We start from the raw sequence: 47,295 nt of genomic DNA, 5'->3' as shown, positions 1-47,295 counted from the left end.
CCGGGCGCGCCCCCGGCCGCCGCGCCCGGCCCGGCACCCGGCGCCCCGCCCGGTGGGGCTCCGCCCGCCGCGCCGCCCCCCGCCACGCCGCCGCAGCGCTGAGGGGGGCGGAGGCCCATGCCCACCCGTCGCATCGCCGTCACCGGAAGCGCGGAATACCAGGCCCTCGGCACCGGCGGCACGCTGGCCGTGGACCAGTGGGATGCGCTGACGGCGCAGATCGCCGATGCGCTCGGCCCGGACCACGCCGCCCTCTTCGCCGAGCCGCAGCGCAACCCCGGCCGCGGCGAGATCGACTGGTATGCCGAGGGCCAGGGCGCCGCGCTGCGCGCCGACAGCCTGCCGGAGGCGGAGCGCGAGGCGCTGCTCGCCAGCTGGCATGGGATGCGGGCGGAGATCGCGGCGCTGGCCACGCGGCTCGGCGCCAGGCCGGAAACCCGCTTCATGGCCGGCCTGATCCAGGCCGCCATCACCCTGCCGCAGCCCGAGGCGCGGACCATCTACCGCATCGACGGCAAGCCGGTGCTGGTCGCCTGGGGGCATGAGCGGGCCGGGGCCGCCGCCGGGGCCGAGACCCTGACCGGGCGGATGGCGGCGGCAGAGCTGCCCATGGCCATCCTGCCGCCGCCCCCCGGGCCGGTGCCGCCGGGGCCGCGCCTCTGGCCGGTGCTGGCGGCGCTGCTCGGCGCGCTGCTGCTGCTGGCGCTCGCCCTGCTCTTCGCCTGGCGCGACCCCTTCGGCTGGCTGGCGCCGCAGGAGGTGGCCTGCACCGTCAGCCCGGAGGACCTCGCCGCCCTCGGCGCGCTGCGCGAGGCCTCCGAGCGGGAGAGCGCGCTGCGCCGCGAGCTGGCCCGGCTGGTGACCGAGGCGGCCGATCGCCGCGCCGCCTGCCCGCCCCTGCCCGCCCCCCGGCCGGAGCCGCAACCCCAGCCCCAACCCCAGCAGCCGGTGCAGGAACAGCCGCGCAACCCGGACCTGGAGCGGGCGCAGCGGGAGGGCGGGCAGACCGGAAGGCTGCAGATCGTGCTGGCCTGGGAGGGGCGGGCGGATGTGGACCTCCACGTCACCTGCCCGAACGGCCAGCGGCTGTTCTGGGGCGCCCGGGCCGTCTGCGGCGGGCAGCTCGACGTGGATGCGAATGCCGAGCGGCAGATGGCCCAGCCGGTGGAGAATGCCGTCTGGGCCAATCCGGGCAGCGGCACCTACCGGGTGGAGGTGGAGAATTACGCCCCCAACGGCAGCAACAACGTGCCCTTCCGCATCACCATCCGGCAGGAGGGCCGGCCTGACCGGGTCGTCACCGGGGTGGCGCGGGCCGGGGCCGGGCGGCAGCCGGTGACCACCGTCGATGTGCCCTGATGAGCACCAACCCATCCCTGGTGCTCGACCGGCGGCGGGCGGACTCCCTGCGCCCGCTGCTGCCCGCGCGCCCGGCGGCCGCCTGGCATGCGGCGCTGGTGGCGGAGATCGCGGCCGGGCTGGGCCCGGCCCATGCCGCGCTGCTGGCGGCGCCGGCGGAGGAGGCGGGGGAGCTGCTCTGGTCCGCGCCGGGGGTGCGGAGCAAGAGCTTTGCCGAGCTGCCCCTGACCGACCGGCGGGCGCTGACCGAGGCGCTGGGGGCCATCCTTTCCGACATCCGCCGGCTGGGGGAGAGCGGCGCGGCGCCCACCGTCGCCGAGGCCTGGCCGGCGCTGCGGGAAGTGCCGGATCTGGACGCGCTGTTTGCCGTGGATGGCAGGCCGGTGCTGACCGCCTGGGCGCATATCCCCGCCCGGGCGGAGCGGCCGCCCGGGCTGCTGGCGCGCTTCGACGATGGCCGCGCCTGGGCCGCCCCGCCCGGCTTTCCCTGGCGCCCCTGGGCCCTGGCCGGCGGCGCGCTGGCGGCGCTGGGTCTGGCGGCGGGCATAATGCTGCCGCTCTTCGGCGCGGCGCTGCTGCCGGTGGAGATCCCCGCCTGCCGCATCGAGCCGGACAGCCTTGCCTTGTACCAGGAGGCGCAGCGGGAGGCCGAGCGGCAGGATGCGCTGGAGGCCGAGCTGGCCCGGCTGGAGGAGGAGATGGGCCGTCGCCGCCTGGCCTGCCCCCTGCCGGTGGAGGAACCGCCGCCGCCCGCGCCACCCCCGCCGGAGCCGCCCCCGCCCGAACCGCCGCCGCCGCCCCCGCCGCCGCAGCGCCGGGCCGAGGCGCCGCCGCCCCCGCCACCGCGGCGGGAGGAGCCGCCGCGCCCACCCCCCGGCCCGCCCCCTGGCACCCAGCCCTGCGATGTGGAGACGCAATCCGGCGGCTATGGCGTGACCCGCACCCGGCATTTCCTCGGGCCCACGCCCGGGCTGGCGGTGCTGGATTACGACATGCGGCTGGAGCCGGACCGGCTGGAGGTGTTCTATCGCGGCCAGCCCATCACCGGCACGCGCGGCTTCGTCAGCTTCCGCGGCCGGCTGCAATTCCCCTGGCGGCCGCAGGGCAACGACTATGTGGTGGAGGTGGTGGTCACCGGCCCCTCCGCCAGCACCCAGTGGCGCTACCGGCTGAACTGCCCCATCCGCTAATTCCCCGCGACCTCGCTGCGCGCCGCCGTCATTCCCCAGGAAGCCGCTGCGGGGCTCCCCGGGCGCCCCAGGGAGTCGCAAAGCGGCTGGCGCCTCGCGCAGCCTGCCGCGGCAAAGCCGCGTCACGACACCGGGCGGCGCGGGTGGCGGCGGGGTGCTTGGCGCCCTGCCGGCGGGATGCGGCGCTGGCTGCGCCGGGGTGCCTGGCGCCTTGCCTGCGGAGCGGGGCGCGGTGAGCGGCGCGCCGCTCCTCCTCGACCGCCGCCGGGCGGCGGCGCTGCGGCCGCTGCTGCCGGGGCGGACACCGGCCGAATGGCATGCGGCGCTCGTGGCGGAGATCGCGACCGGGCTCGGCCCCGCCCATGCCGCGGTGCTGGCAGCGCCGGTGGCGGAGGGGGAGGATTTCGCCTGGACCGCCCCGGGCGCGCGCAGCCGGCCCTTCAGCGCCCTGCCCGCCACCGATCGCCGGGCGCTGACCGAGGCGCTGGGCGCCATCCTCTCCGATATTCGCCGCCTCGGCGAAAGCGGCGCCGCGCCCACCCTGGCCGAGGCCTGGCCGGCGCTGCGCGAGGTGCCGGACCTGGACGCCCTGCACGTCGTGGATGGCCGCCCCGTGCTGACCGCCTGGGCGCATATCCCCGCCCGGGCGGAGCGCCCGCCCGGCCTGCTCGCCCGCTTCGACGATGGCCGCGCCTGGCAGCCCCCGCCGCGTTTCCCCTGGCGGCGCTGGGGCCTGGGGGCGGCGGCGCTGGCGGCCTTCGCCCTGGCGGCCGGGCTGCTGCTGCCCCTGGTCGGCGCCGCGCTGGCCCCGGCGGAAATCCCGCCATGCCGGGTGGACCCCGCCGGCCTCGCCACGCTGCAGGAGGCGCAGCGCGAGGCGGCGCGGCAGGACTCCCTGGAAGCCGAATTGGCGCGGCTGGAGGAGGAGCGCGGCCGCCGCCGCCTCGCCTGCCCCCTGCCCACCGCCCCGCCCCCGCCCGAACCGCCGCCGCGCCGCGCCGAGGCCCCGCCGCCGCCACCGCCGCCGCGGCGGGAGGAACCGCCGCGTCCGCCCCCTGGTCCGCCCCAGCCCAGCCCGGATGCCGAGCGCGCCGCCCGCGCCGGCGGCCGCAGCGGCCGGCTGCAGATCATCCTCGCCTGGGAGGATACCAACGACCTCGACCTCTACGTGATCTGCCCGGACGGTCGGATGCTGGGGCCGGACAACAGCCGCGGCGCCTGCGGCGGGCGGATCGACGTGGATGCCAATCGCGGCGGCCCCAACCCGGCCCCGGGCCTGACCCGCACCCCGGTGGAGAACGCCGTCTGGGACCGGCCGCCGCCCGGCCGCTACCGGGTGCATGTGGATGCCTGCTGCGGCCGGGTGCGGCAGATGCCGGGCTCCGCCTTTCGCATCACCATAAGGCAGGAAGGGCAGCCGGACCGGGTGGTGCCGGGTTATGCCAGGGCCGGCAGCGTCCCGCCGGGGCCGATGATCGTCGAATTCTCGGTGCTGCCGCGATGAGGGCCTGCCCGAACTGGAGAGAGCGCCGATGAGCGGTGCCGCCCTGACCCTCGACCGCCGCCGGCGGGACGTCATCCGCCCGCTGCTGCCCTCCCGCAGCCCCGCCGCATGGCATGCGGCGCTGGTGGCGGAGATCGCGGCCGGGCTGGGCCCGGCCCATGCTGCGGTGCTGGCGGCGCCGGTGGAGGCGGCGGAGGAACTCGCCTGGACCGCCCCCGGCAGCCGCAGCAGGCCGTTCCCGGACCTGCCCCTGGCGGACCGCCGGGCGCTGACCGAGGCGCTGGGCGCCATCCTCTCCGATATCCGCCGCCTCGGCGAAAGCGGCGCCGCGCCGGCGGTGGCCGAGGCCTGGCCGGCGCTGCGCGAGGTGCCGGATTTCGACGCCCTGCACGCCGTGGACGGGCGCCCGGTGCTGACCGCCTGGGCGCATATGCCCGCCCGCGCCGAACGCCCGCCCGGCCTGCTCGCCCGCTTCGACGATGGCCGCGCCTGGCAGGCCCCGCCCGGCTTTCCCTGGCGCCCCTGGGCGCTGGCCGGCGGTGCCCTGGCCCTGCTGGCGCTGGCCGCCGGCGTCCTGCTGCCGCTGCTGGGCGCCGCCATGGTCCCGGCGCAGCTCCCGCAATGCGGGCTGGACCCCGCCAGCCTCGCCATCTTCCAGGAGGCGCAGCGGGAGGCCGGGCGACAGGATTCGCTGGAAGCCGAGCTGGCGCGGCTGGAGGAGGAGCGCGGCCGCCGCCGCATCGCCTGCCCGCTGCCGGTGCAGCCGCCGCCCCCGCCGGAACGCCGCGCGGAAGCCCCCACGCCGCCTCGGCCGTCCGAGCCCCCGCGCCGCCAGGAGCTGCCGCAGGAGCGCTGGGACCGCGGCGACCTCGCCATGCTGGAAGGCTGCTGGCGGAACAGCGCGGATATGACGACCATCGACCCCAGCACCGGCCAGCGCAACCCGCTCCGCGCCTGGCGCCTCTGCTTCGACCGCGACGGGAATGGCCGGCAAGAGCTGATCTGGGCCGATGGCCAGCGCTGCGAAGGGCCGCTCCGGGCCAGTTTCGAGGGCCGCCGCATGCACATCGCCGAGCCGCAGCGCTGCCAGGGCGGAAGGGGCCTCTACACCGGCCGGCAGGATTGCGTCAGGATCAACGACAACGAAGCGGAATGCACCCGGACCGAATTGGACGGTCCGCGGCCCGGCCCCAAGGCCCCGGGACGCTTCCGGCGATGAGGGGCGGCGGGGCCGGCAGGCCGCGACCGGGAATGGGCGCATGACGAAGCTGATTACGCTGATGCCGAACAGCGGCATCCATTTCTGGGATGTCGATTTCGACCTGGACGCCCTGCCGCGGCTCAGCCGGCGCTTCTGGGAGGAAAAGCTCTCCGAGGTGCCGGACGAGACCGGCGAGGTGCCGGTGGCGCTGCGCGAGCTGGTGGCGAATGAGGAGGGGGAGTTCGTCGACCCCGTCTCGCTGCACCAGCCGGTGGAGGAGGAGTGCTACGCCGTCAACGTCGCGCGGGCGCTGGAGCCATTCCTCGCCAAATGGGTGCCGCTGCCGGTCTTCGCCGTGCTGCAGCCGCGGGCGAACGCGCCCGATCTGATGGATCGCGGCCCGAGCAATTGGGTGCGCGCCCGCATCGCCGAGCTGCCGCCCGACCCGCGCCGCAGCGCCACCCGGCCCGCCCGCCTGACCCTGGCCTTCGACACCGGGCTGATGGAGCCGGACCCGGACCACCCGGACAGCATCGTGGCGCCCAATACCCGCACGGTGATGCGCGGGCAGGAGCTCGCTTTGGTCGCCGATAGCGGCCGCAATTCCTGGTTCATCAACGAGGAATGGGTGACCGCCTGGCTCGCCGAGATGTTCCGCGAGTTCAAGCAGGCCCAGACCCGCGGCCGGCCGCTGCGCAAGGAGGATTTCCCCTTCGCCTGCGAGCATCAGGCCCGCTACATCACCTTCCTCGCTCTGCTGGACGAGCTGCGCTGCATCCCGCGCATCCGCTTCGTGGACACCATCTCCCCGGGGCTGGAGATCAGCCCGGTGCAGGTCGATCTGGTGCTTGATGTCGGCAACAGCCGCACCTGCGGCATCCTGGTGGAGGAGCATCCCGGCCAGGGGATGAATCTCTCGGACAGCATGCCGCTGATCCTGCGCGACCTCTCCGAGCCGCACCGCACCTATGCGCTGCCCTTCGAGAGCCGGGTGGAATTCTGCCGCGCCAGCCTGGGGCGGGATGCGATCTCGCGGCGCTCCGGCCGGCCCGGGGCCTTCGCCTGGCCCTCGCCGGTGCGGGTGGGGCCGGAGGCGGTGCGGCTGGCGGGGGCACGGCTCGGGAATGAGGGGGCGACGGGGATTTCCTCGCCCAAGCGGTATCTCTGGGACAAGGCGAAGGTGGCGCAGCCCTGGCGCTACAACAGCCGCACGGCGGGGGAGGCGATCGACCCGCCGGTCTCCGGCATGTTCATGCGGCTGCTGACCGAGGAGGGGGAGGTGCGCGGCCTCGGCCGCGGCAAGCCGCCGCGCGGCACGCCGGCGATGCGGGCGCATTTCAGCCGCTCCTCGCTGTTCTCCCTGCTGATCGCCGAGATCGTGCTGCAGGCGCTGGCCCAGGCGAACTCGCCGGGCGGGCGGCAGGAAAGGCGGGACAGCGACGTGCCGCGGCGGCTGCGCCGCATCGTGCTGACCATGCCGCCGGGGATGCCGCTGGCCGAGCAGCGCATCCTGCGGGCCCGCGCCGAGGCGGGCGTGCGGCTGGCCTGGCAGATGCAGGGCTGGACCACGCCGGACGGCACCGCGGTGAACAAGCTGATGGAGGAGCCGAAGGTCCCGGACACCCTGGACGAGGCGACCGCCACCCAGATCGTCTGGCTGCACAACGAGGTGGCGGTGCGGATGGGCGGCGACGCCCAGGCGCTGTTCGAGGTGCTGGACATCCCGGCCGGCCAGCCGCTCCGTGTCGCCAGCATCGATATCGGCGGCGGCACCACCGACCTCATGGTCGCCTCCTACCGCCTCGGCGAGGGCGATGCGGTGCTGCCGGCGCAGGAATTCCGCGAAAGCTTCAAGACCGCGGGCGACGATCTGCTGCGCCAGGTGCTGGCGGAGATCGTGGTGCCCTGCCTTGCCGCCGCCTTGAAGAATGCGGGGGTGATGGATGCCGGCGCGCTGCTGCGCCGGACCCTGGGCGGCGACCAGGGCGGCCAGAGCGAGCAGGAGAGGCACCTGAAGCGCCAATTCGTCTCCCAGGTGCTGGAGCCGGTGGGCATCGAGATCCTGAAGGCGCGGGAGAAGGCGCAAGGGCGCAGCACCGGCGTGCTGCTGCAGGCGAAGCTCTCCGAGATCCTGCGGGAACGCAGCACGGGGGTGGAGCGCGCCATCGCCTATGTGGAGCGCCAGGCGCGCGAGGCGGGCGCGACGCAGGAGAGCGTGCTGGAGGCGGAGGTGGTCGCCACCGTGCCGATGGTCGATCGGCTGGTGCATGCCACCTTCGGCCCGATCCTCGCCAATCTCTGCGAGGCGGTCTGGCATCTCGGCTGCGACGTGCTGCTGCTCTCCGGCCGGCCCTCGCGGCTGACGGCGGTGGCCGATATCGTCACGGCGCGCATCCCGGTGCCGCCGCACCGCATCATCCGCATGCATCGCTACCAGGTGAGCGACGCCTACCCCTTCCGCGATGCTGCCAACCGCATCGAGGACCCGAAGACCACGGCCGCGGTCGGCGCCATGCTGGGTTTGCAGGCGGAGGCGCGGCTGCGGAATTTCCACCTCAGCAGCCGTGCCTTCCGGATGAAATCCACCGCGCGTTATATCGGCCGCCTCGACCAGTCCGGGCAGCTTCGCAACAACGCGGTGCTGCTGCAGGACGTGGATCTGGACCAGGCGAAGGGCGGCGGCGATGTCGCCTTCACCACCGCGCTGGCCGCGGCCAGCATGATCGGCTTCCGCCAGCTCCCGATCGAGCGCTGGACCGCCCAGCCGCTCTACGCCTTCGAGCTGCGCGAGCCGGAGAAGGCGGCGCGCCTCGCCTTGCCGCTGCGCGTCACCGTCCGCCGGCTGGACGAGCAATTCGGTGGCGAGGAGGGCGACCAGGAGGGGCTGGTGCGCGAGATGTTCAAGGTGGAGGAGGTCATCCAGGCGAATGGCGACCCCGCCAGCCCGAACGATGTCGATCTCCGCCTGCAGACCATGGAGCGCGGCGAGGGTTATTGGCGCGACACGGGCAATCTCGAACTCCGGAGCGTGCCATGAGCAACCCCCTGCTGGCGCGCGAGGCGGAGCGCGCGACCGAGATCGACCGGCTGGCGGTGGACAGCCTGGGCTGGGCGCAGACCGGCGCGCCGCAGGCGCATGAAAGCCTGCCGCGCGACCTGCGGCGCGATGCGCGCCGGGCCAAGGGGCTGCGCAACGCGGCGCAGCGGCCGGTGGCGGTCGCCGTCTTCGGCGCCTCCCAGGCCGGGAAATCCTATCTGGTCTCGCGGCTGGCGGCGCCGCTCGGCAAGCCGCTGACGGCGCTGATCGGCACGCAGCGGCTGGACTTCCTGAAGGACATCAACCCGCCGGGCGGCAATGAATCGACGGGCCTCGTCACCCGCTTCACCATCGCCCCGCCGCCGGCGCCGGCGGATGCGCCCATCGCGCTGCGGCTGCTGACCCAGACCGATGTGGTGAAGATCCTCGCCAACACCTATCTGGAAGACTTCGCGCTGGATGAGGGCGCGGTGCCGCAGCCGGAGGACCTCCAGAAGCACCTGGCGCAATTCGAGGGCGCGGCGGGGCCCGCGCCCTGCGACGGCCTCGATGTGGACGGCATCGAGGACCTCCAGGACTATCTGCGCAACCATTTCCGCGACCGCACCCTGATCGGCGCGCTTTCCAACAGCTTCTGGCAGCGCTTCGCGGACATCGTGCCGCGGCTGCCGGCGGAGCGGCGGGCGGAGGCCTTCTCGATCCTCTGGGGCCGCGACCAGACGCTGACCAAGGCCTGCACGGAGCTGCTCACCGTGCTGAAGCGCCTCGGCTTCCCGGAGGATGTGCGCGCCGGCATGGATGCGGTGCAGCCGCGCGAGACCAGCGTGGTGGATGTGCGCACCCTCTTCACCATGGGGCAGCCCTCGCCCGGCACGGTGGCGCTGCGCCCGGCCAGCGGCGGCGCCGGCGTGCCGGTGGACCGGGCGCTGGCCACCGCCCTCATCACCGAGATCGTCGTGCCGCTGGCCGAGAAGCCCTGGGCCTTCTTCGACCACACCGACCTGCTGGACTTCCCCGGCGCCCGGGTCCGCGAGGAAATCCCGAACGCCGAGAAATTCTTCGCCACGCCCGGCAATCTCGGCCGCGCCTTCCTGCGCGGCAAGGTCGCCTACCTGTTCCAGCGCTACAATGCGGAGCAGGAGATCAGCGCCATGCTGCTCTGCGTCGGGCCGCAGGTGCAGGAGGTGCAGACCCTGCCGAAAATGGTCGATGACTGGATCGGCCTGACCGCCGGCAAGACGCCCGCCGAGCGCGCCGGCAAGGCCAGCAATTTGTTCTTCGTGCTGACCAAATTCGACGCGGAATTCGAGGAGAAGGGCGGCGAGGACATCGCCTCCGGCCATCGCTGGACGGCGCGCATGCAGGCCAGCCTCGTCGATTTCTTCGGCAAGGCCTATGAATGGCCGGATGAATGGGTGCCGGGCCAGCCCTTCACCAACACCTTCTGGCTGCGCAACCCCTCGGTCGGCTTCGACGCGGTGTTCGACTATGAGCCGGATCCGGAGGGCGGGCGGCGGGAGGTCGGCGTCTCCCCGCGCGCCGCGCAGCGGGTGCAGGAACGGCGCGAGGCCTACCTCAACAACCCGCTGGTGAAGAAGCATTTCGCCAACCCGGCCAAGGCCTGGGATGAGGCGCTGCGGCCGAATGACGGCGGGATCGGGCATCTGGCGGCGGCGCTGGCGCCGGTCTGCGATCCGACGCTGAAGGCGCGCCAATTGAAGGCCCGGGCGGCGACGCTGGTCAGCAGCATGTCCGGCCGGCTGCGCCCCTTCTTCCGCGGCGGCGATGCGGAGCAGCGGGTGGAGGATGCCCGCCGCCGTGCCCGTGTCCTCGGCCGGGCGCTGGCGCAGACGGCGCAGGCCCAGCTCCTCGGCCCCTTTCTGCGCAGCCTGATGGTGGATGCGGACAGCATCGCCGCGGTCTATTGGCGGCTGCGCGCCGATGCCAGCCTCAGCCTGGCGCCGATCGGCGCCGTCGCCACCAAGGACGACTATGACGACTTGCTCGGCGACCTGCTGGGCGAGCCGGAAGCCACGGAGGACGCGCCCGCCACCGGCCCGCGCGACGTCTTCGAGCAATTCGCCAGCCTTGCCCTCGAGGATTGGGAGATGCGCATGCGGGCGCTGGCGGATGACGAGGCCGCGCTCGCCTATTTCCCCCTGCCGCGGGAAGTCATCGCCGAAATCGCCGGCGAGCTGGCCCAGGGCGCCCGCCGGCTGAAGCTGCGCGACGGCATCGCGGAGGTGCTGCGCAGCCGCGCCAATTTCCAGGCCCGCGCCGATGCGATGGAGCAAAAGCAGGTGGCGATCGTCGAGGAACGCATCAACGAGTACGTCCACCGGCTGAACTGGCCAGCGGTGGAACCGGCGAAGCGCCCGAAGCTCGGCCGCGACGAGCGGCCGATCTTCCTGGCCCGCGCGCCCGACCCGGCGCCGCCGCCCTTGCCGGAACAGCCCTCCGCCTATGACCGGCAATACAATGCCGATTGGATCGCGGGCCTGGCCGGGCTGATGGAGGGCAATGCCCGCTCCTCCGACGGCGTGGATTACGACATCGTCGCCAATGCCCGGCTCGGCCAGATCCTGCAGGGGCTGGCCGCCAGCCAGGACGCGGCGTGAGGCCCCAGGGGATGAGAATGGGGATGAGGATGAGCATGAGGGCCGGGCGTTGAGCGAAGGCAGCGTCCGCCGCCACCCGACGCGCGGCATCGGCTATGCCGAGCTGCGCCTGCCCGGCGCCGCCGCCGCGGTGGAGGATCCGCGCTTCCGCCTCTATTGGGAGCCGCATCACGACCCCTATCTCGGCCCGAATGGCTGGCAGGCGGCGGAAGCGGTGCTGCATCCGGAGGAAGCGGCGGCGGAGGGGCGCGACCTGCTCCTCACCCTCGGCCCCGAGATCTGCGAGCATCTCGAGACCGACACCTATGAGGTGATCCTCCTCGCCTTCCCCAACGGCCGCTTCGTGGTGCCCTGGGTGGAGATTCCGCGCCGGCCGCGGCAGGGGCGGGGGACGGTGGTGGGGCGGGGAACGCTGCAGCCGGCGACGCCGGCGGGAAGTGCCGGGACGCCGCGGCCGGAGCCGCCGCGGGAGGACCCGCCGGAGCCGGAGCCCCGGAAGTCCCCGCCGCCCGTCCCGGAAATGGTCGGCGAGGGGGAGGAGACCTCCACCGGCGGCAGCACCGGCACGGGCGGCGACGCCGTCACCGGAGACGGGACCACCGGCGGCGACACCGTCGAGGGCGGCGGCAAGGACGAGGAGATCCGCCGCAAGCCGCTCTGGCCCTGGCTGCTGCTGCTTCTGCTGCTGGCGGCCGCGGCGGGCGCCGCCTGGTGGTGGTTCCAGCCCCCGCCGCCCCCGGCCCCCGTGCCGGAGCCCGGCCCGCGGACCGAGACCGCGCCCCCGCCCGGCCCCACCCCGCAACCCGCCCAGGCCGATGCTTGCCTCGGCGAGGGCGGCGCGCCCGCCGGCCAGCAAAGCGCCCGCGACGTCGCCGGCCGCGCCGGCTGCCAGCCGGCGGATTACGTCCGCATTGCGGAGGCGATGCGCGAGGCTGGCCGCCATGACGATGCCTTGCTGCTGCTGGAAGCCGCGGCGGAGCGCGGCGTCGGCGCCGCCATGGCGGCGCTCGGCCGGATGTACGACCCGAACGGCTTCCGCCCCGGGCAGCCCTTCAACGAGCCCGATGCCCGCCAGGCGGCGCGCTGGTACCGCGATGCCGAGCGGGCCGGGGAGGCAGGGGTGGCGGCGCCTCGCGCCGCCTTGCGCAGCCTGTTGCAGCAGCAGGCGCAGCAGGGCGATAGCATGGCGCGGCTGACGCTGGAGGATTTCTGGCCATGATGCTGCGCCGCCTGCTGCTCCTCCCGCTGGCCCTCCCGCTGGCCGCGCGGCTGCTGCCGGTCCGGCTGCCCGGCGCCGCCCTGGCGCAGCCGGCTGATCCCTGGCGCCAGGGCGCCGGGCAGCCGGGCCGGCCGACGCCGATGCTGGTGCCAGGCAAGCGCAGCCTCTACCAGCGCGTGCTGCTGCGCCCGGGCGCCACCCTGCACGCCTCGCCGGGCGGGCCGGGCCGCCCCGCCCTCGGCTTCAGCGCCTTCTTTGTCTATGCGCGGCAGACCCAGGGCGCCGACGAATGGCTGCAGCTCGGCGCCGCGCCCGATGGCCGGACGGAGGGCTGGGTGCCGGCCGCCCGCACCGTGGAATGGAATCACGGCATGGTGGCGGCCTTCACCAACCCCGCCAATCGCGGCCGCGGGTTGTTCATGGAAACCGAGGCCGCCGCCCGCGCCCTGCTGAATGCCGGCGGCGCCGCGGAAGCCCAGCGCCTGCGCACCGAGGCCGCCGCCGGCCGCCCCGCCCCCGGCGTGCTGGCGCTGGAGCCGGCGAATTACGTGGACATCACCCGGCAATTCTACCTGCTGCCCATCCTCAACGCCGCCACGGTGGAGCGCGAGCTCGGCGGCCCGGTGCGCGTCCTGGAAGTCGCCTCGGCCCCTGAGGAACGCCCGCCCCAGCCGCAGCAGGCCCCCGCCGACCCGTTGGCCGATTTCCGCGCCGGGCTGGTCTTCGTGGTGGACACCACCATCTCGATGCAGCCCTATATCGACGCGACGCGGGAGGCGATGACGGGCATTGTCGGCCGGCTGCGGCAGACCGCGCTGCGCGACAAATTCCGCTTCGGCGTGGTCGGCTACCGCGACAGCAAGGAGGCGACGCCGCAGGGCTACGAATACACCGCCCGCACCTTCGCGAAGCCGGATTTCAGCCAGCCGCCGGAGGCGTCGCTTTCCGCCATGCAGGGGCTGGTGGCCAGCACCAGCGGCAACGAAGGCTTCGACGAGGACCCGGTCGCCGGCCTCGCCGCCGCGCTGGATGAGGTGGACTGGAATTCCCTCGGCGGCCGCTACCTCATGCTCATCGCCGATGCCGGCGGGCGGGATGCGGCGGACCCGCTTTCCGCCACCCGCCAGGGCTTCGAGGAGATCGCCCAGCGTGCCCGCGCCGCCGGGGTGGTGGTGATGGTGGTGCATCTGCTGACGCCGGAAGGCCGCGCCGCCGGCAACCATTCACGGGCGCGGCGGCAATACCTGACGCTCGCCGCCAATGGCAACACCGGGGACAGCCTGTATTTCGGCGTGGAGAATGGCGCGCCGGAGGCGTTCCGCGGCACCGTCTCCGCCCTGGTGGAAGGCATCCTGCGCCAGGTCTCCGCCACCACCGGCGTTTCGGTGGAAGCGCTGCGCGGCGCCGGCGGCGGCCAGGTGCCGCCGCGGGAGGCGCAGCGGATCGAGGCGCAGATGCGCATCGTCGGCGAGGCCATGCGCCTCGCCTATCTGGGGCGGGAGCAGCGGACGACGGCGCCCGATGTGGTGCGCTCCTTCGTGCTGGACCGCGACCCGGCGCCGCCCGGCATCGCCGCCATCGATGTCCGCGTGCTGCTGACGCGCAACCAGCTCGAGGATCTCAGCAAGACGCTGGAGGAGATATTGCGCGCCGGCCGCGCCACGCGGCTGCAGCCGCGGGAATTCTTCGGCCAGTTGCAGTCCGCCATGGCGGTGGCGGCGCGCGACCCCTCGCGCATCGCCATGTCCGGCGCGCTGGGCAGCCTGCTGGGCGAGTTCCTGGAGGGGCTGCCCTACAGCTCCGAGATCATGGCGATGACGGAGCGGGAGTGGAATGCGATGAGCGCCGGCTCCCAGGCCCGGCTGCTGAACCAGGTCGAGGCGAAGCTCCGCCTCTACCGCGATTTCGCCCGCTCCGAGCTGTGGACCACGCTCTCCGGCCGGCGGGAGGCAGGGGAGCAGGTCTTTCCGGTGCCGCTCGACGCGCTGCCGTGAGCGGGGCGGAGGGTTCGGGGGACGAGGGGGCAGGTCCCGCGGCTGCCGCCGGCGGGCCGGGTGCCGGCGAGGCGGCGGCGCCGCGCCCTGCCGGCGGCGCCTCCGATGCGCCGGGCATCGAAGGGGGCGCGAATTCGCCACGCCCTGCCACGCCTGCTGCGGAAAGGCCGGATGCAGAGGGGGGCCAGCCGCAGCGCCCGGCTGCGGGCGCGGCGGGCTGGCCCGACGCCGGCGGGGGCAGGAACCGGCCTCTCCCCGCCAGGGCCGCCCCCGATCGGCCCCGCCCATGGCTGCTGCAGGTCCATGGGCTGGAACGGCGGCTGGGGGACGGGTTCCGGCTGAGCGTCCCGGAATTCGCCCTGGCCGAGGGTGACCGGGTGGCGGTGGTGGGGCCCTCCGGCGCCGGGAAATCCACCTTCCTCGCCCTGCTGGCCCTGGCGCTGAAGCCCGGCCGCGCTGACGGCTTCACCCTGCGCCGCGGTCCGGGCGGGGCGGCCGTGGATGCGGCGCGGCTCTGGGCCAGGGGGGACGAGGCGGGGCTGGCGGCGCTGCGGGCGGCGGCCATCGGCTATGTGCCGCAGACGGCCGGGCTGCTGCCCTTTCTCACGCTCCGGCGGAACATCGCCCTGACGCAGGCGCTGGCCGGGCGGCGCGATGCCGCGCTGATCGGCAGCCTGGCGGAGCGGCTGGAGATCGCCGGCGTGCTGGAAAGGCTGCCGGCGCAGGTTTCGGTGGGGCAGCGGCAGCGCGCGGCGGTGGCGCGGGCGCTGGCGCACCGACCGGCCCTGGTGCTGGCGGATGAGCCGACCGCCTCCGTCCATCCCAGCCAGGCGGATGAGATCCTGCGGCTGCTGCGCGATACGGCGGAGGCGGGCGCCGCGGTGCTGCTCTCCACCCATGACGTTCCGCGGGCCAAGGCTGCGGGGTTGCGGCTGCTGGGCTGCGAGCCGGAGCCAGGGCCGATCCCGGCTTCCGTGCTGCGGCCGCTCGCGGCGTGAGGGTAGCAGGCGCCTCCCTCCCTCGCCAGGCGGGGGAGGACCGGGGTGGGGGTGGAACACCGCGCCAGGCATCCGCCACGCACCCCCGCCCGGTTGGACACACGGCGTCCAACCCTCCGCCAGCGGGGGCGGGAGTCGGTTAGATGCTCCCCCTTCGCCTCGCCCTCGCCGATCTTCGCGGCGAGCTGCGCATGACGCTCTGCCAGGTGCTCGCCATCGCCGCCATCCTGACGCCGCTGCTGGTGCTGGCCGGCCTCCGCGCCGGCGCCGTGGAGGGCATGCGCGCCGCCGTGCTGGAGGACCCCCTGGCGCGGGAGGTGATGTCCCTCGCCAGCCGGGAATTCACCCATGACTGGCTGGCCGCGCTGGCGGCCCGGCCGGAGGTGCTGCACCTCTCCCCCCGCACCCGCCAGCTTGCCGCCACCCTGCTGCTGGAAACGCCGGATGGCGCCCGCCAGGTCTGGGCGCCGGTGGTGCCCTCCGCCCCCGGCGATCCGCTGCTGCCGGAGGGCGCGCCGGCCACTGCCACCCGGGTGGTGCTCAGCACGCCGCTGGCGGCGCGGCTGGGGTTGAAGGCGGGGGATGCGCTGGTCGGCCGGCTCGGCCGTGGGGAGCGCGGCGCGGCACCGGAGCGGCTGCGCGTGGCGCTGACGGTGCAGGCCGTGGCGCCCATCGCCGCCTCGGACCGCGACGCCATCTTCGCCGCGCCGGCGCTGGCGGATGCGCTGGAGGATTGGTCGGAATTCCGCACCGCGGCGCCGGCGGAAGCGGGTGCGGCCCCCAGCCCCGCCCCACGCGAGGGCTATGCCGGCTTCCGCCTCTACACCAGAAGGCTGGAGGATGTGCCGCCCCTGGTCACCGCGCTGCGCGCCGCCGGCATCGAGACCCGGTCCCGCGCCCAGGACATCGCGCCCATGCTCGCCATCGACGCGGCGCTGGGGAAGCTGCTGCTGGCCATCGCGGCGGTGGCGGGGAGCGGCCTGGTGCTCTCCCTCGGCGCCGGGCTTTGGGCGAATGTGGAGCGGAAGCGCGGGCTGCTGGCGGGGCTGCGGCTGATGGGCCTCGGGCGGGGTGGGGTGGTGCTGGTGCCGGTGGCGCAGGCGGCGGCGCTGGCGCTGGGCGGCGCAGGGCTGGCGGCGGGCTTGGCGCTGGCGGTCCAGGCGGGCATCAATGCCGGGCTCGGGGGGGTCCTGCTGGACCGGCCGCTCTCGCTGCTCGATGCCCGGATGCTCGGCACCGGCATCGGCATCACGCTGCTGGCGGCCATCGGCGCCTCCGCGCTCGCCGCCTGGCAGGCGGCGCGGATCGAACCCTATGAGGCGGTGAGGGGCGGATGAAGCGTGCGATCCTCCTGGGGCTGCTGACCGCCGCACCAGCGTTGGCCCAGACGCCTGCGGCCTGGGAAACCCCACGCTGGAACCCCCAGCCGGCCGAGGGCGACCTCGTCCTCCCGCTCCCCTGCGGCGGCCGGATCGCCCTGCGGGAAGTGGCGGTACCCGCCGGCAGCGGCCCGCTGGACGACAAGCGGGTGACGCTCGGCTCCCCCGAGCTGGAGCAGGGGCCGGCGGAATTCCAGCATCCGGATTTCGTCGCCGGCGGCTTCCGCGGCAATGGCCCGGCGCGGCGCTTCTGGATGGGGAAATACGAGGTGACGCGCGACCAGTACGCCGCCGTCACCAGCGCGAATTGCCCCGCCGCCGGCCCGGAGGGGCGCCGGCCGGTGGCCGACCTTTCCTGGTTCGACGCCCAGGGCTTCATCGAGAAGCTGAACACCTTCCTGCTGGCCAATGCCCGCAACGCGCTGCCGAAGGAGGAGGGCGCCATCGGCTATCTCCGCCTGCCGACCGAGGCGGAATGGGAATATGCCGCGCGCGGCGGCGCGGCGGTGAGCGAGACGGAATTCCTCGAACCCCTGCCACCCATGCCGGATGGCGACCCGGAGGCCTACATCATGGCCGGCAGCCGCCGCACCGGCGGGCGGGCCCAGGCGGTGGGGCAGTTGAAGCCCAACCCGCTGGGCCTGCACGACATGCTGGGCAACGTGGCGGAGATGGTGCTGGAACCCTACCGGATGAGCCGGGTGGGACGGCCGCATGGCCATGCCGGCGGCTTCGTCCTGCGCGGCGGCTATTACGGCAGCTCGATGGACGAGATGCGCAGCAGCCTGCGCGAGGAGATGCCGCCCTTCGACGCGACGACGGGGCGGGCGACGCGCACGCCGCAGGTCGGGTTCCGCCTGGCGCTGTCCGTCACCGCCACCACCAGCCTGGCGCAGACCGAGGAGGTGAAGCGCGCCTTCCTGGCCGAGGCGAACAGCCGGCAGCAGGATGTGGCGCGCTCCGCCGACGACCCGCAGGCGGCGCTGGCCCTGCTGCGACGGGGCGTGCAGGACCCGGCGCAGCAGGCGGCGATCCGCAGGGTGGAGGCGCAACTCGCCAGCGATGCCCGCGCCCGCGGCGAGCAGCAGCGGGAGATCGTGCGGGCGCAGATCGAGACCCTGGCCTCGCTGGCCTTTTCCTCGCGGGAGGTGGAGTTCCGGGCGCGGCTGGCGGAGCAGCAACTGAACGAGCCCGGCCCCCGGCGCGCCATCGAGGCCCGCGGGCCGCAGGAGGTGGGGCGGGTGCAGGCCGGCATCGCCGATCTGCGCCGCAACGGCGCGGCGGTGATGGAAAGCTACGCCGCGACCTTGCGCCGCATCGCGGAGAACGCGCCGCGCGGCGTGGTGGTGGAACAGGTCGGGCTGGTGCGGCGGGATTTCCAGACGCGGGATTTGCCGCGGCTCGGCGCCTATCTGGACGTGATCGACCGGCATATCCGGGACAGCCAACTCGGCCGGGCACCGGCGCCGGCGGCGATGCGGCAGGATCTGGACCGGGCGGCGGAGGACGCGGCGCGGAACTTCCGGCCGAGGTAGTGGTATTACCAAGTATGATCAGGTATGCTCAGGGCTATGGCTGAGATCGAACGCCTGACCATCACCCTGCCCGGCGACATGGCGGCGACGCTGCGCGCGGCGGTCGCGGAGGGCGACTATGCCTCCACCAGCGAAGTGGTGCGGGAAGCGCTGCGGGACTGGAAGCACAAGCGCGCCCTGCAGCAGCAGGAGCTGGCGGCGCTGTGCCGCGACATCGCCCAGGGCTTGGCCGATGCGGCAGCCGGCCGCACCCGCGAATTCGACGCCGAGCGCGTGATTGCCCGCGGGAGGCAGGCATCGGCCAAGGGCTGAGCCTGCGCCTGACCGAGACGGCCGAGGCCGATCTCGCCGCGATCTGGGCCTGGCTGGCCGCCGAAGCGTCGGAAGCCGTGGCGACCCGCTTCGTCCGCGAATTGGAAGCCGCCGCGCAGCTCCTGCGGCATCAGCCCCTGGCCGGTCCGCCCCGGGAGCACCTGGCCCCCGGGCTGCGCGTGCTGTTCCACAAGCACTACGGCATCTACTACCTGCCGAGGGAGACGGAGATCCTCCTCATCCGCGTGCTGCACGGCGCGCGGGACATCCCGGCGCTGTTCCGCTGAACTACCGCAGCGCCGCGTTCAGCTTCTCCAGCGCCGCCTTCCCCGGCACCAGCGCCGCATCCTCCAGCCGGTTCAGCGGCGTTTCCACCGTGCCGAGATTGGCGTGCAGATCCTGCGGCTCCGGGTCGATGTAGAGCAGGCCGGTGACGATCTCCCCCGCCGCCTTGCGCTCATGCAGATGGTTCATGGCGCCGATGCGGTCGGTCGGGTCGTATTCCGCATGCAGCTTGCGCAGCCGCAGCACGGAGCCGTCATGCTGCTCCACCTCCCGTACCTCGCCCGGGGCGTACTCCGCCGTGATGGCGCTGCGGCCGGGGAAGACGTCCAGGAAATTCATCGCTTCGTTGTGCTCGCGCACGAAATCGTAGCTCTTGGTCGAGCCTTCATGGTTGTTGAAGGCGACGCAGGGGCTGATGCAGTCGATGAAGGCCGGGCCGGGATGCCGCAGCGCGCCCTTGATGAGCGGGACAAGCTGCGCCTTGTCCCCGGAGAAGCTCCGCGCCACATAGGTGGCGCCGAGCTGCAGCGCGATGCCGATGAGGTCGATCGCCTCATCGGTGTTCACCGTCCCCTTCTTGGCCTTGGAGCCCTTGTCCGAGGTGGCGGAGAACTGCCCCTTGGTCAGCCCGTACACGCCGTTGTTCTCGACGATGTAGGTCATGTTCACGCCGCGGCGGATGCTGTGCGCGAACTGCCCGAAGCCGATGGAGGCGCTGTCGCCATCGCCGGAGACGCCGAGATAGATCAGGTCCCGGTTCGCCAAATTGGCGCCGGTCAGCACCGAAGGCATGCGGCCATGCACGGAGTTGAAGCCGTGCGACGCGCCCAGGAAGTAGTCCGGCGTCTTCGAGGAACAGCCGATGCCGGAGAGCTTCGCCACGCAATGCGGCTCGATCTCCAGCTCGAAGACGGCCTGGATGATGGCGGCGCTGATCGAATCATGGCCGCAGCCGGCGCAGAGGGTGCTGATCGCCCCCTCATAATCGCGCCTTGTGAAGCCGAGCGCATTCACCGGCAGCTTCGGGTGATGCAGCTTGGGCTTGGGCAGGAAGCTCATTCGGCGGCTCCGGCGAAGGGCAGGATGTTGAGGCCCGGCAGCGCCTCGGCGATCGCCGCCTGGATGAAGCGGGCGGTGATCGGCGTGCCGTCATAGTGCAGGATGGGGACGAGGCGGGCGGGGGCGATGCTCAGCTCGTTCATCAGCAGGGTGCGGAGCTGGCCGTCGCGGTTCTGCTCCACCACGAAGACCTTGTCGTGCCGGGCGATGAAATCGGCGACGTCATCGTGGAAGGGGAAGGCGCGGATTCGCATGGCGTCCAGATGCACGCCCGCCGCCTCCAGCGCCGCCAGCGCTTCCTTCATCGCGGCGGCGGAGCTGCCGTAATACAGCACGCCGGTGCGCGTCGGCGCGGCCGCCTGGCGTTCCACCGGGCGCGGCACCAGCCCCTTCGCCGTCTCGAACTTCTTCAGCAGCCGCTGCATGTTGTCCACATAGGCGGCGCCGACTTCGGTGTATTTCGCGAAGCGGTCGCGGGAGGTGCCGCGGGTGAAGAAGGCGCCCTTGCTGGGATGCGTGCCCGGATAGGTGCGAAAGGGAATGCCGTCCCCATCCACATCCAGGTAGCGGCCGAATTGCGCGCCGGCTTCCAGCGCCTCGGCGGTCATCACCTTGCCGCGGTCCAGCTTGCGGCTGTCATCCCATTGGAAGGGCTCGCAGAGCCAGTCATTCATGCCGATGTCGAGGTCGAGCAGCACGAAGACCGGCTGCTGCAAGCGGTCCGCCAGGTCGAAGGCCTCGGCGGCGAAGGTGAAGCATTCATGCGGGTCCTCCGGGAACAGCACGAGATGCTTGGTGTCGCCATGGCTGGCATAGGCCGCCGCCAGCACGTCGGATTGCTGGGTGCGGGTCGGCATGCCGGTGCTCGGCCCCGCCCGCTGCACGTCGAAGATCACCGCCGGGATTTCGGCGAAATAGGCCAGGCCGACGAATTCCTGCATCAGCGAGATACCGGGGCCGGAGGTGGCGGTGAAGGCCCGCGCCCCGTTCCAGGCCGCGCCGATGACGATGCCGATGGAGGCCAGCTCATCCTCCGCCTGCACGATGGCGTAGCGCTTCTTCCCCGTCTCCGCATCGGTGCGGAAGCGCTTCGCATAGCGCTCATAGCCTTCGGCCAGGGAGGTGGAGGGCGTGATGGGATACCAGGCGCAGACCGTCGCCCCGCCATAGACGGCGCCGAGCCCCGCCGCGCTGTTGCCGTCCACATAGATGCGCTGGCCGACCATGTCGGTGCGCTGCAGCCTGAGGCCGATGGGGCAGGGGAGGTTTGCCAGCGCCCAGTCGCGGCCCATGTGGAAGGCTTCGCGGTTCGGCTTGGCCAGCCTTTCCTTGCCCTTGTATTGCTCCGCCAGGAGCTGCTCGATGACGTCCGGCTCGATCTCCAGCAGGGCGGAGAGCACGCCGACATACATGATGTTCTTCAGCAGCTGGCGCTGCCGCGCATCCGTGTAGGCGGCGTTGCACATCTCGGTCAGCGGCACGCCGATGACCTGAATGTCCTCCCGGAAGCGGGAGCGCGGCATGGGCCGCGTGCTGTCATAGAGCAGGTAGCCGCCCGGATCGATCTCGGCGACGTCGCGCTCCCAGGTCTGCGGATTCATCGCGACCATGAGGTCCACGCCGCCGCGCCGGCCGAGATGGCCTTCGCCGGAGACGCGCACCTCGAACCAGGTCGGCAGCCCCTGGATGTTGCTGGGGAAGATGTTGCGGGACGCGATGGGAATGCCCATGCGCAGGATCGACTTGGCGAAGAGCTGGTTGGCGCTGGCCGAACCCGAGCCGTTGACGTTGGCGAATTTGACGACGAAGTCGTTCACCATCATGGCGGCCGCCCCCTCAGCACTCCCCCCGTCAGTGCTCACTGCGCCTGGCATGCGGCCACCCTCCCGGCATAGGGCTTCGCGGTTTCGAGGAAGAATTTCTGCATGTCCCAGGCGCCCGTCGGGCAGCGCTCAGCGCACATGCCGCAATGCAGGCAGACATCCTCATCCTTCGCCATCACCCGGCCGGTCTTCAGCCCGTCCTGGACATACAGCCCCTGCTCCAGGTTCAGCGCCGGCACCCGCAGCCGCTCGCGCAGCTCCTGCTCCTCGCCATTCTCGGTGAAGGTGATGCAGTCCACCGGGCAGATATCCACGCAGGCATCGCATTCGATGCAGAGGCTGGTGGTGAACACCGTCTGCACGTCGCAATTCAGGCAGCGCTGGGCTTCCTTATAGGCCAGCTCCCGGTCGTAGCCGAGTTCGACCTCCGTGCGGATGTCGCGCAGCGCCACCTCGTGCTCGGCATGCGGCACCTTGAAGCGCAGGTCGAGCGAGACGCCGCTGTCATAGCTCCATTCATGGATGCCCATCTTCTGGCTGGACATCACCACATGCGGCGGCGGGCGTTCGCCCACATCCAGCCCGCGGCAGAAGCGGTCGATGGAGACCGCCGCCTCATGCCCATGCGCGACGGCCCAGATGATGTTCTTCGGCCCGAAGGCGGCATCGCCGCCGAAGAAGACGTTGGGCACCGTGCTCTGGAAGGTGGCCTCGTTCAGCACCGGCAGCCCCCAGCGGTCGAATTCCAGGCCGAGGTCGCGCTCGATCCAGGGGAAGGCATTCTCCTGGCCGATCGCCACCAGCACGTCATCGGCCTCGATCACCACATCCGGCTCGCCGGTCGGCACCAATTGGCGGCGGCCCTTGGCGTCGCGCTCCGCCTTCACCTTCTCGAACACCATGCCGGTGAGGCGGCCGCCTTCATGCAGCACCTGCTTCGGCACCAGGTAGTTGAGGATAGGGATGCCTTCATTCATGGCATCCTCCTTCTCCCAGGGGCTCGCCTTCATCTCCTCGAAGCCGGAGCGGACGACGACCGTCACCTGCTCCCCGCCGAGGCGGCGCGCCGAGCGGCAGCAATCCATGGCGGTGTTGCCGCCGCCGAGGACGATGACGCGCTTCCCGATGCTCTCGATATGGCCGAAGGAGACGGAGGAGAGCCAGTCGATGCCGATATGGATGTTCGCCGCCGCTTCCTTGCGGCCGGGCACGTCCAGCTCCCGCCCCCGCGGCGCGCCGGAGCCGACGAAGACCGCGTCATAGCCGGCATCCAGCAGGGCGCGCAGGCTCTCTACCCGCTGGCCGAAATGCGTCGTGACGCCGCCGCGCTCGGTGATGTAGCCCACCTCCTCGTCGATCACGCTCTCCGGCAGGCGGAAGCGGGGGATCTGGCTGCGGATGAAGCCGCCACCCTTCTTCTCCCCGTCGAAGACATGCACCTCATAGCCGAGCGGGGCGAGGTCGCGCGCCACCGTCAGGCTGGCCGGGCCGGCGCCGACGCAGGCGATGCGCTTGCCGTTCCGCACTGCCGGAATCGGCGGCAGCCGCGCCGCGATGTCTTCCTTGTTGTCGGCCGCCACGCGCTTCAGCCGGCAGATCGCCACCGGCTCCTCCTCCACCCGGCCGCGGCGGCAGGCCGGCTCGCAGGGGCGGTCGCAGGTGCGGCCCAGCACGCCGGGGAAGACGTTGGAGTGCCAATTGATCATGTAGGCGTCGCTGTACCGCCCCGCGGCGATCAGCCGGATATATTCGGGCACCGGCGTATGCGCCGGGCAGGCCCATTGGCAGTCGACCACCTTATGAAAGGTGTCGGGATTGCTGATGTCGGTCGGCGTCACGCAGCGGCCTTCCTCGGACGTTTGTTCTGGCCTTAGCCCTTCGCGGCGGGCAGGAACCCGGAGCTGCCCAGGCACCGGCGGGCCTTGCCGCCCCCCGGCCGCCGCGCGCCCCCAGGGCTGCCGCGGCACGCGCTCCGTTTTCCTCCCGCGCCACTTGGGCGCCCGGCAGCTTGCCCCAACCCGGGAGGCGCCGCAACGGAGCCCCTTACGGCATTGCCGGCATCCCTGCCGCACCCGGCAGTTGACGCCGCCCGCCCCCGCGTGCAGGCCATGGCGATGGCCGATGATGCGAAACCTGACCCGAAGGCGGCGCGAGAGGCCCGACTGGCTGCCGCGCTGCGGGCGAATCTCCGCCGCCGCAAGGCCCAGGCGCGCGGGCGGGAGGCGCCGCCGCCGCCCGCATCGGACCCGGGGGGTGCCGCCCCGCCCCCCGCCCCGGACGCGCCCGCCTTGGAGCCAAAGGATTGAATTGCCGGGAGATGACCCTGCCGGCCAGTGCGCCGTCGCGCTAGTATATCAGTCAAAAACTGATAATATATTGACCGGGGCAAGCGCCTGTGCTGCCCTCCCGTTCAGCCGCGTACCTTCCCGCAGGCGCAAAAAAAAGGCGGCACCGGGTGGTGCCGCCGAGTTTAGGGAGGAAACGTCCAAGAAAGGCGGGTGGTGCGGCTGTGCCGTACCGCCCGCCCAAGCCCCTTCTACGCGCTCTGCCCGGGGCGTGCAAGCGGAATTGTGCAACGCACCAACGCAAGCGGCGCATGGCTGGCCGCGACCCCCGTCCTCCAAGCAGGTCGCCCGCGCTTCCCCGGCCCGCCAGCCGCCGCAGTTGCCCGGCCCCGTCCCCTGCGGTAAGGGGTCCGGCCCCGCCAGCCGAAGGCCGCGCCGCCCATGTCCATCATGCCCGACCATTGGATCCGCCAGATGGCGGCCACGCACGGCATGATCGAACCCTTCGTCGAAAGCCAGCGGCGGGAGGGGACGATCAGCTTCGGCCTTTCCTCCTACGGCTACGACGCCCGCGTCGCCGACGAGTTCAAGATCTTCACCAATGTGGACAACGCCCTGGTGGACCCGAAGCGCTTCTCCGAGGAGAGCTTCGTCACCCGCCAGGGCGAGACCTGCATCATCCCCCCGAACAGCTTCGCCCTGGCCCATACCGTCGAGTATTTCCGCATCCCGCGCGACGTGCTGGTGATCTGCCTCGGCAAATCCACCTATGCGCGCTGCGGCCTCATCGTGAACGTCACCCCGCTGGAGCCGGAATGGGAAGGCCAGGTGACCATCGAGATCAGCAACACCACCCCGCTGCCCGCCCGCATCTACGCCAATGAGGGCATCTGCCAATTCCTCTTCCTGCAGGGGGCGTCGGCGCCCGAGATCAGCTATGCCGACCGGGCCGGGAAATACATGCACCAGCGCGGCGTTGCGCTGCCGAAGCTCTGAGGGGGAAGGGTCCGATGGACCGCATCCGCATCCGCGGCGGCCGCCAGCTCGCCGGCAGCGTGCCGATTTCCGGCGCCAAGAACGCGGTGCTGGCGCTGATGCCGGCCGCCCTGCTGGGCGGGCCGCTGACCCTGACCAACGTGCCCGACCTGGCGGATACCCGCACCATGGCCCTGCTGCTCGGCCAGCACGGGCTGAGCGTGGAGCATGACCGCGCCACGCGGCGCCTGCACCTGGCCGGCGCGGCGGACAACCTGGAAGCGCCCTACGACATCGTGCGGAAGATGCGCGCCTCCGTCCTGGTGCTCGGCCCGCTGGTGGCGCGCCATGGCCTGGCCCGCGTCTCCCTGCCCGGCGGCTGCGCCATCGGCACCCGCCCGGTCGATCTGCACCTGAAGGGGCTGGAGGCGATGGGCGCCACCATCGACCTCTCCGGCGGCTATATCGAGGCCCGCGCGCCCGAGGGCGGGTTGCGCGGCGCCCGCATCCTCTTCCCCTCGGTCAGCGTCGGCGCGACGGAGAACCTGCTGCTCGCCGCCGCGCTGGCCAAGGGCGAGACCGAGCTGGTGAATGCGGCGCGAGAGCCGGAGATCGAGGACCTCGCCCTTTGCCTGATGCGCATGGGGGCGCGGATCGAGGGCATCGGCACGGACAAATTGCGCATCCAGGGCGTGGACAGCCTCGGCGGCGCCACCCACCGGGTGCTGCCGGACCGGATCGAGACCGGCACCTATGCCTGCGCCGCCGCCATCACCGGCGGCGAGGTGCTGCTGGAAGGGGCGCGGCTGGAGCATCTCGGCGCCGTCGCCCGGGTGCTGCGGGAGGCCGGGGTGGGGCTGGCCGAGGAGAATCGCGGCCTGCGCGTCACCAGGCTGAACGGCCTGCACGGCGTCGATGTGCAGACCGACCCCTTCCCCGGTTTCGCCACCGACATGCAGGCCCAGTTCATGGCGCTGATGAGCATCGCCGAGGGCGCGAGCATGATCACCGAGACGATCTTCGAGAACCGCTTCATGCATGTGCCGGAGTTGATGCGCATGGGCGCCCGCATCAATTACCACGGCGCCTCCGCCATCGTGCGCGGCGTGCCGAAGCTGTCCGGCGCGCCGGTGATGGCCACCGATCTGCGCGCCTCCGTCTCCCTGGTGCTGGCCGGGCTGGCGGCGGAGGGGGAGACCATCGTGAACCGCGTCTATCACCTCGACCGCGGCTATGAGCGGGTGGAGGCGAAGCTCGCCGCCATCGGCGCCGATATCGAACGGATCCCGGGCTGACATGCAGATGTCTTCCACGCTTTGCCGCCTGGCCGGGTAAACACCGCCATGGATCTGCCGATTCCCGATTCCGCCGCCCTCGCCCCGGCGCCGACCGGCCCGCTGATCCTCGCCTTGCCCAAGGGGCGCATCCTGGCCGAGCTGGGGCCGGTGCTGGCGCGGGCCGGCATCGTGCCGGCGGCGGATTACGTGGATGAGGACAGCCGGCGGCTGCGCTTCGAGACCAACGACCCTGCCCTGGACGTGGTGCGCGTCAGGCCCTTCGACGTCGCCACCTTCGTCGCCCACGGCGCGGCGCAGATCGGCATCTGCGGCGCCGATGTGCTGATGGAATTCGACTATCCGGAGATCTATGCGCCGCTCGATCTCGGCATCGGAAGCTGCCGGATCAGCGTGGCGGAGCCGGCGGCGACGGCGGGGCAGGACGACCCCAGCCGCTGGTCGCGCATCGCGGTGGCCAGCAAATACCCCAACATCGCCCAGCGCCACTACGCTGCGCGCGGGGTGCAGGCGGAGGTGGTGCACCTGAACGGGGCGATGGAGCTGGCGCCCTCGCTCGGCCTGGCGCGGGTGATCGTCGATCTGGTGCAGACCGGCAGCACGCTGAAGGCGAACGGGCTGATCGAGACGGAGGTGATCGCGCACGTCACCTCCCGCCTCATCGTCAACCGCACGGCGCTGAAGACGCGGCCGGAGGTGATCTCCGCCTGGATCGCGCGGTTCCGGGCGGCCTTGGCCGAGGCATGAGAAGGCTCGATACCCGGGCGGCAGGGTTCGCCACGGAATTCGCCGCGCTGCTGGATACGGCGCGGGAGACCACGGCGCGCGTCGATGCCGCGGTGGCGGAGATCATCGCCACGGTGCGCGCGAAGGGCGATGCGGCGCTGCTGGGCTACACCGCCCGCTTCGATGGCTGGACCCCCGCCGATGCCGCCGCGCTGCAGGTGACGGCGGCGGAGATCGACGCCGCCACCGCCGGCATCGCGCCCGATCTGCTGGCCGCCCTCGACCTCGCCGCCGCGCGCATCGAGCGCTTCCACGCGGCGCAGAAGCCCGCCGACCTGGCGCTGCCCGATCCGGCCGGGCTGACGCTCGGGATGCGCTGGACGGCGCTGGACGCCGTCGGGCTCTACGTGCCGGGGGGGAAGGCCAGCTACCCCTCCTCCGTGCTGATGAACGCCATCCCGGCGCGGGTCGCCGGCGTCGCGCGCATCGCCATGGCGGTGCCCTGCCCGGGCGGGGCGCTGAACCCGCTGGTGCTGGCCGCGGCCCGGCGCGCGGGGGTGACGGAGGTGTACCGCATCGGCGGCGCTCAGGCGGTGGCGGCGCTGGCCTGGGGTACGGCGGGCATCGCGCCCGTCGATCGCATCGTCGGCCCCGGCAATGCCTATGTGGCTGAGGCGAAGCGGCAGGTCTTCGGCCGCGTCGGCATCGATTCCATCGCCGGCCCCTCCGAGGTGGTGGTGCTGGCGGATGCGGCCAACCACCCCCGCCATGTCGCCGTCGATCTGCTGGCCCAGGCCGAGCATGACGAAAGCGCCCAGGCCATCCTCATCACCGACGATGCGGCGTTTGCCGAGGCGGTGGCGGCGGCGGTGGCGGCGGAGCTGGAGGTGCTGCCGCGCGGCGCCATCGCCGGCGAGAGCTGGCGGCGGCATGGCGCGATCATCCTGGTGAGGGACTGGCCGGAGGGTTTCGCCCTGGTGAACCGCCTGGCGCCGGAGCATCTGCAGCTCATGCTGCCCGATCCGCGCGCGGCGCTGGCCCAGGTGCGGCATGCCGGCGCCGTCTTCCTCGGCCGCTACTGCCCGGAGGCGCTGGGCGATTACGTCGCCGGCCCCAACCATGTGCTGCCCACCGGCCGCACCGCCCGCTTCGCCTCCGGCCTCTCGGTCTTCGATTTCCTCAAGCGCACCACATGGGTGGAGGCGAGCGTTGCGGGCCTCGCCGCCATCGGCCCCGCCGCCGTGGCGCTGGCCGAGGCGGAGGGCCTCGGCGCCCATGCCCGCAGCGTGGCGCTGCGCCTGCCGGGTTAAGGCGTAACCGCCGGAGGGCGGAACGCCGGGAGGCGCGAATCGCGCGCTGAGCCGGAAGCCACCACCACGATCCACGCTTTCGTTCCCCCGGATCGAGGCCGAGGCCTTGGTTCCGCCCCGCCGCGCCCCTATCCTCTGGCCATGTCGGCGGCCACCGACCTCTATGAGTGCGATTTCTATGCCTGGACCCAGGACCAGGCCGCCCTGCTGCGCGCCTGGCCGGAGGCGCTGCGGCCCAACGCCCTCGACATCGCCCACCTGGCCGAGGAGATCGCGGATCTGGGCGGGTCCGAGCGACGGGCGGCGCAGAGCCTGTTCCGGCAGGTCATGGCGCATCTGCTGAAGCTGCAATTCCACCCCGAGGATACGGCCCGGCCGCATTGGCGCGGCGAGGTCGGCGAATTCCGCGCCCAGTTGGAGGATGTCTTCGCGGCCAGCCCCTCCCTCCGCGCCCGTCGCGCCGAGCTGGCGGAAAAGGAATGGGCTCGCGCCGCCCGCATCGCCTGCCGCCTGCTGGCCGATGAAGGCCATGCCATGGCAGCCGAAGCCGGCCGCGCCTTCACCGCCGCGCCCGGCTATTTCGAGCTCGACGCCGAACTGCTGGACCCCGACTGGTTTCCCGGCACCGCCCATCCTTGACCTTGGCCGCCCCCGCCGCCATCTTGCCGCCGGCCGGCCCCCGCCCTGGCATCCCCGCTTCGTGACCCCCACGCGCCGCTGGCGCCGCTGAGGCTCGCCCGGCGGGCGCCAGCCCCGGGCCGTTCACGGCATTCCGCGCCCCGCCGCAACCCCGCAGGGCGGCCCGACGCGGCGCGGCGCAGAAGGGTCTCTGATGTCCAAAGAGGATATGATCGAGTTCAGCGGTACCGTCGTCGAATTGCTGCCCAATGCCATGTTCCGGGTGAAGCTCGACAACGAACACATGGTCCTCGCCCATACCAGCGGGAAGATGCGCAAGAACCGCATCCGCGTGCTCGCCGGTGACCGGGTGAATGTGGAGATGACGCCCTACGACCTCACCAAGGGGCGCATCACCTTCCGGTTCAAGTAAGGCTTGAGCCCCATGCGGCCGCCCTTGGTGCTGGCCTCCGCCAGCCCGCGGCGGCTGGAGCTGCTGGCGCGGATCGGCGTGGCGCCGGACCGGGTGCTGCCGGCCGAAATCGACGAAACTCCCGGCAAGGCGGAGCTGCCGCGGCTGCTGGCCGCGCGGCTGGCGGCGGAGAAGGCGCGCGCCGTCGCCGCCCAGGCGCCGGGCGCGCTGGTGCTGGCGGCGGATACGGTGGTGGGCGTCGGGCGGCGCATCCTCGGCAAGCCGGCGGACGCGGCGGAGGCGCGGCGCTTCCTGGCATTGCTCTCCGGCCGCCGGCATCATGTCTATACCGGGGTGGCGCTGGTGACGCCGGACGGGACGCTGCGGCAAAGGCTGGGGGATACCATCCTGGCCTTCCAGCGGCTGACCGAGGCGCAGATCGCGGCGCATCTCGCCAGCGGGGAATGGCAGGGCGTGGCCGGGGGCTACCAGATCCAGAAATCGGCGGAAGCCTGGGTGCGGTACCTGGGGGGCTCGCATTCCAACGTGGTCGGGCTGCCGCTGTTCGAGACGGCGCAATTGCTGCGAGGGGTGGGGTGGCTGCGGCCGTGAGGCCAGGGCGGTTAGAGCGTGATCGGTTGAGGTCGAATCGACCGAAACCGTGAATCACGCGACCGAACAATGAGCTAGAGCGGGGCGGGTGAGCGCAGCTCAACCGATCCCGCTCTAGGGTCCCGGAGGCGGCAAGCATGGCCGGGACGGGAGAACGGTCCTGCAACCGAACCGGAGAACAGGGTTGAGCAGGGCATGGCTACGAGGGCTGCGGAGGGGAATACGACTTGAGCGGGACGGAGAGCGGCAAGGGGCTGCGCATCCTGGCGGGGGTCTCGCCAGGGGAGGTGCGCGTCGCGCTGCTGGCCGGGGACGAGCTGCGGGAAGCCTGGGTGGAACGGCCGGCGCGGCCGGACGGGGTGGGGGATCTGCACCGGGCGCGGGTCTCGGCGCTGGCGCCAGGGATGGCGGGGGCCTTCCTGGCCCTGGAAGGCAGCGAGACGGGCTTCCTGCCGGAGGGGGAGATGCCGGGGAAACGCGGCGGACTTTCCGAAGGGCAGGGGGTGCTGGTGCGGGTCAGCCGTGCCGCACAGGGCGGCAAGGGGCCAAGGCTGACGGGGCGGCTTGCCGCGGCGGAGCTGGCATTGGCGCCGGCCGAAGGGCCGCCGAAACTGCTCGCGCGCGGGCCGGACGCGGCGCTGCGCCTGGCCCGCGCGCTGCCGGCCGCGCCGGTGGTGACGGATGGGGCGGCGCTGGCAGCCCGGCTGCGCGCGGCGCTGGGCGAGGCGCGGGTGACGCTCAGCCCCCATCCGGTCTTCGACGCGGCGCTGGAGGCGGAATTGGCGGCGCTGGCGGAGCCGGAGGTGCCGTTGCCGGGCGGCGGCCGGCTGCTGATCCACCCGACGCCAGCCCTGACCGCCATCGATGTCGATGCCGGGCCGGTGGCGGGCCAGGACCGGGCGGCGCAGCTCCGCCTGAACCAGGCGGCGGTGGCGGAGGCGGCGCGGCAGATCCGGCTGCGAAGGCTGGCGGGCGGCATCCTGCTGGACCTCGCCGGGCTTTCGCTGAAGCAGCGCGCCGCCTTCGCCGAGCCCCTGGGCAAGGCCCTGGCGCCGGACGGCCTGGCCCAGCTCCTGGGCCTCGGCCCGCTCGGCCTGTTCGAAATCCGCCGCCAGCGGGTCCACCCGCCGCTGCATGAGGTGCTGGCAGGGCCCCTGACCCCCGGCCTGGCCGCCCTGCGGCAGGCGGTGCGGGAGGCGGCGGCGCAACCCGGACGCCGCCTGGCGCTGCGTGCCGGCCCCGCCCTGCTGGCGGCGCTGCAGGCGCTGCCCGGTGCCCTGGACGAGGCCGCCGCCGCCATGGCCTGGCCGCTGGCCCTGCGCCCCGACCCCACCCTGCCCCTTGCCGGCTGGGTCCTGGAGGAGATGCCCCATGGCGGATGACCCGCCGCCGCGCCCGCCGCGCCCACCACGTCCCTGCCCGGTCTGCGGTACCCCGACCACGGAACGCGATCCGGAAGGCCGTTTCCGCCCCTTCTGTTCCGCCCGCTGCCGGCAGGTGGATCTCGGCCGCTGGCTGGCCGGCGATTACGTCGTGCCTGGCACGGCCGCCCCCGGCGAGGAGGAAGGCTGACCGCCGGCCTGGCGGGTGCATGGCCCCGACCGCTTGGGGGGCGGCCCGGCCTGTTCCTGCAGCCGGACGAAAACCTGCCGCACCACCGGGTGGACAGCCGCCGCGCCTTCCGCTATCTCCCGCGGCCTCTGCCGCCGCCCCTCGGGGCGTTGCTTGGGCCCAGGTAGCTCAGTTGGTAGAGCATGCGACTGAAAATCGCAGTGTCGGTGGTTCGATTCCGCCCCTGGGCACCATCTTATTTTCCATCATCTGATTCTCCCCCATCAGCCTGAACGGCATGGAGATTTTGGCGGTTCGATAGCCCTCGCCGCGCACGTAGGGCAACCGGTCGGCGAAGACCAGTTTGAGCACCGCGCGGCGGTCCTCGATCCGGCCCGAATTCCAGAGCCTGCAAGGGTTTGCGAGGAAGGCGAAGGCGGTTCGATAAGCCTCGCCGAAACTCATCATCGGCTTCCCGCTGTTTTCCAGCCGCTCGCGCATCAGCGCCTTCTGCGTCTCCAGCTCCTCGATGCGCTTCTCGTAGGCCTTGACCACGGCGGCGCCGCTCGCATCGACAACGCGGTCCAGAAGCTGCGCGATCTTGCGCTCCACCGCCCGCATCTCCTCGCGCAGCGAGACGCCTTGCGTCCGCGCGCCGGCAAGCTTCGCCTCCCACAGATCGCGAAACATTTGGAAAGCAAGATTGAACAGGCCCTCGGACGGCTTCAGACCGCGCAGCAGGACCTCGAACTCGCCCTCGATAACCTCCTTGCGGATCGACTTGCGCTTGGCCACGCAGCCGCGCGTGTCACACAGATAATACGGATACCGCGCGCTCCGCCCCGTCGACCAGCAGCCCGTCATCGCCTGGCCGCAATGGCCGCAGGTGACGAACCCCCGCAGCGGAAAATCCTCGGACAGGTTCTTGCGCGCAGGCACCTTGGGCACGCCGAAGCGCCGATCCTGCACCGCCTGCCAAGTGGCGAGGCTCACCAGCGGCTCATGCTTGCCAGGCACCAGGTGCAGGCCCCAGCCCTCATAGGTGATGTGCCCGGCATAGGCGGGGCGCGAGATGATCTCGTTCACCCGCTCGATATGGACCTCGTCGTTGCTGTTGCGCGGAAAGGCGGGCTGCGCCTCCAGGAAGCGCTTGATTTCCGTCACCGTCTGGAACCGGCCCGAGGCGTAGCCTTCCAGGGCTTCGGCGACGATGGACGCCAGCGGCTCATGCCGGACCAGCAGCTTGCCGTGACCGGCGACGCGCTCGAAGCGGTAGCCGATGGGCGCGCGCGTCACCCAATAGCCGTTCATGGCCCGCGCCCGCATGCGGTTGGACGTCTGCTCCGCGTTCTTCTGGCGCTGGTACTGCGAGACCGAGGCGAGCAGGTTCTCGACCAGGATGGAGTCGGACCCCTCGCCGAACTCGATGGACGGGCTTTCCAGCTTCGCGCCCGCGTCGTGCAGCAGGTCGCGCAAATCCCAGTGGCCGCGAATGTCGCGGGCAAAGCGGCTGATATCATCGATGATGACGATACAGCCGCCGCGCTGCGCCTTGAGGAACTTGATCATCGCGGTCATCGCTGGGCGGTCGGCGCTGCCGCCGCTGGCATCGTCGCGGAACACGTCCACGACCTCATAGCCCTTGAACGCCGCGAACTCGCGGCACCTGGCTTCCTGGCTGCGCAAGCCATCGCCCTCGCGCACCTGCTTCGTGCTCGACACGCGGCAATAGATGACGGCTTTTGGCAACGCAGGCTTTTTCATGGGATCAGGCGCGCTCCTTTGAATCGCGTCCGCCGCGGTCGTTCAAGACGGGCGCGAGGTCGCCGCCGTCATCGCTCCGGGAGATCGGCTCCAACTCTATCACGTCCTCGTCCGTCCCCTCACGCGCGGCGCGCGCGCCATCCACAGGATTCCGGGCAAGCTGCACGGCATCCTCGCCGAAGGCGCGGTCCACGAAGCTGCGCATGATCTGCCAGACGGCAGATAGCAGCTCCGTCTTGCGCGCCTCGGAAAGGTCCAGATGATCCACATGCTGGCGATACCGCCGGAGGCCCGCTCCCCCGTCGCTCGCGGCGGGAGGAAGCTCGGTGTTCGATGTCATGCCCGCCTCCTTTCTTGCTGGTGTCAAAGGCCGTCGTTTACTGTATAGAACAAATAGCGAACACGCAACGAAATACGGAAAGAATTAATCGCCTTGGCAGCAAGGGATCTTCCAAAGCCAGTGCCCACACAGATCGCACTCCGGATCACGGCGTTGTTTATACTTGTTTTTTTTGCTACGGGAATACCCGATCTTCGAAGCAAAGGTCGAAGATTTGGCTGCCTTGCCATGTTTATGATTTATGTCAAGTCGACTAGGAAAGTCGACGTCCTTTTCATTCTTCATTTCTGTTCCTTTACTTAGGGTACCCAAATACCAATACATGGGTACCCGAATTAAAGCAACAAAAACAATCTACTTCACAACAGTATAAGTATTTATCGATGCGCTTGCGTTGAAAGGGGTTTCAGGCTTCTAATGAAGCTGCAAATTTAGGAAACGTCCGATTAGAAGATGCGTTTATCTACGGATTAAGAGCGCGCCTTAATGCACGATCTATCCATTCGGTACGATTGACGCCTTCTTCGAACGCTCTTTGTTCAATCTCAACAATTAGATCGGGGTCTAATCGGAGCTTGATTTGCTTATTGGGGCGATTTTTCTCGGCCCATTTATCAGAAAGCGTATTGACACCACTTAAGGCACTTACCAATTTACTAGACACGAACTGTTTCTAACCACCTAAAATCTTTATTATATGTTGTTTCTTGTTAGGCACAATACGCTTTTTTATGTAGGAAAGCTAGAATATTTTCGATATACGCGCGCGGAGTAATGTATTGCGGTTTGATATCAGCTTGCCCCAACGTTTACCGGACACCCCAAAGGTGCGCGCTAGGGCAACCGAGGCGGCTGCGATTGCTATACTCTCGGTCGGCTCTGGGCCAGTTTGAAACGCTGCCTGAGAATGCAAGATGTGCGCGGTAGTACCGCGCATCTTGCCAAGGGGGCGGTGCCCGCCCCCGTTGGATCCCCCCAGCCGTGGCGCTTCAGGGGCATTGAACCCCCTCAGCGCCATCGCAGCGTCTGGCCGCTGCACCACCAGTCAGGGAGCCTCCGCGCTCCCCGACACCCCATGGCCAAGGCGGCGTGCCTGCCCCTTGGAACCCTGCCTCTGCCCGAGGGGCCAACCCTGCGCGGATTGGATGCGCGCCAGCGCTTCGCCGCTGGACCACGACCAGGCGCTCATGCCGCCCTGGACCCGCACATCAGGGGCTTTCGCGCCCCTGAACCACGACCGGAGGATGGCGCCCAGCCCGTCAGCGCGGAACCTGCTGACCGCCGCTGCGCCGAGCGATAGCCAAGCGCTCTCGGCAGGCCGCGTGCTCGGGCGAGCCCAGCGCATGGCCGAAACTGGTGCAGGCATCGATGTCCTCCGCCTGCGCCGCTTGGGCGCGTGCTCTGGCTTCTTCTGCCGCTTTCTCCTGACGCAGTTGATAATTCCGCGCACCCGGCGTGCCAGGAAGGCATTCCGGCAGCGCCCAGCCAAAGGCACAGTCGCCGGGCCGGTTGGCGCAATCGGTGAGGAGAAGGCACAGAAAGAGAAACGTGCCGCGCACGACCAGCGCAAGCCGGGGGGTGGTCACGGGCAGGACCTCCATCAAAGAGTCCGGGCGGCCCATGCTGCGTGTCTTCGCGGGACGGGCTGACACTGGCTACATAGGAAAGCACAAGACCGGTTACCGACGAACAGCCTATCGCCGGCTCGCTCGCGTCAAAGGGCGGGTCCTCGCCAGGCTCGCCCGCGAAAGGCGCGGGCTGCGCGTGGCTCCGGTCCCGCGCCTGCGGCGCGCCTTTGACCCTCCCTGCGCCCGTCGATGAGGTGGAGGGTGTCGGCTCCGGAGAATGTCGCTTTAGGGACCGCGCCTCCGGCGGGTCTTCCAGAGAATGAGGGTCAGGCGGGGCAGGATTTCGTATAGCGTAGCGTGTCACTTGACATTTTCGTTTCGATGGCTTATACTCAGTCGAGATGAAGATCAGGAACGTGGTGCACAAGGGCCTTCGCCGGTTCATCGAAGACGATGACAGCGCGGGCCTACAGCCCGCGGTGGTGCCCAAGCTCGGGCGCATCATCTCCTTCCTCCAGGACATGGCCAGCGAGGAGGAGTTGCGCACCGTGCCGAGCTGGAAGGCGCATCAGCTGACCGGCGACCGCAAGGGCACCTGGAGCCTGTTCGTGACGAAGAACTGGCGGCTGACGTTCCGGATCGACCGGGCCGCCATCGAGATCATCGACCTGGATTATGAGGATTACCACTAAGGAGGTGGGCATGAGCACGACCGACGGCATCCGCATGAAGAACCCGGCCCATCCCGGCGGCTTCGTGAAGAGTGAAATTGTTGAGCCGTTCGGCCTGTCCGTGACGGACGCCGCGAAGGCGCTGGGCGTCACGCGCGCCGCGCTGTCCGCGCTGCTGAACGAGCGGGCCGACCTCTCGCCTGAGATGGCGCTGCGGATCGAGAAGGCGTTCGGGGTCTCCATGGACACCCTCATGCGCATGCAGAGCAGCTACGACATCGCCCAGGCCCGCAAGCGCGAGGGCGAGATCAACGTCGCCCGCTTCACCGGCAAGCCGCAGGACCCGCAGCCGACGCCCGCGTAAGGGCTGACGCCGACTGGCTGTAAGGAGGCTCCGACATGAGCGACAGGGACGATTTCGAGCTGGTGCGCGGCACCGGCAACGTGTTCCGGGACCTCGGCCATCCGAACGCCGGGCTGGAGCAGCTACGCGCCGTCCTCGCGGCCCGGATCGTCAAAGCGTTGGACGAGAAAGCGCTGACCGCCCGCAAGGCCGGACAGCTGACCGGCTTCGCCGCCGCCGACTTCTCCCGCATCCGCCGCACCAACCTCGACCGCTTCACCATAGACCGGCTGATGACCATGCTCGGGCGGCTGTGATCTACATCTTCCTAATACTCGGCTCCAACGTCATTCGATGACAGCCTTCGAGCTATCAACAAAGTCAGTTGCTCGCGTAACTCTCATACCCGCGCCGAGTGCAATTGATGCCCTGAAGGCACATATCAGAGCCATTTCCTGTTGCTCTCGAAGTTCGTCCTCGGTGCGTAGAGGACGTTTTCGGCTTGAATCGCCAGCGCGCCTCAGTGCAATGACAGCTGGGTCCTCATAAACAAAAACGAAACGGCTTACTCCCATATCGCGGAATACGTCGGGATGTATCACAACAATACCCGCAGGTGTGTCTATAATTGTGTGGCCGTCAAGCACAATAAGTCCGGTCATATTGTCGGTCGCACGCTTAAATCCCTCAACAAGAAGTCTTTGGTTGTCCTCGATATTTCCTAGTCTTAGAATATCCTGTGCCGACATCTCATTCATGGCGGCTTTTTGCTCCCTTATCAGGACGCTCGCCTGAAAATGCCGAAAGATTTGGCCTTCGTTTAGCTTTTGCAGAAGTGTAGACTTACCCACCCCAGACAGGCCAACGACAGCCACCACTGTTCTCGTCATGCCTGAAACCCCAACATGAGACCGTCTAGCAGGACATCCAGTTTTTTTCGCTCGATTTCAAATATGGACTGCGGAGGGTGCCCGATAAAAATTGAGTTTTGCTGGAGAATAGACAAGGATATTGCAGGATCAATATACCCGGCCAGAAGATAGTTAATAACCTTCACTGGACGATTGGGAGAAGCCTTCCAATCATTCAACTGTGCCTCGCTGTATACCGATCTTCCTCCCGTCATGTGCATCAGGTCCTTTGTAGAATGTGCCGACGACACCTGTTCTAGTATACCGATTGCAGTCATTGCTTGTGACGGAAGAAGCTTAGATTTCCCCTTATAAAAAAACAGCAACGATCCAGGAGGCCCTAGCTTGGAGATTGCTCGACAAAGATATACTTTTCTTATGGTATTACCTGGGCGCCTCGGCCCGGCGCCGCCCAATCGACCGTCAAATAAATCGGCTTGTGTTGAATCCTTCAGATCGGGATACAATGTGTCATGATAGGCTTCCTTAATCGGAACACCAAAGCCCCGAACAGCGCCTCGACCAATGAAGCGCGGGTAGTTTAAACGGTCAGTGTCAAAAACCCTTTCCCCCTCCTTAGGGCATAGCCGCGCAGAAGAGAAGATTTTCTCGTAAATTAGTTCTCCGTCTGGCTTTGTAAGGGTGTGAACAAATCCATAATACTCAAGAAGGTCAATGAGCGCGACCTGGCTGGCGTAGGTTGTTATATACACTAAATCGTAGTGATTCTGTTGGGCAAACCAGAACGCTTTCTTTAGCAACAGCTCACCAAGTTTAACCCCTCTTTTTTCAGGGCGTACTTTAAAAGTACATATCTTTAGTATTTTATCGGCCTTCGTGACCGCATCTGTGTTCTTAGCGGTTTCGTCTTTCCTGACAATTAAACCTGCGAGTCCGTTATCGTAGATAACCCAACAGGGCCTGCGGCCGCGAACGCATTTTATGCGCCACCAATTCTCAAAATCAGGGTAATCCTCTCGTAGGCTATCGAAGATATCGTCTGTTAGCGGAATCGTATGGGCCGAGGTTTCTTCAACATACCGAATAGGGGCCTCAACAGGCTCGTACGTCGTCCTCAATAGCTGGACGGCGTCGGCCACGAACAAAACTCGTCCTGCGAGTTCGGCAGATACTCGCCTAGCTCGATCGTGGAGGCGTCTATCTTCGGTTACAAGAAAATCTGCCGCACCTATTTGCACCGCATGCAGGATTGTGGCATCGACGATGTCATTTTCCTTCGCTAGAGGGCCAAACTCACGTTCAAGGTCCGTCGTCGTCAGGCCTCGAACCTTCGCCAAAATTTGGAATTTATCGAGCTTGCTAAGGGAGATTCTTCGCCTGGCGGCGTCCCTATCGCGCGCTAAATCGTCCTTCGCCGCTGCATGAACGAATATGTCGACCTTGTATTTTGAAGCAATGCTAAGCAGCGCAGCGAATGCGGGCTGTACCGCATGATTATCCTCAAGCCCTATAATGACATTCGTATCAATGAGATACGTCTGCGTACTCATCCTGCAGGGCCTTTCTGAGAACCGGCTTCGCATACAGGAACGACTGGGGCGGTTCAAACCCGAAACGCTCTCTCAACTCATTGAGGTCGAGCGGCCTTGGAAGCGCGCGTGCATTTGCAAACCTAAGCGCATATCCTTCCTCTAAGTTGTCAAAGTACGCATCAAAATCTCCCTTTTCTATAGACGCAAAAGCAGCGAAATTTTTCCATATATCATCCACCGACATCTTACAGACATCGATAATCTCCGCTCGCCCAACCATTGCGCGAACGGGCGATGTTGAGTAAATATAAGCGAGGGTTCCAGCCGGAGCAGACATTGGAAATCGGCGACGCAGTTCGACAGTCTTTGTTCCTTCAATGATTTTCTTTGAATACTGTGGCCGGATGCTCAAGACCACATCTCGCTGAGGCCGAAAAATCTCATCCCCAAAGATGGGAAGAACGAGTTGATTTTCGTCGGAAACATCGAGATCGAATAAATCCGATACCAACGTCGCGAGCTTGTCATCCTTCGGGAAGGTTGCTTCGATCCGCAGCTTGGCACCAAGAGCTTTGACGTATTTCTCTAGGGACGATATCTGTACGTCGCCCCTATACTCGATCTTGGAAATCGCCGCCTGCCCGACATTGAGCCGGTGCGCCATTTCTAGTTGTGTGAGACCGACTAGTTCGCGCAGCGCCTTGAGCGACTGACCAACAACCCTGCCAGCGTCGCCATTCCCGACACGAACGGCACTTACCACTTTTTGATAATTAGACTTCGGCATATCTCCCTCGCGAATCGTGGCCTAAGTGTAGAGCAATCCAATATTCCTCACAAGGAATGTGGGAGGGGAACCTTCGGTTCCGTTGACGCGAGCCGCCCCCCAGAATCCGAAAAATTGTTATTGAGCAAAGGGTTCACCCGACAGCCCAAGCCACGCATGCTTATCCGGCTTCCCCCGCACGTCCCGCAGATACCCGGCCAGCCCTGGCCGCTCCCAGAAGTTGGGGAGATCGACGGTGAAGAAGCCGTGGTCGCGGGAATCGAGCAGCGCCTGCTCGCCGCCCGTGGCTTCGCGGATATCCTCCACCTGAAGGACGGGCCGGGATTGCTCCACCAGATTGTCGCCGGACCCGGCCACCTGGCTGGCGGAGACATTAAAGCCTCGCACCATGACAGAGGTTTTGCCCGAGCGGTGCTCGATCTCCCGCAGCGTGTCGGTATCGGGCAGGCCGCGATAGAGCGTATGCGCGATCGCCTTGCGCCAGATGCGCGCGGTCTCCTTGCCATAGCGGGTCTCGATTTGCGCCGCCGCGTTCTGGAACACGCCGAGGAAATTGACTCCGCCTTGCCGGTAGAGCGTCAAAATCTCATGGAAGTTCGAGACATAGAGCTGGCCCCATTCCTCGCCCACCAGCAGCGCCCGCAAGGGACCATGCGCCCCCGCGAAGCGCTCGACCACCGCCGCCGTCATCGCGCCGACGAAGGTTCGGCTGGTCTCGCTCCCCGCATCGCCGATGATGAACAGGGCGGTGCGCTCGCGCTTCATGTCGGCGGGATCGAAGGAGTTGGCGTCCGTCACCGCCCGCCCGGCGCTGCCGGGCTGGAAGCCCTGCAACCGCTCGACCATCAGCGAGGAATAGGCATTCCACTGGTTGGGGGATTCGGTGAGGCTCGCCACCAGGCGGCACATGCCGGAATCCTCCTCCATCCGGCCATCGCTCGCCCAGACGAGCAGGTCCTCGGCGATCTCCTGCCGCCCGCGCCCGAAGAAATCCCACAGGCCGCCCGGCGTGCAGGGCCAGCGCTCGGAAGGGTGCTGCGCCGTGATCTTGTTATAGAGCGCGCAGGCGGTGCGCACGTTCTGGCCGATCCAGCGATGCGCCGGGTTCGGATCGACCGGGACCAGATGGCTCGCCGCATCATAGGCGGCTTCGCCCACCAGCGACCGTAACGCGGGCTGGCGGGCGATCTCCAGCAGCCGCGTGTTGATGTTGAAGGTCTCGCTCGGATAGCCGTAGAGGCGGCCCGGATTCAGAAAGCGGACCTTGTAGCCCTGCCGCTCCAGCGTCTTCCACGACACCCAGGCGACTTCGCCGTCCTTAGGGTCCGTCATGATCTTGGTCAGGTGCGCGGTGCGGGGCGAGACGACATTGACGCCGAGGAACCGCGTCAGCTTGCCCTTGCCCGCCTGGGCATCAATCGCCACCGGCTCCGTGCCGTCATAGACGAGCGCCCGGCCGTCGAAGAAGCCCAACTCGATCCCGCGCCGGATCCCGTGGAGCAATCCGAGGATGTCCGTCATAGCAGCCCCGAGCGCTCCAGCGCGGCGCGGTCGTTCAGGCGGCCATGGCCCAGCGCCCCGGACGGATTGGCCGTGAGCATCGCCCGGAGCTGCGCCGCCGCCTGCGCCTCGGCCCGTGCCCGGGCAATGCGGGCCTGCGCCGCATCTTCCCAGGCGAGGCGCTGCTGCGCGTGGGATTCGAACATCCAGAAGAATTGGTAGAACTCCATCAGGCGGCGCATCGCTATTGCCTCGCGTCCTCGTCGTCCCAGTCGGCATATTCGAATGGATTCTGCGTTCGGCGCGCGGGCTTCGGCTCCGGCGCGGGCGGGGCTGGCGGAGGCGGCGGATTCAAAAGCGCCGCCTTCTTCGCCTCCTCGGCCTCCGCCGCTTCGATCATGGCGAGGCCGATCGATCCCAGATCGTACCCGGCAATGACGATATAGACCCAGGCATCCTCCCGGATCGGCACGCCGAACAGGAGGATGCAGAACAGGACGAAGAACGGCAGCGCCACCGCGCCGCCGAGGCCGCCATAGACAAACCGCCGCGCCTCATCGGGCTGGAGCGTTTCCTTGCCCAGCTTCAGCGGCTCATTCCATGCCAAGAGCGCCAGGCAGGTGAAGACAAAGGCGGCGAAGGTCGCCAGAGCGAAGATCAGCATGAAGAAAAAGAAGGCGAAAGCCGCCAAGAGCGCGAACCCCATCGCGGCTTCGCTCGTCCCGTCATTCCTCGAAGACATCTTACTTGCCTCCTTGGTTGAAGATCACCGTTGCAGCCCGAGGCCGCTTTCGACGCCGCGCTGCGCAGAGACCTCGGCGCCGTGCCCGCGCGAGAACTTGAGGAATCGGCCCACATCGGCGCGCAGATCGCGCAGCCGGTCGGCCTGGTCCTTGCGAAGCTCCTTGAACTCGGCCTGAATGCCCGCGCGGTCCGCGCGCTGCCGGTCGATCAGCCGTTGCCGGGCCTCATCCTGCTGCCAGCGCAGTTCCACCGCCTCGCGCTCGGCCTGCGCCTTCATCTCGCGGTACTTGCCGGTAATGCGGTGCCACAGGCCCGCCAGCCCCTTGGGCAGCCGGGCGGCACGTTCCCGCGCGCCAGCCAGCCACTCGGCCTCCAGCCGCGCGTCCAGATCGACCCGCGCCTTGCGGTGGGCGCGCGTCATCTCTTCCTTCACCGCGCCCAGCGTCGCCGAGCGCCTGGCGAAGCGCTCGCGGCTTTCCTCGATATGGCGGCGGATCGCGGGGCGCATGCGCGCCCCGATCTCCGCCTTCGTCTCCTCGACGGATTTCAGGCCCGCGCCATCGCCGAGGCGGGCGCGAACCTCCTTCGTTTTGAGACCTAGGACGCGCGGCAGCGAATGAACCTCGCCAAGGTAGTCCAGCACCACGAAGCCGCGCTTGTCGCCCTTTGCCAGGAAGAACCCGCGTGCCTCCAGGCTGCGCGCGAAGGCGCGGGCGTTGTCGGACTGCGCCCAGCAGGCTTGCACCGCCTCCTTGGTCCAGCGCGGGTCCATGCCCTGGCGCTTGGCCTGCTGCCATTCGGCCAAGGTGAAGTTGGTCGGGTTCCGGTCGCCCTTGATTGCGATCCCGCCTGGCAACTGCCAACCGTGATCGAGATAGAGGTCCCGGGAAACTTCCATCAGCCGGTTCTTGAAGAAGGAGAGCGGGCGCGCCGTCATGCTGGCCGCATCGATCCGCGACCACACGCAATGCGCATGGCGGCGGCCTTCCTTTTCATGGAAGACGATGGCCCTCGGCTGGCCTTGCAGGCCGAGCCGGTCCTCGATGCGGTCAATCGCGGCTGCGAAATCCGCGACCGACACCCGCGCCGCTTCCGGCGGGCTCAGCGACAGGGAGAATAGATACTGGCGGCACTTCGTGCCCCGGCTGACCGCCTCGGCCTCCTTGAACGCCCCGCGCAAGTCCTCGGCGACGAAGCCGCGCAGCTCATGCACGCGGACATGCTCGTTCTCGTCGGTGCGCATCAGATGCACGGCCAGGTTCGCGCCGCCGCGGCGCTGCGAGCCTTTGAGGATCATGCGGGACCGCCTTCGGGCTTCAGCCCCAGCGCGGCCAGCAACAGACGGCGGATAGCCCGGACATGCCCGACGCCTTCGCGCAACTCGCCTTCCGTCTCCGGCGTGACGGGCAGCGCCCCGACATGGGCGAGATGCGCCAACTGGTTCAGATTGCTCGCCAAGCGCGACGCCCCCAGCAGAGCCAGCGCCTTCGCCAGCGATTGCCGGTCTTCCACCGCCAGGCCCGTCCGGCGCATCCGCACCGGCACAGCCCCGCCCAGCAGCTTCGCCTTGATATACGCCCCGAGCGGCGCGCCCCGGGCCTCATCCGCCAGCCGGGCGCGCTCGGCCTCCGACAGCCGCAGGCTGAACGGCGCGGGGCGGCGCTTGGAAATAGGAAGGGCCTCGCCGCTTGCGGCGGCGTGAAAGGGGGATTGCAGGGACACGGAACACCCCCGTCACAGCGAGGGCGGATGCGGCTGGCCTAGCGACGTATCCCGGAGCACCTGCTCCCATTCGGCCAGTTCCGCAAAGACAAGGTTCGCCTCCTCACCGGAAAGGCGCACCATTTTCTTTTGCGCGATGCCGCCCGCCAACCCATCGCGCTGGCGCGATTTCGCTCCGCTCAACCGCACCATTCTCTTTGCGCCGCCGCCCACGCCCGTTGCGCTGCTATGCTTCCTCCCAACCTGGCTCCGGCCGCGCAGCTTGAGTTGCGGGGGCGGAAATTCATCTCTGGAAGGCCCGGGCCGGTCCTTCTCGTCGGAGGAAGCCCCAGCCCCATGATGAAGTGCATCGCCTGCCGCCAGGCGATCGACCTGCGCGCGTCCCCGCCGCCGGGCCGCTATGCCGGCGAGGGTGCCGGCGCTCATGCGGCGGCGAAGCTGATCCGTACCTCCGCCACCTCGCCGAACACCGCCCGCACCTCCTGGCCCGCCCGCACCGGGAACATGCCGGTGGCGGTGCCGGTGCTGACCACCTCGCCGGCGCGCAAGCCATCGCCCCAGCGGCGCCGCTCCTCCGCCAGCCAGAGCAGCGGCGCCAGCGGGTCGCCCATCACCTCGGCGCCGCTGCCTCGGCGGCGCGCGGCGCCGTCCACTTCCAGCACCACCTCCATCGCCGCCAGCCCGTCGCGCCAGGCCGCAATCTCCCCACCGAAGACATAGTGGCCGGAGGCGCTGCCATCCGCGAGGATCGCCGGCACGGGCGGCAGCGCGGCCATGGGGAAGCGGCATTCCGCTACCTCGATCCCGGCCTCGACCCGGGCCACCGCCGGCAGGATCTCCGCCATGGTCCAGGGCGCGGCGCGCGGCGGCAGGTCGGCGCCGAGGGTGACGAAGAACTCGCATTCCACCAGCGGGTCCAGCAGCGCCGCATGCGCCAGCACCGCCAGGGAGGGCAGGGCGAAGCGGCGATAGGTCCGGCCATAGATCGGCTGATCGGTGCGCAGGCGGGCCTGCATCGCCGGGGTGGTGGCGGCGATCTTCCAGCCCAGCGGTTCCCAGCCCAGGCAGGCCGCCACGCGCTGGTTCACCGCGTAGCCTTCCGCCGCATTCGCCGGCAGCAGCGCCGGCGGCAGGGCGGCGAGCTGCCGCCCCTCGCGCCGCGCCGTGGCCAGGCGTTCCGCCAATTCCCGCATGTGTTCCGGGGTCATCATCGTGCCTCCGCCGACTGGCCCGGGCCGGCGAGGGCCAGGGCCATCCCCGCCACGGCAGCGCCGGAAAGCGGGGCGCATGCCTTCGCGGCGCCCATCCGGGCGGCGATGCCCGTCAGCCGCATCGCGGCCCCTGCCGGCCGCGCCGCCCGGCATCGGCAGGGGCGCCGGCAGCGAGGATCGCCACCCTGGCTCACCCGCCGGCGGCCAGTGCCGGCCGCGGGCACCGTGCCGACCGGACCCGGCCTCGCTTGCCCCGGTGCCGTCTCGGCCCGGTGCCGCCGACTCACCCCTGCAGCTCCGGGATCACCCAGAGGGGCGCTTCGCCGCGCGCCACGCGCTGGCAATTGTCGAAGGCGTTGCGGAAGCGGGCCTGCTGGTTGTCCCAGGTGGGGCCGGCGAAATGCGGCGTCAGGATCACGTTCGGCAGGCGGAAGAGCGGGTTGTCCGCCTGCGGCGGCTCCTGGTCGAAGACATCGAGGCCGGCGCCGGCGATCTTCCCCTCCGCCAGCGCCTCGGTCAGCGCCACCTCGTCGATCACCGGGCCGCGGCAGGTGTTGATGATGTAGGCGGTCGGCTTCATCAGCTTCAGCTCGGCGGCGCCGATCATGTGCTTGCTGGCCGGCGTCAGCGGGACGTGCAGGGAGACGATGTCGGCGTTGCGCAGGATCTCGTTCAGCAGCTTGAAGCGGACGGAGAGCGCATCCTCCTCCGCCTCCGAGACGCGCTTGATGTCGTAGTAGTGCACCGTCATGCCGAAGGCATTGGCCAGCCGCGCCACCTTCTTGCCGATGGCCCCGAGCCCGACGATGCCGAGCACCTTGTCCCGCAGCTCGTAGAGCTTCACCTGGCTGGGGTCGTTGCCGCGCCAGCGGCCGGCGGCGACGTTCTCATGCTGCCAGACCAGGCGGCGGCAGGTGGCGAGCATCAGCAGCAAGGCGTGTTCCGCGACGGCCGTGCTGTTGGCGCCGCCATTGTTGCAGACGGGGATCTTCGCCGCGCGGGCGGCTTCGATATCCACCGTGTCATAGCCGGCGGAGAGGAGCTGGTAGAGCTTCAGCTTCGGCGCCTGGGCGTAGAAGGCGCCGTTGGCGGCCTTGTTGCCGAAGCCCACCAGGAAATCCGCCCCCGGCAGCGCCGCCTGGAATTCCGGGCTGCCGAAGGGGGCGATCACCAGCTCGAACCCCGCGGGCAGCATGGAGCGGGCGAGATCGGCCGCGCTCAGGGGGGATTCCATCATCAGGATGCGGGGCTGGGCCATCATTTCCTCCTGGCCCTCCCTCGCTTGCCTTGGGGGCAGGGCTGCAACGGTGAAACCGGACCGCCCGTTGTCCTGCCGAGGCTTTGCCTCGGCAGGCCGTGCGAGGGGCCGGCGTGGGCGAACCGGGGCCCCCGCGGCGTTGCGCAGCAACGTCGTGGGGAGATTCAAAACTCCCTGAGATTGTCCCGGAACTGCTCATAGGTATAGGCCCGGCGCGTCAGGCCGCGGCACTGCAGGGCCGGCACCAGCCCGTCCGCCACCTCGGCGATGGTGCGGCGGCTGACATCGCCCATGGAGAAGAGGAAGCCGTCGCCGCCCACCTCCTCCATCGCCTCCGCCATCTGTGCCGCCACATCGTCCGGCGTGCCCATCAGCTCCACCGAGCCGGAGGTGCCGCGATAGCTCAGCATCGCCTCGCGCAGGCTCTTCTTGCCGGCGACGCGCTTGAAATCATCCAGGCTCTGCTGATGGCCGTTGGTGCGCAGGTCGAGCGTATCGACCGGCGCGTCCAAATCGTACTGCGCGAAGTCGATATTGGTGATCTTGCCGAAGAAGGCGAGGAGCTGCGGCACCTGCGCCTCGGCGCGGGCGATGCGGGCCTGCTTCTTCGCCTCCGCCTCCGCCCGGCTGCCGGCGATGATGGGGTTGACCAGGAACAGCAGCTTCACATGGTCCGGGTTGCGGCCGGCGGCGGCGGCGCGGGCGCGGACATCGTCGCGATAGGCCTTCATCGCCGCCGTGCCCTTGATGCTGGCGACGATGGTATCGGCATTGGCCGCGGCGAATTGCCTGCCGCGCGGGCTGCCGCCGGCCTGGGCGATGACCGGGCGGCCCTGCGGGCAGGGACCGCTGTTGAGCGGGCCATGGGTGCGGTACCACTTGCCCTCGAAATCCACCGCATGGACCTTGGTGTGGTCCACCAGCACGCCCGATTCCTCATCGGCGATGATGGCGCCCGGCTCCCAGCTATCCCAGAGGCCGTTCACCGCCTGCATGTACTCATCGGCCATGTCGTAGCGGACATCATGGTCCGGGAGCTGGGGCAGGCCGTAATTCCGGGCGGCGACGTCGGAGGAGCCGGTGACCATGTTCCAGCCGATGCGGCCGCTGCTGATCTGGTCGAGCGAGGCGATCATCCGCGCCAGCAGATAGGGCGGGTGGGTGAAGGTGGCGAAGGTGGGGACGATGCCGATGCGCTTCGTCGCCGCGGCCATCAGCGTGGCGGTGATGGCCGGGTCCTGCCGCGGCACGGCGAGGCCGTGCTTCAGGTAGATCTCGCGGGAGCCGCCATAGCTTTCGCCCACATAGGAGCTGTCCTCGATGAGGACGTAGTCGAAGCAGGCGCGTTCCAGGTGGCGGGCGAGGTCGCAGAACAGCTCCGGCACCATCCAGTCCCGGCCGATGGCGCCGGTGAAGGGTTCCGCCCAGGCCTGGACGGAGGATCCCTGGAGGAACCAGCCGAGGTGGAAGGGTTTGGGCATCGGGACTGCGCTCCGCAACGAAAGACGGCAAAGCGCAGCATATTCCGTGCCATGGCGGGGAGCCACCCGGCCGCTGTAGCGGCAGGGCATGAGGGGGCTCCGCCCCCCCAAACCCCCACCCGCAAAGGGCCGAAGGGCCCTTGTGTCTTGTGAGTATGGTTAGGATGGGGCTGCCGGCCCGGGGCTCGCCCCGGGCCGGCGGCGC

The 47,295-nt window shown here is 69.7% G+C and carries 42 protein-coding genes, 1 tRNA gene and 1 pseudogene; 26 read left to right on the top strand and 18 right to left on the bottom strand.

Going from position 1 to position 47,295, the window contains the following annotated elements:
- Window positions 1-117: 117 nt before the first annotated feature.
- The 13 genes from E5N76_RS27825 to E5N76_RS27775 all read left to right on the top strand — a co-directional run bounded on the left by E5N76_RS27825 (window position 118) and on the right by E5N76_RS27775 (window position 18,633).
- Window positions 118-1,359: a hypothetical protein gene (locus tag E5N76_RS27825; RefSeq protein ID WP_149541239.1), complete on the top strand. Its 1,242-nt coding sequence runs from the start codon at window positions 118-120 to the stop codon at window positions 1,357-1,359.
- Window positions 1,359-2,549: a hypothetical protein gene (locus E5N76_RS27820; RefSeq protein WP_149541238.1), complete on the top strand. Its 1,191-nt coding sequence runs from the start codon at window positions 1,359-1,361 to the stop codon at window positions 2,547-2,549. The genes E5N76_RS27825 and E5N76_RS27820 overlap by 1 nt, the downstream gene beginning before the upstream one ends.
- Window positions 2,550-2,781: 232 nt before the next feature.
- Window positions 2,782-4,053 carry a hypothetical protein gene (locus E5N76_RS31220; protein WP_187830452.1) on the top strand — a complete coding sequence of 424 codons (1,272 nt, stop codon included), beginning with the start codon at window positions 2,782-2,784 and terminating at the stop codon, window positions 4,051-4,053.
- A 28-nt stretch (window positions 4,054-4,081) separates the two neighbouring features.
- Entirely contained in the window at window positions 4,082-5,272 is a 1,191-nt protein-coding gene (locus E5N76_RS29920; protein WP_187830451.1) for a hypothetical protein, read from the top strand.
- 40 nt (window positions 5,273-5,312) lie between these two features.
- Complete coding sequence (locus tag E5N76_RS27810; RefSeq protein ID WP_187830450.1) at window positions 5,313-8,291, top strand: virulence factor SrfB; 2,979 nt, start codon at window positions 5,313-5,315, stop codon at window positions 8,289-8,291.
- The gene (locus E5N76_RS27805) at window positions 8,288-10,909 is read left to right on the top strand and encodes a virulence factor SrfC family protein (protein ID WP_149541236.1); all 2,622 of its coding nucleotides are present in this window, start codon (window positions 8,288-8,290) and stop codon (window positions 10,907-10,909) included. Before E5N76_RS27810 ends, E5N76_RS27805 begins: the two co-directional genes overlap by 4 nt.
- Window positions 10,910-10,958: 49 nt before the next feature.
- Entirely contained in the window at window positions 10,959-12,128 is a 1,170-nt protein-coding gene (locus E5N76_RS27800; RefSeq protein WP_149541235.1) for a hypothetical protein, read from the top strand.
- Window positions 12,125-14,122: a vWA domain-containing protein gene (locus E5N76_RS29915; protein WP_187830449.1), complete on the top strand. Its 1,998-nt coding sequence runs from the start codon at window positions 12,125-12,127 to the stop codon at window positions 14,120-14,122. Before E5N76_RS27800 ends, E5N76_RS29915 begins: the two co-directional genes overlap by 4 nt.
- A gap of 290 nt (window positions 14,123-14,412) precedes the next feature.
- Window positions 14,413-15,120: an ATP-binding cassette domain-containing protein gene (locus E5N76_RS31215; RefSeq protein ID WP_149541240.1), complete on the top strand. Its 708-nt coding sequence runs from the start codon at window positions 14,413-14,415 to the stop codon at window positions 15,118-15,120.
- A 143-nt stretch (window positions 15,121-15,263) separates the two neighbouring features.
- Complete coding sequence (locus tag E5N76_RS27790) at window positions 15,264-16,457, top strand: FtsX-like permease family protein (protein ID WP_149541234.1); 1,194 nt, start codon at window positions 15,264-15,266, stop codon at window positions 16,455-16,457.
- Entirely contained in the window at window positions 16,454-18,034 is a 1,581-nt protein-coding gene (locus E5N76_RS27785) for a formylglycine-generating enzyme family protein (RefSeq protein WP_149541233.1), read from the top strand. Before E5N76_RS27790 ends, E5N76_RS27785 begins: the two co-directional genes overlap by 4 nt.
- A gap of 36 nt (window positions 18,035-18,070) precedes the next feature.
- A complete protein-coding gene (locus E5N76_RS27780; RefSeq protein ID WP_149541232.1) occupies window positions 18,071-18,346 on the top strand; it encodes a ribbon-helix-helix domain-containing protein in 276 nt (91 codons plus the stop codon).
- Window positions 18,238-18,633: a type II toxin-antitoxin system RelE/ParE family toxin gene (locus E5N76_RS27775; protein WP_149541231.1), complete on the top strand. Its 396-nt coding sequence runs from the start codon at window positions 18,238-18,240 to the stop codon at window positions 18,631-18,633. The genes E5N76_RS27780 and E5N76_RS27775 overlap by 109 nt, the downstream gene beginning before the upstream one ends.
- 1 nt (window position 18,634) lies before the next feature.
- Here E5N76_RS27775 and E5N76_RS27770 read toward each other — a convergent pair whose 3' ends face one another.
- Genes E5N76_RS27770 through E5N76_RS27760 form a run of 3 tightly spaced genes read right to left on the bottom strand, consistent with a single transcriptional unit; the run spans window position 18,635 to window position 23,351 of the window.
- On the bottom strand, window positions 18,635-19,690 hold the full coding sequence (locus tag E5N76_RS27770; protein WP_149541230.1) for a 2-oxoacid:ferredoxin oxidoreductase subunit beta: 1,056 nt from the start codon (window positions 19,688-19,690) through the stop codon (window positions 18,635-18,637).
- Complete coding sequence (locus E5N76_RS27765; protein WP_149541229.1) at window positions 19,687-21,513, bottom strand: 2-oxoacid:acceptor oxidoreductase subunit alpha; 1,827 nt, start codon at window positions 21,511-21,513, stop codon at window positions 19,687-19,689. The genes E5N76_RS27770 and E5N76_RS27765 overlap by 4 nt, the downstream gene beginning before the upstream one ends.
- A 35-nt stretch (window positions 21,514-21,548) precedes the next feature.
- Window positions 21,549-23,351 carry an FAD-dependent oxidoreductase gene (locus E5N76_RS27760; protein WP_149541228.1) on the bottom strand — a complete coding sequence of 601 codons (1,803 nt, stop codon included), beginning with the start codon at window positions 23,349-23,351 and terminating at the stop codon, window positions 21,549-21,551.
- An 888-nt stretch (window positions 23,352-24,239) separates the two neighbouring features.
- Between E5N76_RS27760 and dcd the strand changes: the two genes are divergently transcribed.
- From dcd to E5N76_RS27710, 10 genes are all read left to right on the top strand, one after another.
- On the top strand, window positions 24,240-24,794 hold the full coding sequence (dcd, locus tag E5N76_RS27755) for a dCTP deaminase (RefSeq protein WP_149541227.1): 555 nt from the start codon (window positions 24,240-24,242) through the stop codon (window positions 24,792-24,794).
- Window positions 24,795-24,808: 14 nt separating this feature from the next.
- The gene (murA, locus tag E5N76_RS27750; protein ID WP_149541226.1) at window positions 24,809-26,068 is read left to right on the top strand and encodes a UDP-N-acetylglucosamine 1-carboxyvinyltransferase; all 1,260 of its coding nucleotides are present in this window, start codon (window positions 24,809-24,811) and stop codon (window positions 26,066-26,068) included.
- Window positions 26,069-26,116: 48 nt separating this feature from the next.
- Window positions 26,117-26,815, top strand: a complete 699-nt coding sequence (gene hisG / locus E5N76_RS27745; RefSeq protein ID WP_149541225.1) for an ATP phosphoribosyltransferase — start codon at window positions 26,117-26,119, stop codon at window positions 26,813-26,815.
- Window positions 26,812-28,104 (top strand): histidinol dehydrogenase, encoded by a 1,293-nt coding sequence (gene hisD, locus E5N76_RS27740; RefSeq protein ID WP_149541224.1) that lies wholly within the window; start codon window positions 26,812-26,814, stop codon window positions 28,102-28,104. The genes hisG and hisD overlap by 4 nt, the downstream gene beginning before the upstream one ends.
- Before the next feature lie 141 nt (window positions 28,105-28,245).
- The gene (locus tag E5N76_RS27735; protein ID WP_149541223.1) at window positions 28,246-28,743 is read left to right on the top strand and encodes a DUF29 domain-containing protein; all 498 of its coding nucleotides are present in this window, start codon (window positions 28,246-28,248) and stop codon (window positions 28,741-28,743) included.
- Between the two features lie 193 nt (window positions 28,744-28,936).
- A complete protein-coding gene (infA, locus tag E5N76_RS27730; RefSeq protein WP_111471402.1) occupies window positions 28,937-29,155 on the top strand; it encodes a translation initiation factor IF-1 in 219 nt (72 codons plus the stop codon).
- Between the two features lie 12 nt (window positions 29,156-29,167).
- Complete coding sequence (locus E5N76_RS27725; RefSeq protein ID WP_149541222.1) at window positions 29,168-29,746, top strand: Maf family protein; 579 nt, start codon at window positions 29,168-29,170, stop codon at window positions 29,744-29,746.
- Window positions 29,747-29,973: 227 nt separating this feature from the next.
- Window positions 29,974-31,128, top strand: coding sequence for a ribonuclease E/G (locus E5N76_RS27720; RefSeq protein ID WP_149541221.1), 1,155 nt, complete (start codon window positions 29,974-29,976; stop codon window positions 31,126-31,128).
- A complete protein-coding gene (locus E5N76_RS27715) occupies window positions 31,118-31,318 on the top strand; it encodes a DNA gyrase inhibitor YacG (protein WP_149541220.1) in 201 nt (66 codons plus the stop codon). Before E5N76_RS27720 ends, E5N76_RS27715 begins: the two co-directional genes overlap by 11 nt.
- Before the next feature lie 157 nt (window positions 31,319-31,475).
- Window positions 31,476-31,551, top strand: a tRNA-Phe gene (locus E5N76_RS27710).
- Window positions 31,552-32,053: 502 nt separating this feature from the next.
- On the opposite strand, the pseudogene E5N76_RS31430 reads toward E5N76_RS27710, so the two are convergent.
- The 3 genes and pseudogenes from E5N76_RS31430 to E5N76_RS27695 all read right to left on the bottom strand — a co-directional run.
- Window positions 32,054-33,061 (bottom strand): annotated as a pseudogene (locus E5N76_RS31430) (recombinase family protein); the annotation flags it as partial.
- A 4-nt stretch (window positions 33,062-33,065) separates the two neighbouring features.
- Complete coding sequence (locus E5N76_RS27700; protein WP_149541219.1) at window positions 33,066-33,401, bottom strand: hypothetical protein; 336 nt, start codon at window positions 33,399-33,401, stop codon at window positions 33,066-33,068.
- Window positions 33,402-34,660: 1,259 nt separating this feature from the next.
- Window positions 34,661-35,002 carry a hypothetical protein gene (locus E5N76_RS27695; protein ID WP_149541218.1) on the bottom strand — a complete coding sequence of 114 codons (342 nt, stop codon included), beginning with the start codon at window positions 35,000-35,002 and terminating at the stop codon, window positions 34,661-34,663.
- A 368-nt stretch (window positions 35,003-35,370) separates the two neighbouring features.
- On the opposite strand from E5N76_RS27695, the gene E5N76_RS27690 reads away from it, so the two are divergent.
- From E5N76_RS27690 to E5N76_RS27680, 3 genes are read left to right on the top strand one after another with little or no spacing between them, the layout of a single operon-like run.
- A complete protein-coding gene (locus tag E5N76_RS27690; protein WP_149541217.1) occupies window positions 35,371-35,661 on the top strand; it encodes a type II toxin-antitoxin system RelE/ParE family toxin in 291 nt (96 codons plus the stop codon).
- Between the two features lie 10 nt (window positions 35,662-35,671).
- On the top strand, window positions 35,672-36,004 hold the full coding sequence (locus tag E5N76_RS27685; protein ID WP_149541216.1) for a HigA family addiction module antitoxin: 333 nt from the start codon (window positions 35,672-35,674) through the stop codon (window positions 36,002-36,004).
- 35 nt (window positions 36,005-36,039) lie between these two features.
- Window positions 36,040-36,300 (top strand): helix-turn-helix domain-containing protein, encoded by a 261-nt coding sequence (locus E5N76_RS27680; protein ID WP_149541215.1) that lies wholly within the window; start codon window positions 36,040-36,042, stop codon window positions 36,298-36,300.
- Between the two features lie 30 nt (window positions 36,301-36,330).
- Here E5N76_RS27680 and E5N76_RS27675 read toward each other — a convergent pair whose 3' ends face one another.
- From E5N76_RS27675 to E5N76_RS27620, 12 genes are all read right to left on the bottom strand, one after another.
- The gene (locus tag E5N76_RS27675; RefSeq protein WP_149541214.1) at window positions 36,331-36,873 is read right to left on the bottom strand and encodes an ATP-binding protein; all 543 of its coding nucleotides are present in this window, start codon (window positions 36,871-36,873) and stop codon (window positions 36,331-36,333) included.
- Window positions 36,870-38,405: a GNAT family N-acetyltransferase gene (locus E5N76_RS27670; RefSeq protein ID WP_149541213.1), complete on the bottom strand. Its 1,536-nt coding sequence runs from the start codon at window positions 38,403-38,405 to the stop codon at window positions 36,870-36,872. The genes E5N76_RS27675 and E5N76_RS27670 overlap by 4 nt, the downstream gene beginning before the upstream one ends.
- Entirely contained in the window at window positions 38,380-39,174 is a 795-nt protein-coding gene (locus E5N76_RS27665; RefSeq protein WP_149541212.1) for a helix-turn-helix domain-containing protein, read from the bottom strand. Before E5N76_RS27665 ends, E5N76_RS27670 begins: the two co-directional genes overlap by 26 nt.
- 117 nt (window positions 39,175-39,291) lie before the next feature.
- Window positions 39,292-40,695 (bottom strand): type IV secretory system conjugative DNA transfer family protein, encoded by a 1,404-nt coding sequence (locus E5N76_RS27660; RefSeq protein ID WP_149541211.1) that lies wholly within the window; start codon window positions 40,693-40,695, stop codon window positions 39,292-39,294.
- Window positions 40,692-40,916, bottom strand: a complete 225-nt coding sequence (locus E5N76_RS27655) for a hypothetical protein (protein WP_207792134.1) — start codon at window positions 40,914-40,916, stop codon at window positions 40,692-40,694. Before E5N76_RS27655 ends, E5N76_RS27660 begins: the two co-directional genes overlap by 4 nt.
- 2 nt (window positions 40,917-40,918) lie before the next feature.
- Window positions 40,919-41,416 (bottom strand): hypothetical protein, encoded by a 498-nt coding sequence (locus E5N76_RS27650; RefSeq protein ID WP_149541209.1) that lies wholly within the window; start codon window positions 41,414-41,416, stop codon window positions 40,919-40,921.
- 24 nt (window positions 41,417-41,440) lie between these two features.
- Window positions 41,441-42,715, bottom strand: coding sequence for a relaxase/mobilization nuclease domain-containing protein (locus E5N76_RS27645; protein ID WP_149541208.1), 1,275 nt, complete (start codon window positions 42,713-42,715; stop codon window positions 41,441-41,443).
- Window positions 42,712-43,140 (bottom strand): hypothetical protein, encoded by a 429-nt coding sequence (locus E5N76_RS27640; protein WP_149541207.1) that lies wholly within the window; start codon window positions 43,138-43,140, stop codon window positions 42,712-42,714. Before E5N76_RS27640 ends, E5N76_RS27645 begins: the two co-directional genes overlap by 4 nt.
- A 12-nt stretch (window positions 43,141-43,152) precedes the next feature.
- Window positions 43,153-43,566, bottom strand: coding sequence for a hypothetical protein (locus E5N76_RS27635; RefSeq protein WP_149541206.1), 414 nt, complete (start codon window positions 43,564-43,566; stop codon window positions 43,153-43,155).
- Window positions 43,563-44,348: a 2-keto-4-pentenoate hydratase gene (locus tag E5N76_RS27630; RefSeq protein WP_149541205.1), complete on the bottom strand. Its 786-nt coding sequence runs from the start codon at window positions 44,346-44,348 to the stop codon at window positions 43,563-43,565. The genes E5N76_RS27635 and E5N76_RS27630 overlap by 4 nt, the downstream gene beginning before the upstream one ends.
- Before the next feature lie 286 nt (window positions 44,349-44,634).
- Complete coding sequence (locus E5N76_RS27625) at window positions 44,635-45,609, bottom strand: 2-hydroxyacid dehydrogenase (RefSeq protein ID WP_187830448.1); 975 nt, start codon at window positions 45,607-45,609, stop codon at window positions 44,635-44,637.
- Between the two features lie 164 nt (window positions 45,610-45,773).
- A complete protein-coding gene (locus E5N76_RS27620; RefSeq protein ID WP_149541203.1) occupies window positions 45,774-47,090 on the bottom strand; it encodes an NtaA/DmoA family FMN-dependent monooxygenase in 1,317 nt (438 codons plus the stop codon).
- Between the last annotated feature and the right edge of the window lie 205 nt (window positions 47,091-47,295).

This window comes from Siccirubricoccus phaeus, assembly GCF_008360935.1.
GTDB classification, from domain to species: domain Bacteria; phylum Pseudomonadota; class Alphaproteobacteria; order Acetobacterales; family Acetobacteraceae; genus Siccirubricoccus; species Siccirubricoccus phaeus.
Note: the sequence above shows the minus strand (reverse complement) of the source record. Positions and strands in the feature narration are given on the sequence as shown.

Bases quoted from the DNA above. Each gene is read 5' to 3' on its own strand.
- E5N76_RS29920 (WP_187830451.1), top strand. From the start codon at position 4,082: ATGAGCGGTGCCGCCCTGACCCTCGACCGCCGCCGGCGGGACGTCATC.
- E5N76_RS27765 (WP_149541229.1), bottom strand. From the start codon at position 21,513: ATGATGGTGAACGACTTCGTCGTCAAATTCGCCAACGTCAACGGCTCG.
- E5N76_RS27735 (WP_149541223.1), top strand. From the start codon at position 28,246: ATGTCGGCGGCCACCGACCTCTATGAGTGCGATTTCTATGCCTGGACC.
- E5N76_RS27805 (WP_149541236.1), top strand. From the start codon at position 8,288: ATGAGCAACCCCCTGCTGGCGCGCGAGGCGGAGCGCGCGACCGAGATC.
- E5N76_RS27695 (WP_149541218.1), bottom strand. From the start codon at position 35,002: ATGGAGGTCCTGCCCGTGACCACCCCCCGGCTTGCGCTGGTCGTGCGC.
- E5N76_RS27675 (WP_149541214.1), bottom strand. From the start codon at position 36,873: ATGACGAGAACAGTGGTGGCTGTCGTTGGCCTGTCTGGGGTGGGTAAG.
- E5N76_RS27650 (WP_149541209.1), bottom strand. From the start codon at position 41,416: ATGTCTTCGAGGAATGACGGGACGAGCGAAGCCGCGATGGGGTTCGCG.
- E5N76_RS27620 (WP_149541203.1), bottom strand. From the start codon at position 47,090: ATGCCCAAACCCTTCCACCTCGGCTGGTTCCTCCAGGGATCCTCCGTC.
- E5N76_RS27820 (WP_149541238.1), top strand. From the start codon at position 1,359: ATGAGCACCAACCCATCCCTGGTGCTCGACCGGCGGCGGGCGGACTCC.
- E5N76_RS27635 (WP_149541206.1), bottom strand. From the start codon at position 43,566: ATGAGCGCCGGCACCCTCGCCGGCATAGCGGCCCGGCGGCGGGGACGC.
- E5N76_RS27670 (WP_149541213.1), bottom strand. From the start codon at position 38,405: ATGAGTACGCAGACGTATCTCATTGATACGAATGTCATTATAGGGCTT.
- infA (WP_111471402.1), top strand. From the start codon at position 28,937: ATGTCCAAAGAGGATATGATCGAGTTCAGCGGTACCGTCGTCGAATTG.
- E5N76_RS27680 (WP_149541215.1), top strand. From the start codon at position 36,040: ATGAGCGACAGGGACGATTTCGAGCTGGTGCGCGGCACCGGCAACGTG.
- E5N76_RS27660 (WP_149541211.1), bottom strand. From the start codon at position 40,695: ATGACGGACATCCTCGGATTGCTCCACGGGATCCGGCGCGGGATCGAG.
- E5N76_RS27770 (WP_149541230.1), bottom strand. From the start codon at position 19,690: ATGAGCTTCCTGCCCAAGCCCAAGCTGCATCACCCGAAGCTGCCGGTG.
- E5N76_RS27625 (WP_187830448.1), bottom strand. From the start codon at position 45,609: ATGGCCCAGCCCCGCATCCTGATGATGGAATCCCCCCTGAGCGCGGCC.
- E5N76_RS27715 (WP_149541220.1), top strand. From the start codon at position 31,118: ATGGCGGATGACCCGCCGCCGCGCCCGCCGCGCCCACCACGTCCCTGC.
- E5N76_RS27780 (WP_149541232.1), top strand. From the start codon at position 18,071: ATGGCTGAGATCGAACGCCTGACCATCACCCTGCCCGGCGACATGGCG.
- dcd (WP_149541227.1), top strand. From the start codon at position 24,240: ATGTCCATCATGCCCGACCATTGGATCCGCCAGATGGCGGCCACGCAC.
- E5N76_RS27665 (WP_149541212.1), bottom strand. From the start codon at position 39,174: ATGCCGAAGTCTAATTATCAAAAAGTGGTAAGTGCCGTTCGTGTCGGG.
- E5N76_RS27685 (WP_149541216.1), top strand. From the start codon at position 35,672: ATGAGCACGACCGACGGCATCCGCATGAAGAACCCGGCCCATCCCGGC.
- murA (WP_149541226.1), top strand. From the start codon at position 24,809: ATGGACCGCATCCGCATCCGCGGCGGCCGCCAGCTCGCCGGCAGCGTG.
- E5N76_RS27825 (WP_149541239.1), top strand. From the start codon at position 118: ATGCCCACCCGTCGCATCGCCGTCACCGGAAGCGCGGAATACCAGGCC.
- E5N76_RS27725 (WP_149541222.1), top strand. From the start codon at position 29,168: ATGCGGCCGCCCTTGGTGCTGGCCTCCGCCAGCCCGCGGCGGCTGGAG.
- E5N76_RS27700 (WP_149541219.1), bottom strand. From the start codon at position 33,401: ATGACATCGAACACCGAGCTTCCTCCCGCCGCGAGCGACGGGGGAGCG.
- E5N76_RS29915 (WP_187830449.1), top strand. From the start codon at position 12,125: ATGATGCTGCGCCGCCTGCTGCTCCTCCCGCTGGCCCTCCCGCTGGCC.
- E5N76_RS27810 (WP_187830450.1), top strand. From the start codon at position 5,313: ATGACGAAGCTGATTACGCTGATGCCGAACAGCGGCATCCATTTCTGG.
- E5N76_RS27645 (WP_149541208.1), bottom strand. From the start codon at position 42,715: ATGATCCTCAAAGGCTCGCAGCGCCGCGGCGGCGCGAACCTGGCCGTG.
- hisD (WP_149541224.1), top strand. From the start codon at position 26,812: ATGAGAAGGCTCGATACCCGGGCGGCAGGGTTCGCCACGGAATTCGCC.
- hisG (WP_149541225.1), top strand. From the start codon at position 26,117: ATGGATCTGCCGATTCCCGATTCCGCCGCCCTCGCCCCGGCGCCGACC.
- E5N76_RS27785 (WP_149541233.1), top strand. From the start codon at position 16,454: ATGAAGCGTGCGATCCTCCTGGGGCTGCTGACCGCCGCACCAGCGTTG.
- E5N76_RS27690 (WP_149541217.1), top strand. From the start codon at position 35,371: ATGAAGATCAGGAACGTGGTGCACAAGGGCCTTCGCCGGTTCATCGAA.
- E5N76_RS27655 (WP_207792134.1), bottom strand. From the start codon at position 40,916: ATGCGCCGCCTGATGGAGTTCTACCAATTCTTCTGGATGTTCGAATCC.
- E5N76_RS27790 (WP_149541234.1), top strand. From the start codon at position 15,264: ATGCTCCCCCTTCGCCTCGCCCTCGCCGATCTTCGCGGCGAGCTGCGC.
- E5N76_RS27630 (WP_149541205.1), bottom strand. From the start codon at position 44,348: ATGACCCCGGAACACATGCGGGAATTGGCGGAACGCCTGGCCACGGCG.